Genomic DNA, 43,037 nt, shown 5'->3' with positions numbered 1-43,037 from the left:
GCAAATTTCGATAGAGCCATCGGTCTCTTCTCTTGGATCTGGTCTTGGATCTGGAGATTTATACGTCGAGAAGCGTTGGAATGGTCAAGTCCGGAACATGGGGGAAGACTGTGTCAGAATCGAGGCAGCGTCAAAAGGGACGGGTAGAAAGTCAGGACGCTTTCAATGCCGCAATGGCGGCTTCGTCATATGAATATTCGCGCATACAAAACTGACAAACCACGCTGATGCGGCCATCGACCGTCATATCCTTGAGTTCTTCGGGCGAGAGCGCCTTCAACACCATATCGACCCGATCCTGCGAGCAACGGCAACCCGCACGTAATGGACGTTGGCGGAAAACGCGCACGCCGTCCTCGTGGAAAAGCCGGTAGAGCAAATCGTGCGGGCCGAGCGAGGGATCCAGAAGTTCGGCGTCCGTCGCACTGCCCATCATGACGAGCGCTCGCCGCCACCCATCCTCCTGGGCGTCTTCCGAGGCCGGGACGAGACCTGCCTCCCGCTCGCCTCCCGCGAGCGGAACGCGTTGCAGCATCAGGCCGGCAGCACGCCATCCCTTCTGACCGTCCTCCGTCTCGACCCGTCCGACGGCGAGCTTGAAGACGGCATTGAGCTGTTCGGACTGGCGAAAATAATGGTGCACGCAATCGACGAGCTCGGCCCCCTGCAGCTCGACGATGCCTTGATAGCGCTCCGTGTTGGCGCCCTGGTCGACCGTGAATGCGAGATAGCCGGCGCCGAGCAGGCGAGGAACCACACCTTGCGCACCATGGCCTTCGGCACGCTGGCTTTCCGCGTGGGCCAGCTTCGCTTCGTCATATCGCGCATAGCCGCGTATGTCGCCCTTGCTCGTCACGTCGGCGACCAGCATGGCGATAGGCCCGTCACCTTTGGTTTGGAGCGTGAAGACCCCGTCATACTTGAAGGTGCCGGCGAGCGATGCCGTCAACGCCAAGGTTTGGCCGAGCATTGTGGCGACCGGCTCGGGATAGGTGTGACGCGAAAGCACGTCGTCGACGAGAGGGCCGAGCCGGACCAGCCGCCCCCGAATCGACTGGGCTTCGATCTGGAACGGCTGGACGAGATCGTCATCGCGACCGGCCATGCCTGCAACTGCGTCGGCGTCACGCTCCGTCAAGTCAGGCACCAGACCAGTATCCCTTGTTGCGCAGGCAGCCGGTTGCCGGCCTCGTCCCACACGACCGAATGCGGCCCATCGATCACCGACGCCGCTACTTCCTCGCCGCGATGTGCGGGAAGACAATGCATGAAGATAGCACCGGGCTTGGCCAGCCGCATCATCCTGTCATCGACCCGATAGGGTGGAAGAAGCGCATAGCGCGCCTCAATCTCCTGCTCTCCCATCGAGACCCAGGTGTCGGTGACGACGCAGTCCGCCCCGCTCACGGCCTCGCCGATCTTGTCGGTGATGAGAATAGAGGCGCCCTCCTTGCGCGCCCACTCCACGACCTGCCGGGGCGGGCCGAGCTCTTTTGGGCAAGCGAGCCTCAGCGTAAAGCCGAAGCGCACAGCGGCGTGGATCCATGACGTCGCCATGTTGTTGCCGTCGCCGGCCCAGGCCACCACCTTGCCCGCGATGGGCCCGCAATGCTCCTCGAACGTCATCACGTCGGCCATGATCTGGCACGGGTGGGTGCGATCGGTGAGGCCATTGATCACGGGCACGGTCGCATGCTCGGCAAGCTCGAGGAGTTTTTCTTCCCTCGTCGTGCGCAGCATGATGATGTCGACGTAGCGCGAGAGGACGCGCGCTGTGTCGGCGACCGTTTCGCCGCGGCCAAGCTGCATGCCATCCCGCTCGAGCACCACCACCTCCCCGCCAAGCGCGCGCATGCCCACTTCGAATGAAACGCGCGTGCGCGTCGAGGGCTTTTCGAACAACATGGCGAGGGTCTTGCCCTTGAGGGGCTTCGACTTCAGCCCCTCGCCGCGCTTGAACGCCTTGCCCATTTCAAGCATGTGCCTGAGGGTCGCCGAATCGAACCGATCGAGGTCGAGAAAGTGCCGCGGTGCGCCGGCCCCGCTCATGACGGAGCGCTCGGGACGCAACTCATGACCGGGGTGCCTCCAGGGCAACGGCAGTCTGCTCGAGGGCCACCATCCCCTCGTCGAGGTGGTGCGTCTCGATAATGAGCGGAGGGACGAGCCTGACGGTATTGTCGCCGGCCGTCACCGTCAGAAAGTTCTGCTCGCGCAGCTTCGCGACGACGTCGGTATTGGTGAACCCATCGGCGCACTTAAGGCCACGCAGAAGCCCCATGCCGCGCACCTCCGAAAATACTCGGCCGTGAGCTTTCACGAGCTTTTCGAGCCGGCGGCCGAAATCGGCGCCGAGCGCGGCTACCCGATCGAAGAAGCCGTCGGCGAACATCACGTCGAGCACGGCGTTGGCGACCGCCATCGCAAGCGGATTGCCGCCGAAGGTCGAGCCGTGGGTGCCGGCCGTCATGCCGACCGCCGCCTTCTCGGTCGCGAGGACGGCGCCGACCGGGAACCCGCCGCCGAGCGCTTTCGCGGTCGATAGGACGTCCGGCTTGATGCCAGCCCACTCATGGGCGAAGAGCTTGCCGGTACGGCCCATGCCGCATTGCACTTCATCCATGAAGAGAAGCAGGCCGAATTCGTCGCACACGGTACGTAAACCCAGAAGGAAATCCTCTCGTGCGGCACTGACCCCACCTTCGCCCTGAACGGGCTCAACCAGGATCGCGGCTGTCTCCTTCGTGATGGCGTTGCGCACTTCGTTCAAATTGCCGAATGCCACGTGGTCGAAGCCATCGACATCGGGCCCGAAGCCCTTGAGGTGCTTCTCCTGCCCGCCCGCCGCGATTGTCGCCAGCGTGCGGCCGTGAAACGCATTGTTGAAGCAGATGATTCGATAGCGCTCAGGATTGCCGGTCTCGTCGTGGTACTTGCGCACGAGCTTGATGCCGCCCTCGATCGCCTCCGCGCCCGAATTGCAGAAAAACGCGGTATCCGCGAAACTCTTGGCGACGAGCCTTTCGGCCAAGCGCTTCTGTGCCGGGATCTCGAAGATGTTCGAGCAATGCCAGAGCTTTTGGCCCTGCTCGATGAGCGCTTTCACAAGGTGAGGGTGCGCGTGGCCCAGACCGGTGACCGCGATGCCGCACGCGAAGTCGAGGAATCGTCGCCCATCGGTCGCGAAGAGGTACGCCCCTTCCCCCCGCTCGAACGCGATGTTGCACCGGTTATAGGTGGGCATCAGGGCTGGGATCACGGATTCCTCCAAAAACATACCTGGGGGCACGCCAAGGAAAGCCGGTGAGTATTGGCAATCGACCGCAACGTGTCAATTGAGATGGCGCGAAAGCGAAGCCCCTGCAAGGGGTGCGTGCATTGGACTCGGGCCGAAGGGCGCTCGGCGAGTCGTTTCCGATCCTATCGTTTCCGTTCCCGCAATGGCAGGCTCGAACGGCCTATGCCTTGAGCTTGTATCCGCGCGCGAACATACGTTGGCAAAGCCACCAGAGGGCGAAATTCGCACCGAGCATCACGGCGACGCCGACCGTCAATGATGCGTCTGCGTGACCGATGAAACCGTAGCGGAACCCGTCGATCATGTAAAAGAATGGGTTAACGTAGGCAATGGCCTTCCAAAAGTCGGGAAGTCTCTCAAGTGAATAGAAGGTTCCAGAGAGGAACGAGAGCGGCGTGACGATGAAATTGGTCACCGCCGCGATATGATCGAACTTGTCGGCCCATACGCCGCCAATCGTGCCAAGTAGGGAGAGGAGTGTCGCCGCAGCGAGCGCGTGGAAGATGACGTAGGGCCAATGCTGTATCTGCATCGGCACGAAGATCGCGATCGACAGGGCTACGACAAGGCCGACTGCAATACCGCGTGCAACCCCGCCCACGATGAATCCGAGCGACAATTCAAACGGACTCAAAGGTGGCATTAGGACGTCGACGATGTTGCCCTGCACCTTCGCGATGATGATCGAGGACGACGTATTGGCAAAAGCATTTTGGGCAAGCGCCATCATGACGAGGCCTGGCGCGAGGAATTCGGCGAACGGCACACCTCCAGCCATGCGGGACCCGCCGCCGAGTGCCAGCGTGAAGATCGCAAGGAAAAGCAGCGTCGTCACAACGGGTGCTATAAGCGTCTGGGTATAAACCTTGATGAAGCGGCGGATTTCCTTGGCGCACAGGGTGCCGAGGCCGATCCAGTTGATGACGCCGAAGCGGCGTGGGTTGGGAGGGGAAGCAACGCTCATCCTGCCGGAACCGATCTCGCAGCCGAAAACACGAGTGGGATAGATAGGCCATCTCGAGCTCATTCCGCAACCGCGGGAGGGACATGGCAGGCCCGCGCGAGTCGTGGCACACTGGCCCAACGACAAGGGGCCGAGTGCCTCTGGCTGTAGCCAAGGGTGTCGATGCCCCGAACAAGAAGAGCCCGAAGCAGCCGTCCATCTCGCCCGTTGACACGCCAGCACGTTGACAATGCGGCCTTGCGTTATCTCGGCCGCTTTGCGAGCTCAGCCGAGAACCTGCGCCGGGTGCTGTTGCGCCGCCTTATACGTGCGGGTCACCGCCCCGACGACCCCGAGTACCGGATCGCTTCTCGATGGATCGACGAGACCGTCGCGCGTCTGTGCGCAAATTCGGCCCTCGATGACGGCAAATATGCCGAGGCCCAGGCCATTAGCCTGAGCCGTAGGGGCGTGGCTGTGCGCAACATTGCCGTTCGCCTTGCGGCGAAGGGTATTGCGGCTGAGCTGATCGAAGCAGCACTTGCGAGGTTTCAAAACCAGGGTGGGAATGCGGACCTCAAGGCCGCGGCACGGTTCGCGCGCCGGCGGCGGCTCGGGCCCTGCCGCGCCGAAGCCGAGCGGAAAGCAACACGCCAGAAGGATATCGCAGCCCTCGCCCGCCAAGGCTTTTCCCACGATATTGCCCGTCGCATCGTCGATGCCGCCGACCGAGACGCGTTGGATAGCATTGCGGATGAATGTCGAACGGATGAATTTTCTGAGTGAGCGGAGGGTGACTTCACGGCAAGATGCTTTTGAGGGATGATGCGCCTGGTGTCGTATTCGGATTTGAAGTTCCAAAACGCGGATGCCACCAAAATGTAAGGAACTTCACATCCACGACACGAGCGTATTTCCGACCGCGTAGTGCCTACTTGCCGCAGCAAGCACTGTTCCACCCGAATCGCGATACCGCAGGCATCTACAAGAGGACACGAAGCCCGCATGACCGGCGCATCCGCGATCCGCCCTCCGTTTCGCCGTCGCGAAGGTGTGCTGATAGTCGTGCTTGCATCGCTCACCGCATTCGGCCCGATGTCGATCGACATGTATCTCCCCGGTCTCCCCAAAATCGCGACGGATTTTGGCGCCAGCGCCGCAGACGCGCAATTAACGCTCAGCACCTTTTTTCTCGGTTTCGGGGGCGGGCAACTCATATACGGGCCGCTTTCGGATCGCTTTGGGCGCCGCACTCCGCTTCTCGGCGGGCTTGTTCTCTTCACGATTGCGAGTGTGGGCTGCGCCTTCGCGAGCAGTCTGAACCTTCTCATCGCCATGCGATTTCTTCAGGCGATCGGCGGCTGCGCGGGCCCGGTGATCGCACGGGCGATGGTGCGCGATCTCTACGACCGGGACCGGGCGGCCCGTGTCCTCTCGCTAATGATTCTCATCATGGGGATCGCCCCAATCATGGCTCCGCTCGTCGGAAGCCAAATCCTCTATTTCTCTGGATGGCGGACGATCTTTTGGATCATCGCCGGCTTCGGCCTCGCTTGCGCGCTTGCCACAATCGCACTCCTTCACGAAACTCTCCCATCCGATCACCGCGCGCATGGCGGAGCATTGGCACAGGTTGCGGCCTATGCCGAGCCACTTACCCATATGCGCTTCATTGGCTACGCGATGAGCGGCGCCCTCGTTTATGGGGGCATGTTCGTCTACATCACCGGGTCACCCTTCGTCATCATCACGCTCTTCGGATTTTCGCCCACGGCTTTCAGTAAGATCTTCGCGCTTAACGTCATCGGTTTCCTGCTGGGCGCCGGCTTGAACAGCCGCATCGTCATGCGGGTCGGGGTCGACCGGATGCTTGGTTACGGTGTGCTCGGTGCGGCTGGTTCCGGTGCGGTGCTGGTCTTTTTCGCCGCGATGGGATGGGGCAGTCCGGTCGGCGTTCTCCTCCCCCTCTTCGCTTATCTCACGGCGATCGGCCTGGTCGGCGCCAATGCGATGGCCGGCTGTCTCAGCCTGTTCCCTTCGCGCGCAGGCGTCGCCTCGGCCCTCGCCGGCACGCTTCAATTCCTTTCGGGAAGCCTCTTGAGCGCTCTGCTCAGCGCGTTGAATGACGGCACGGCGATACCCATGGCCGGCATTATCGCCGTCGCAGGCATCGGGAGCCTCGTCGCTCAGCGCACATTGACGCGCTGAACCCGCCACCCCTAGTGTGGTGGATTTGAAGTTCCTGTCATTTTGGCGGCATCCGTGTTTGGGAACTTCAAATCCGAATATCACACTAGATACAACATATTACTCGTTTGGCTTTGAATCCGAAATTCGCTCACGGTCCCGCATCCAGATGTGGCGAATTTCGGAATCGCCACACTAGGCTGTCGCCGCGCGTGCGACGATTGCCCACACGCGATGCGGGACTGCAAGCGGGTCCCCGGGGAAATCTTTCGCGAGGATCGCAGCGTGAGCTTCGTCGAAGCGCGCCACACGATCACGCGGCAGGCTCGCCGCGACGCCTGCGCTCGCGCGAATCCGGCCGCGCCATGCTTCGTGGCTATAGCTCACGGACAGGTCGAATGAAAAGGTTTCCAGTGCCGAGAATCCAGCACCTGAGACATCTGCCAGAAAGTGGGAATGAATGCCATTCAGACCCGCGTAGGGCCAGGCAGGATTATGCGCAAGGATGAGCCGCTCCGTCGCCTCGACGACCGATCCCGCGAGCGGCAGCCAGTCGAAATGCGCAATGACCAGCGCCCCACCCGGAATAAGCAGGCGGCGCGCTTCCCTGGCCGCTTGCCGGCGGTCGAGCCAATGCCAGCACTGCCCGGCGGTCACCGCCTCGAATGCCTCTGCCGGCAGGCCCGTCGACTCAGCCCGGCCGACAACGTAGGCGATCTCAACGCCTGCTTCGCGATCGAGACGCTGGGCCTCTTCAATGAGAGCGGCCGCGGGATCGAGTCCCGTGACATCGCAGCCGCGCCGGGCGAGGCCGCGCGCAACGCTACCCGTACCGGTCCCGAAATCGAGCACGCGTTGCCCTCGCCGCCCAATGCCGAAATTGCTGAGTCGGTCGAAAAAAGCCTCTGGAAACCCGGCGCGGTGACGGCCGTAATCCTTGGCCGTGCGCCCATAATCGATGTTCATGGGGCGAAACCTCGCAAGGCAGGTGGTTCGCGTCAAGGCTTTCGGACCGCGAAGGGGTTGCCCAAAGCGAACCTTGCATTATCTTACGGCCGAACCCTAAGGGCGATTGGCGCGAAAGCGCCCGATTGAGAGATAAAGGCAGCGCGAATGGGTAATGACAGCAGCAAGCCCGGCCTGATGACCGGCATCAAGGATAAGCTTGTGGCGAGCAAGGAGAAATGGGCGCGCGAAGGCCGCCTCATTACCGGGCGAGCGGACGAGCGGAGGCTGCAGCGTCTGCCGCCCGGCCAGCGCGAGGTCAAGAATTGGCCGGTGCTCGACCTTGGCATTCAGCCAATGTTGCCGCCGTCGCGTTGGCGCCTCGACGTCGACGGGCTGGTTGAGAGCCCCGTCCACTGGACCTTGGACGATTTTCTTGCGCAGCCGCGCCTGCGATCCCAGTCCGACATTCATTGCGTCACCGCGTGGTCGCGCTATGACAATCGATGGGAGGGAGTCGCGGCGCGGCACATCATGGCGCTCGTGAAGCCGAAACCCGAGGCGAAGCACGTCATTTTTCATTCTTTCGACGGCTATACGACAAACATCCCGCTCGACGATTTCGGTGTGGAGAATGCGCTTCTCGCAGACCGCTGGGAGGGTGAGCCGATCACGCGCGAGCACGGCGGACCGGTGCGCGTCGTCGTGCCGCATCTCTATTTCTGGAAGAGTGCCAAGTGGGTGAAACGCATCGAGTTCGCCGCCGAAGACCGGCCGGGCTTTTGGGAGGTGCGGGGTTACCACAATTACGGCGATCCTTGGAAGGAAGAGCGCTATAGCTGAGGCAACGAGCCGGGGGGAAATCCATGTCCGCCTACGATTTCAGTTTCAAATCGATCGACGGCGAGCCATTGCCGCTTGCGGCTTACAAAGGCAAACCCGTGCTCGTCGTCAATACGGCATCATTTTGCGGGTTCACGCCGCAATATAGGGATCTCGAATCGCTATGGCGGAAATTCCAGGCGCGAGGCCTTGTCGTGCTGGGGATACCGTCGAACGACTTCGGCGCCCAGGAGCCCGGTACAGCGGCCGAAATCAAGACATTTTGTACGACGAACTTCGCCGTCGATTTCCCACTCGCCGCCAAAGAAAGGGTTTTGGGCGAGGATGCGCATCCGTTCTATCGCTGGGTCGTTAGCGAGCTTGGTGAGGATTCGGCGCCACGATGGAATTTCCACAAGTACCTGATCGGACGCGACGGCGAGCTTGCGGGCATGTGGCCCTCGCGGGTCGGCCCGCTCGACCCCGCGATCGTGCGAGAGATCGAGGCGGCCCTGGCGCCATGACGCCCAGCACTGCCGCCAAACCAGCGCCTTAGCGTCACCTCCCTCCCTGCGTGCCATTCTATACGCTATCATTGCGCACAGACGGCCTGACATTGGGATTGCGAGGATGAAGAAGCGCACTTTGCAAGTTGGGCTTCTCGGGGCGGCGATGGGTGCCGCACTCACGATTGGGACCTGCCTCGCCCAAGCCGCGCAGGTGATCATTCCAATCCTGGTTCCAATCACCGGCTTTCTCTCGCTGGAAGGGAACAGCCAGCGCAACGGGGCCGTGCTGGCGCTTGAGCACGCTCCACCGGGCGTCAAAGCAAAGGGCGAGGTGCTGGATACCGGCACCTCACCGGAAATTGCGGTCAACGCGTTCGAAAAAGCCGTTTCGGCCGAAACGCCGATTGCGATCGTGGCACCGATCCTCGGCATCCAAATGCTGGCGATTCTCCCGCTCGCGAACCAGCACAAGGTCCCCTTGGTAACCGTATCCGGTACCGCGAAAATCACAGAATTGAGCAATCCCTACATCTTCCGCTTTTTCCCCGCGGACAATGTGGTCAAGGTTGTGCAGGCGCGGTACGCGGTGGAGACGCTCGGCAAGAAGCGCCCAGCACTTCTTTTTCAGACAACCGCTTACGGCCAGAGTGGAGAAGCCGTGCTGACGTCCGAGTTCAACCGGCTCGGCGCTCCCCTCGTTTTCGAAGACAGCCTCGATACCAACGTGAAGGACATGTTGCCGATCCTTCTAAAGGTGCGGGAGGCGAACCCCGATGTGCTCGTTCTTCAGCTCCATGCCGGTTCGATGGCGCTCGTGGTCAAGGAAGCGGCGTCCATGAACCTTCCATTTCCGATCGTCGCCAGCTCCGCCATGCATCAGCCCTCGACCGCGGCCCTTCTCGAACCCGACGAGATGAAAGGCGTATGCGCCGAGACCGGTTCTTCGCCAATATCGAGCGAGACGCCCGCCGTCAAAAAATGGCTAGCCGAATACCGGTCCGCATTCCAAACCGACCCTGACGCATATGCCCTCGGCCAATATGATGGCGTGGCAATGGTGCTGAAGGCGGTCGAGGAGGGTGCCAAAACACCCGAGGACGTTCGCGCTTATCTCGCGACCAAAAGCTTCAAGGGCATCGCCATGACGTACAAGTCGGACGGGGTCGGCAACATGGCCCATTCGGCGGAGATCGTGTGCTATGACGGCAAGACTCGCATTCCAAAAGTCGTCAAGCGCTACGACAACGTGGACGCAGCACCCTAGTGTGGCGAATCCGAAATTCGCCACATCTGGATGCGGGACCGTGAGCGAATTTTGGATTCAAAGCCACACTAGGCGGACAGCCGCCGTTGCGGGCTTCGCGGAGATTTCGTGGCGCTGATCCAACTCGCCATTGACAGTGTGGCCCTCGGTGCCGCGTACGCGCTGGTCGCCCTCGGATTCGTGTTGGTGCTCAATGCGACGGGGGCTGTCAATTTTGCCCACGGCGATTTAGTGATGGCGGGCGGTTTCGTTACCGTCGCACTCGCGCACGTGATGGCGCTACCCGGCCTCGTTTTGCTACCGGTTGTCATACTTACGATGGCGGCCCTCGGCCTCGTTTTCTCGGCCCTCGCCTATTTTCCGCTCATGCGTCGTCCGCCGGCAGCAGTCTACGTGAGCACGATCGCACTCGGCATCATCATTCAGAATACCGCAAATGCGATATACGGTTCCGAGCCGCGCTCGACACCGGCACTCGTCGCGGATCGGGTGTTTCATATTGGCGACGGCGTTTCAATCGGCGAGCAATCTCTTGCGATCGTCCTGGTCGCCGCAGCGGCAATTCTCGCGCAGAGCCTGCTCTTCTCCCGCACTCGGCTTGGCCGCGCGTTGCGCGCAACGGCGGAGGATCGCGAGATGGCACGTGCAATCGGTATTCCGGTCAATCGCATGATTGCACTTACCTTCGCCATTGCCTCGGCTCTGGCCGGTGGGGCAGGACTTCTCCTCTCCCACAAATATTTCGTCGAACCCACCCGCGGCACCGACTTCATCATGACAGCCTACGTCGCCGTCGTGATCGGCGGTTGGGGTAGCATCGCGGGTGCGGTGGTCGGTGCCCTCCTTGTCGCTGCCTTCCAAGCGATCGTCTCCGCTTACGTCTCCTATGCCGCGGCGACGGTGCTTCTTTATGCAACTGTTCTGGCGATACTCTTTCTTCGACCCCAGGGCCTTTTCGGCGAGCGCGCGCAGAGGCGCGTTTGATGGCGTCCACCCTCATCTCGGGTATCCGTTTGCCGCTTGCGGCACTCGCGGTAATTCTCCTCCTTTACCCGATACTCCAGGGTGACGCCTATACACTTCGCTTGCTCACGATCTCGGGTGTCTATGCAATCCTCGCCGTCGGCTATCAGTTCGCCTTTGGCTATGCAGGCGCCCTCTCACTCGCCCACGGCTGCTTTTTCGGCCTCGGGGCTTACGTGACGGCAATCCTTGGCGCCACCTTCGGATTTGGATTTGGCACAACCTTCTCGCTGTCGATCGCACTCCCTGGCTTCGTCGCACTCGCGGTGGCGCTGCCGGTCCTACGCCTCGAAACCCATTACTTTGCCCTCGCCACGCTCGGAATTGGACAGGTCGTCCTCGTTTTCGCCCTCAATTGGACGAGCGTTACAGGTGGCGCCAACGGCATTGCGGGTGTCCCGCCAATCGCCGTGCTGGGGCGGGAGATCGAGCAAGGCTGGCCCCTCCTGATTTTCGTCTGGTCGATCGTGGCCGTCGGCGGCGCCCTGGGTTGGCAGGTCATGCGCGGGCTTTATGGGCGAGCCTTCCAGCTCATGCGCGAGAACAGCCTTGCAGCACTCGCCCTTGGCATCGATATCGGCAATTTGCGCCTGGCTGCTTTCCTGCTGTCGGCGCTCTATGCGGGTGCGGCCGGAGCGCTCTACGCTCACGCGGTCGGCGTGGTCTCGCCGGAAGCACTCGGTTTTCCGATCATGGTCATGTGCCTCATGATGGTCGTCATCGGCGGCCGGGCGCGAATCTCAGGTGCGGTTGTGGGCGCGGTACTGCTCACGCACCTGCCCGAATGGTTCCGCGCGCTGGAGCGTTCGTATCTCATCGCCTACGGTGCTGTGACGCTCGTGGCGATCATTGCCGCACCCTACGGTATCGTGGGGGCCATCGAGCGGATTCGGGCCCGGTTCTGGCCAGAATGCCCGCCACCCGTTCCCGATCCTCTACGAGCATGGGCGCCGGACGAGACCGGACCGGCCGGGACGCCCCTCCTTGAAGTCGACGATCTCACGATCGCCTTCGGGGGTGTCAGGGCACTCGATGGCGTGCATCTGAAGATCGCGCGAGGGGAGGTCATCGGCCTTATCGGGCCAAACGGCTCGGGCAAGACCACGCTCGTCAACCTGCTCACCGGCCTTTATCGGCCGATGCGCGGGCGCATTCGTTTCGCCGGTTGCGACCTCGCGCGCTTACCGTCTTTCCGCATTGCGCGCCTCGGGATTGCCCGCACGTTTCAAGCGAGCAATCTCGACGACGACATGACTGTGCTCGACAATGTTGCCGTTGCCCGCTTCGTCCTTGAGAGGGCTTCGTTTACGAAAGCGCTCGGAACTGGCAGGACCGACGCGCGCCTCGCACGCGCGCGTGGCCACGCCATGGCCCTTCTCGACAGTCTCGGTCTTCGAGAGCACGCCTGGTACAGGGCCGGGGATTTGCCGCAGGCCCTTAGGAGCCGGATGGAGATTGCTCGCGCCTTGGCGCTCGAGCCACACCTTCTCATCCTCGATGAGCCAGCCGCCGGTCTGAGCGGTTCGGACCAGGCCGACCTCGCACATCGGCTCGCAGCGCTCGCTGCCGGTGGCCTGACGCTTCTCGTCATCGAGCACAACATGTCGTTTCTTATGCCACTCGCAACGCGCGTGATTTGCCTTGCCAGCGGGCGTGTCATCGCCCAAGGTGCGCCGGCGGTCGTGCGCAACGACGCGCGCGTGATCGAGGTCTACCTCGGCGCACCGGCGGTGCCGGCATTCGGTTGAACTCGGCGAGACGCTCACAGTGAACTCGCTCGGACACGCCTGGATACCACTCATCGAATATGGGGAATAACCAAGGGAGGGTCGAAAATTGCTGAAACACCTTAATCCCCCGACGGTGCCACCGCCAGCCGGCCGCTACAGCCAGGTGGTTGAAATCCCGCCGAACGCACGCTGGGTATTCCTCGCGGGTCAAGTCGGCGCGAGGATCGACGGCTCGACTGTCGAAGGGTTCGAGGCGCAGTGTGAACAAGCGTGGCGCAATCTCGAAGCCGCCCTCGAGGCTGCCCAGATGGGGTTCCGTGACGTGGTGCGGCTCAACTACTATCTGGTTGATCCCGCACATGTGCCGATCGCCCGCGCAGTGCGCGACCGCTTCATCGAGGATCCGGCGCCAGCGGCAACGCTCGTGATCGTCAAGGCACTTGCCTCGCCGGCTTGGCTCTTCGAGCTTGAAGCAGTGGCCGCAAAGCATTGAGGGCTACTTTCTGCGGCCGGGGCGCTCGTGTGGCGAATCCGAAATTCGCTCCCCGCCCCGCCCCCTAATGTGGCGAATTTCGGATTCGCCACACTAGAACGCGAGGCGGTTCGTTCGGGCCGCGAGTAAATGACCGGACCAGACGGCGGCGAGGCAGAGCGTCGCCGAGGCCGTAACGTAAGCGGCCGCCGAAAGGACAGCGCCACGCTGAAGAATGTTGAGCGTTTCGAGGCTGAAGGCGGAGAACGTCGTGTAACCGCCGCATATACCGATCATGACGAACTGACGGACCCGTACTGGCACCAGGACACGCCCATCCGTCCCGCTCAGCGTATTGAAGAAACCGATCAGCCAGGACCCGGACACGTTGATCGCCAAGGTGCCCCATGGAAACCCATCTCCGACCGTCGCGGCAAATAGGTAGGTAACACCGTACCTGGCGACACCACCGATCGCACTTCCGAGTGCAATCCAGAGATAAGCGCTCACTCAGGGCCGTCCATCGGCGAATGCTGGCACCAAGCGAGAGCACCTCACGGCTGGACGTTCTATGACGCGATGCCAGAGTGCTTTAGCTGCTCGTGCGCCACTTGTCGGCGACGCGGCTCGACACGCCCATGGGATAGATGAAGCCATAAGTCGCATACACCTTGACGCCTAAATCGTGGACTGGCGAATACCAGACCCGCACTTGGCTCCAGTCGTTGTTGGGCGACTCGTCGTAGATCGAGACATTTGTCTCGACCTTGCCTTGTCGTCCGCGATGCACCCAGTTTGCGTGATTGACCTTGATGAGGCGTGAGCTTTCCACCGCGGTCACGATCGCGACATGTCCCGACGGCATCCCCTTCAGCTTCTTGAAGACGATTGCTGATCCGATCCTGGGTGTATTTCCGCGCTCATATCGTCCGTTTGCTGAAGCCCACCACGTCCAAGCAGCGCCATAAAGATCGATGCCGGAAATGCTGCGGGCATAAGGCGCACACTGGATAGCCGAGGCGGGTGTCAATTCGGAGGATGTAACGAGAAAAACAAACGTGCTGACGCCAAACGCAAGTGCTTTGGCGAGATTGCGACTCGTCATGCTGCCCCCCACAGTTATTTTCGACCCACTACCGCAATGCGTTCCCGGACTTGGCGCCGGGTTTGCTAACCAAACCATCCCTTATTTAGCTACGGAGTTCAACCCCCGTGGTTAATTTTGGCTTAAGATTTCCGAGCCCCTCCACTCGCGAAGATTTGGCCCTCTTTATGAAGAATTTTCTTGCGTCTCGTCTGAAAGGGCGTATGTAGGATTACTGACGCATACGCACGTGCCGCTGGCCCTCTGTGGTTATGCAACGACGGTCGCGTCTCTTTTGGGTTGTCATTCGGCGGAATGCCGGACCGAGAGGGAGCAATCGATGTTCGCAGCCAATAAGGGTGGCCACGCCACCCGTCGTCGACAAATCGGAAATTCAGCGTCGGCCTCCGTGGCAACTCCCAGCGAGCGGGCTATTGTCGAGCAGGGCCAGCCCTTGCCGCAACCTGGGCCTGGACGCGTTCGCCCATCTGTCAAGCGCAAGTCGAAGGCGCGTCTTCGTGTGGTTCCGCCACACGTGGCCCGCGGCGAAATTACACCGCGCATTGCCGAGTTTTTGGACACGGTGCGGCCGGCAACACCGTGCCTGGTGGTCGATCTTGCAATGGTCGAGCAGAGCTATCTCGCACTCGCGCGCGCGCTCGAGCCTGCCCAAACGTTCTATTCGGTGAAGGCGAACCCTGCACCCGAAGTGATCAGGCTGCTCGTACGCCTGGGCGCTGCCTTCGATGCGGCGAGCCCCGGCGAGATCGATCTATGCCTTGCTCACGGGGTCGATCCCGCACGCCTTTCGTATGGCAATACGATCAAGAAAGAGGGTGACATTACTTACGCCTATGAAAAGGGCGTACGGCTTTTCGCTTTTGACGCGGAAAGCGAGATAGAAAAGCTCTCGCGTGCTGCACCGGGCAGCCGTGTTTTTTGCCGCGTCCTCGTCGATAATGAGGGTGCGGAATGGCCGCTTTCGCGCAAGTTCGGCTGTTCGCCGGGCATGGCGGTTGAATTGCTCGTGCATGCCAAGTCGCGCGGGCTCGATGCATGCGGCATCTCCTTCCATATCGGCTCTCAGCAGACTGACGTGACCCAATGGGACAAGGTCCTCGGGCAGGTCGCGCGCCTTTGGGAAGAGCTTCGCGGACGAGGTGTCGACGTGCGCGTCATTAATCTCGGCGGTGGGTTCCCGAGCCGCTATCATCAGGATGTCCCTTCGAACGAGGATTACGGGGCAGCTGTGATTGCCGCCGTGCGGAAACACTTCGGCGCGAGCATGCCGGAACTCATAGTCGAGCCCGGCCGTGCCATCGTCGGCGACGCAGGCGTCATCGAGAGCGAAGTCGTGCTCATTTCAACCAAGGATGTGGGCGAGCAAACGCGTTGGATCTATCTCGACGTGGGCAAATTCTCGGGTCTCGTCGAAACGATGGACGAGGCGATCAAATATCGCCTGCGCACGACGCGCGACGGCGACGCCACCGGCCCCGTCGTTCTCGCGGGCCCGACCTGCGACAGTGTCGATATATTGTACGAGAAGACGACTTATCGACTTCCGCTGTCGCTCAAGGAGGGTGACAAGGTTCGCATCCTGTCCTGCGGCGCCTACACCACAACGTATTCGACCGTCGGTTTCAACGGCTTTGCACCGCTTAAAGCCTATTTCGTTTGAGCGCATCACCTCGACCGGAGCAAACGCGGCTTCGGCGACTCGGGGCGTCGGATTTTGCCATCCGAGGCGGCTTTAAGGGATTCAAGAACGAATTCAGCAAAACCCTGCCCGGTTTTGCCGAAGCCGGCATTAAGCGCCGGCCGCTGGGCTATCGACAGAATTGCAGGAGTCCGACGATTGGCACTACGTCACTTTGGCCCAATACCTGGTAGGCTCGCCCGTCCTTTGAACTAAGTCTTGAAACTGGTCAGATCCACTTCACTTTATATTGGTCGACTGTCGGGTCAATCGGAGCCGAATTCGTTAATTGTTTCTTAAACACGATTCAGCACTAATGCTGCCTGCGTCATGGGGATTGCGGCGGGGCGCCGGAAGTGTATTTTTGGGCCGTTACGAAAACCCTAAATTAGTTAGACACGGGGGACACCAGTGCGATTGTCACGGTCTATCCCGCTCTTTGTGGCATTGGCGCTCGGCGCATGCGAAACGAGTGAGCAGAGCATTGCGCCTACGCCGCCACCGCCACCGCCGGCGGCGACAGCACGTTCAAACCAGGTGGCGGCGCTGCCGGTGCCGGTCCCGCCGCCCAAAGATCGCGTGACCCAGCCCATAGAGCCGGAGACGCTTGTGGGCCTCTCGCAAGAAGAGACTCGACGTCTTTTCGGCAATCCATCGGCGATGCGCGACGAGCCGCCGGCCGTGATCTGGACTTACGGCTCCTCCGGCTGCGGACTGGACATTTTCTTCTATCTCGACCTCGGCACTCAGACGTTCAAAGCATTGACCTACGATCTAAAGCCGAACGGACCGAAGGGCCTGCAAGGCGGGGCCTGCGTAGCCTCCTTGCGACCGTCAGGCTCATGAGCGATACGCAATTTTTAAGGCAGGTCGGCACACGCACGCGGCTTGTTCTGGTCGACGATGACGCGCTGTTTCGCGAGTCGCTCGGACAAAATCTTGTCGATGCGGGTTTCGATGTGTGCTCGTTCGAGGGCGGGGAACCCGCGTTGCGGCATCTCCTCGCCGAGCAGGACAACGATATCGTCTTGCTCGACTGGAAGATGCCGGAGATGAACGGCATCGAGGTCCTGCGGCGGATGCGCCAGGCCGGCTTGCAAGTGCCCGTCATTTTCCTGACGGTTTTGACCGATCAGATCTATGAGGAAGCAGCACTTCAGGGCGGTGCTGTCGATTTCGTCGAGAAATCGCGCAGTTTCTCGATCCTGCTGAAACGCCTGAATTTGATCTTGGAGGGGATCAAAGGTGGCAGGCCCGCGGCCAACGATGACACCGTGCGGGACGTTGACGACGGACCGTCCACATTGATGCGCGGCGAGCTGGAACTTCGGCGCGAGTCAAGCAGGGCATTCTGGAAAACCCTCGAGGTGCCCTTGAGCATCACGGAATTCAAGATGGTCGAACTACTTGCAACCCGCGTCGGCCAGGACGTTCGATATCGCGAGCTCTATGACCTGGTGCACGGCGAGGGCTTCGTCGCTGGCTATGGTATGGAAGGCTACCGCTCCAACGTGCGAGCGTTCGTCAAACGAATTCGTCAGAAATTCCGCGACGTCGACCCGGATTTCGACGAGATCGAGAACTACTCCGGTTTCGGCTACCGCTGGCACGAGAGGGAGGGCGACGATTCCTAGGATGATGGGCCAGCTCGAGCGCATCTCGCGCTCATTTGTCGTGAAGATTTTGGTGCTGGTCGCCATCTTCTTCGCGGTGCCCAGCATCGTCTATGAGCAATTTCGCGCGGCAGACGCCGAGAAGAATCGCCTTCTCCTCGAAAACGTCGAGGCCCAGGGCCGCATCATCGCGGAAGCACTCCGCCCGGCGGTCGAGAGGATCGACGGCTCGGCAATGCGGTCGATCGCGCAGGCCGTGTTGCGCCTCGGCATTGCCGGACCCAATATCAAGCTCCTCTTCCGCCGCGCCGACGACTTTACCAATGGCGGTTTTTATTACGTGGCTTCCGCACCTGCGGTCCCGTCGCAGTATCTCGAGCAGGAACGCCAGGATCTGCTCAACTCGGGAGTGCTCGACCGGCTCAAGGATAGCTGTGCAGACGTCGCCCCGCTCGGCATTCGATACACCAATCCGGCCGGCGGCCAGGAGCTGCTTACGTCCGTCATCCCCATTCAGGCAAGTACAGGCTGTTGGGCCGTCGTGACGTCCTATCAATCAGCCGAGTTCCTTGGCTCATCGATTGGCCAACCGTATTGGCAAACCGGTGCCGTGCGCTTCGCCGCGGCGATTTATCTCGTCATGGCACTCATCGTGACTGTCCTCTTCATGCAGGCGGGCCTGAGCTTGCGCCGCTTCGGACGGCTCGCGCGCAACCTTCGCACGGGTCGCGAGTTACGCGGCACCTTCTCCTCCTTGAACCGAATTCCCGAACTGAGCTGGGTCGCGGAGGAGTTCGACAGGCTCGTGTCGACACTGCGCTCGTCCGCTCAGGCGCTGCGTTTCGCCGCCGAAGAGACCGCTCACGCCTTCAAGACTCCGATCGGAATTATCGCGCAATCGCTCGAGCCATTCAGGCGCGGTGTTACCAGGGACGATCCGCGCACGCTGCGAGCCCTCGACATCATCGATCGATCGCTCGAGCGACTCGACGGGCTCGTCTCCGCCTCCCGCCGACTGGACGAGACCATTGCCGATTCGATCAATCCGCCACACGAACCCGTACCCCTCTCAGCGCTTGTCCAGGAGATTGCGGAGGAATATCGCGAGGCGCACGAGCCTGGGCGAGTCCGCATCGTCGCGCGCATCGAGCCGGGCCTTGTCGTCATTGGCGCGCCGTCGCTTCTTGAAACCATCGTGCAGAACATATGCGAAAACGCGCTCAGCTTTTCTCCTCTCAACGGCGAGATCGAGGTCATCCTACGTGCCCGAAGCGGGGTTGCGGAACTTTCGATCAGCGATCAAGGACCAGGTGTCGCACCCGACAAGATCGAGCAGATATTCGAGCGTTTCGTCTCGCTGCGTTCCGCGGAAGTGGCGAATAATCCGCCGCCGGGCGAGCCGCAGGGTGGCAAGGTACATTATGGACTCGGGCTCTGGATCGTCCGGCGCAATGTCGAGTCGATGGGCGGCGTCGTCGCAGCCGAGAACAGGGCCGAGGGAGGCTTCCGGGTGGTCGTGGCGCTGCCGCTCGCGCGCTGATCGAAGCACCTCATCTGCAAAGCGAGAAGCTCAGCCCCGCAAGAAACGCGATGCGTTTCACCGGGATAGAACACGTCTCTAGTCTCAATAATGTCCCAATCTTGTTCCCTTTAAGGCCGCGGCCCGATGCTAAATCGATATTGTGAAGTAGACCGCGCGGGTCGCCCGCGGGAGGAATTTCTTTGATGTCGTTGTTTACAAGCCTGCGCAGGTCGCCGAGTGCGGCAGGCATATTGATCGACAACGACACGCTCCTCCCTTGGCACGCCTTCGATGCGGATATCGAACGGAGCTTGCGCATGCTGCGCGGCGTGCATATTCCCGTTTCGATGTTCGCGGTTGGCCTCGGGGAAGTCTCGCGCGGTTCGGCAGCCGAGGCGGTTGGGGATGCGCTGAGCCGGTACGGGTCGGTCGGTCGTCTAGCAGATGGCAGGATCGGCCTCCTTTATCTGGGGCCGCGTTCGCTTGAGCAGAACGGCAACGCCGTCCTTGCCAACCAAGTGCATAAGAGCATAGAGCGTCGGTTGCATGAACGCGGTTGGTCGGGTCTCATTGAGAGCCTCGACTTGGCGGCCGCGCACGGTTGGACGGACGAGATATTCGGCTCGATCGAGCTTATCCGGATGCTTGGTCCAAGCCGCGCACGAGTTTGATCCCTGGCGCAGATACCGTGAATCGGGACGCCCACTTTCCCTACAGCACGGCATTTGCGCTCCCCGGAGCGGCACGCGGTGTGCGTCCACGGGCCGCTTCCTCCACCTTGGCCCCGCCGCGCTCGCGGCGGGGCTACTTTGTGCAGGCGTGGAGGGGGGGTGGCATCCGGGGAAAACCTCTTGAACGCTTTGAGGCGGTACCCATATATCGGTCATTCTCCTGCAAGCAGGATACGCACCGCCTGACGCCGGCAGTCGTCTGGGCGACAATCTGAAAACCGCGAGCAAAGCAATAAGCAAATCGATGCAGCATGTTGTCAGCCTCGAGCGAGCGCGGCAGCGGCCCGTGGGGCCAGTTGCCAGGCAAGGACATTGCGCGTGAGCAGCCGTTCCATCCCGAGCGATCCCGATCTCGGTAGCTATCTCGCGCAAGTCAGGCGCTATCCGATGCTCGACGCCAAAGCGGAAATCGAGCTCGTCCGGCGCTGGCGCGACCGGCGTGATCGCAAGGCGCTCGACCGCCTTGTCGGCAGTCATCTTCGCCTCGTCGTCAAAGTGGCGCGTTCATTTCGAGGGTACGCATTGCCGTTTGCGGAGCTGATCTCCGAGGGAAACCTCGGGCTCATGCAAGCGATCGAACGCTTTGATCCCGACCGCGGATTTAGGCTCAGCACATATGCAATTTGGTGGATCCGTGCGCAACTCCAGGATCTCGTTGTGCGCTCGAGTTCGTTGGTGCGCATGGGTACGACAGCTTCGCAAAAGCGGCTTTTCTTCAATCTCCGCCGCCTTGCCGCGAAGCACGAGGAAATCCACGGCGGTGATCTATCGCCCGAGACTGTGCGCTCCATCGCCCAAACGTTGGGCGTCCACGAGTCGGAAGTAATCGAAATGAGCCGCCGGATGAGCGGGCGGGACGCCTCGCTCAACGAACCGATGGACACCAGCGGTGAGACTGAGCGCCAGGATTTCCTGATTGACGAAGACGAGGACCCGGAGCTTCGAGTGCTCAATCGAGACGAAGCGGAGAAACGGCACAAGCGCCTTGAGTTCGCCCTCGGCACGCTTCGGCCGCGAGAGCGCCAGATTCTCATCGAACGCCAATTGAGCGATGCGCCAAAAACGCTTGAGGATCTGGGCCTGCATTACGGCGTGTCGCGCGAGCGGGTGCGCCAGATCGAGGCGCGTGCAATCGAGAAACTTGGCAAAGTCATGCGTGGCGATGCCGCCCAACCTGCCGCCTGGGGAAGCTGAGAACGGGCCAGAGTGCCGTTTGCCGTTTCGACCCGGCGTCCCTCTCACACATCTGCCTCTTGAAGTCGCTCGGGGTAATCGCGGCGTTCTCTCCCTGACCCGACCCATCCCTCACTTCCCGAATTTTGCACAACGGTACCGCTGAAAAAGCCTTGGCGATTCGATATCGTACTTGGCGAGCTCTACGTTCGGCGCCGGCGCGACATCAGGACGCTGAAAAAGTCGACGTCGCCGACATCCTCGCGGCGAATGCCTTCGGCCTCCTCGAGATATCGTCGAAACACGTCGACCTCACGAACGCAGCCGACAAGCCGAGGGTTGTCGCGCGAGGCGACCACTGGGACGACGTCACGCTGTGCTCGCTCGAAAAATTCAAGCGCGGTTGTGAGCCGGTCGTCGAGCGTAAGGGCGAGTGGGGGGTCATTCCCTAACACTTTCGCGACGGGCTCCTGTGGGTGTTCGAGCAGCATGTGACTGATATCGGCGGCATCGACTACACCGAGCAGCGTCCCATCCTCCTTTTCGACGTAAGCGATTTTTGTCCGACCGAGCAGGAATAAGCTCGCGAGCGTGTCGAGTGGCATCGACGCCGATACGCGCAAGAGATCCCGGCTCGTCACATGGCGCACCGATAGATCCGTCAACCTGCCCACATCGTATCCGCCGTGGAGATCCATTCCACGCACATGAAAACGCCAGGTTGCGAACGAATATCCGAACCAGCGCCGGGTTGCGACGGTTGCGACGATCACACCGACTGCCACGCCGATCGCGATCGGATATTCGAGTGTGGTTTCGAAGACGAGGAGAATCATGGTGATGGGCGCCCCCACAATCGAGGCAGCGAGCGCTCCCATGCCCACGAGCGTATAGGCGATATAGTCGGCTAATGCACCCGGCGCCCAGAGAGCTAGAAGCAATCCGAAAGTGCCGCCGAGGAGGCTTCCGAGAAAAAGCGATGCGCTGAAAAGGCCGCCGCGGAAGCCGCTGCCGATACTGATCGAGGACGCGAGGGCTTTCGCGCATACGAGAAATGCCAGCATCTCGAGATCGAATTTCTGATTGACGGTCTCTGCAATAGCGCCGTGTCCGCTGCTGAGCACTTGGGGAAAAGCGCTTGCGATCATCGCCAGCACGAGCCCCCCAATAGCGACGCGGGCCCAAGACGGAACCGTCACGCGGCTGAACCATGCTTCGACGATCGTGGCAATGCGCATGACGATAACGCCCACGACCGCGGCTGCCAGGCCGAGGACCGCAAATAGCGCATAATCCGGCCCCGCGATCCGCATACCACCGACGACCTCGAAGATTGGCGCCGTTCCGAATACGGTACGCGAAATGAACGTGCCCATGATCGCCGCGATGGTCACGGGAGCGAGGGCGGCAACCGCATATCCACCCATGATGAGTTCTAGAGCATAGAAAGTCCCGGCGAGCGGGGCGTTGAAATTCGCGGCGATAGCGGCCGCCGCACCGCATCCGACAAGGGTGCGCAAGGTCGCGCGACGCACCTTGAGTTTCTGCCCGATCCAGCTCGCCATTCCGGCACCGAGTTGTGTGACCCCAGCTTCGAGCCCCACCGACGCCCCGATGCCGACGGAGCCGACGGTCATTGCAGCGATCGCCACGCTGTCGGTGAGTGACATGCGCCCGCCGTAGAGCGCGTTTGCCTCAATCGCGTCAAAAATTTCACGAGGACGCCAACGACGATAAAAGTAAATCGCCAGGCCATAGACGAGGCCACCGGCGCAAAGGGCGGTCAGGACGCGCCATTGATGCAGGTTGCTCGTCCAGTCGGGATGCCCCTCGACCGATACGCCGAGCGTTACGCGCTGAAGCCAGACGACCAGCTTGCGCAATACCACGGAACCCCCGCCGGCGAGTGCGCCGATGATCGCCGCGAGGAGGATGACGAATATCTCGTCCTTGCGGGCGAGCCGGACGAAAAGCCGCCATTTGTGTGCCGCCCTGCCGGTACGCACGATTGGCCCCAGCCATGGGAGGCGGTCGAGCCAGGACGCCATTGTCCCCTTGTTCGTAACGCTTGTCGTCACGATCGCGCACTCCGTTCTCAGCCGCCGGGTGATGGGCGCCGGCGGATATTGCTACGCTCCCCCGCTCGGCGCCACCCTCGAAAGCGGCAGGAGCTTCAAAATCCGATGACCCCGCGGGAGGAGAACGCCAATGTGCGTCCTTGTCGTGACGAGCGGTATTCGATACCAGAACTTAGCATTGGTCTTTCGACCGAAGCGGTCGGTACCCCGCGCAATCATGCCTGCACCCGTCGACAAATGTCCAAATCGCGGGCACTCGAGCGTCATTGTGTTGGCCGGGCAATGTGTCCGCCCGGGATCCATGACGGAGGTTCGACATGCAACACCTCCTGACACTCTACGTAAACGAGACCCGATGGCCGAAGATGACAAAGGCCGAACAGGAACGTGGCGTTCCCGGCAGGACCCGTTTCCGGCCTACGTGATCGGTCGACGGTGGAATCTTTTGGGTGTCAATGACCGTGCCGGGCGGTTGAGCCAGTTTCTCACCAGCCCACCGCGGGTCGACCCGTCTGTCGACGGAATCGATCTGACGGACGCGCTATTTTCGCCCGATGGCCTGCGGCCGTTCATCGCGAACTGACAGGTGGTTGCACTTCACAACCATCAGCATGCTCCGTACGCCCAGGACGTCACTTTGGAAGAGATTCGTATCGAGTGCTTCATTCCGTCGGATAATGAAATCGAGTGCTTCTTTCGCGATCGGAGCAAGTAAGGCATTGATCGGCGCTATATTGGAGAACGCGTGGTCCGAGTCACCTCGTTGCCGAGCATTAGCGCGTGCGTAGCTCAAGTGCTACGATCCTACGATGCTGAAGCTGTGGATTCGTATCGACCTCTCGCCCGACGCCGCCATTGGTCCGGGCAAGATTCGCTTGCTTGAGTTGATCGCAGAGACCGGATCGATCTCGGCGGCCGGCCGCGCCATGGCCATGTCCTATCGGCGTGCTTGGCTGCTCGTCGATGAGTTGAACGGGCTGTTCAAAGAGCCGGTTGTATCGACCAGGCAGGGCGGGAAAGCCGGCGGCGGCGCTCGGCTTACTGTGTTCGGCCGCGACCTCGTTCGCAGTTATCGAGAAATGGAAAAAAGGGCAGAGGCAGCGCTGTCGAAGGAGCTCTCGCGAATTCAGGCTGCTATGCCAAATCGTCGGCATCGCGCGAAACGCTCGAAGGCCGCCTGAATATGATTGCCTCTTCGCCCTGTGCGGCGACGAGATGTTGGGGCGCCAGCGTGAAGGAAGATGGACGTTGGAACCTGAGGCAGGTTGACCCGATCCAACGTCGTTGCTTTCACCGATCGACTCGAACACGCGCGGCCAAGTCCTGCCGGTCGAGGAATTCAAGAATATCGACGTCGCGTGGACGCTTGCGCGATTTCGGGCGTTCCCAGACGACACCGGGGTAACCTTTGAGGGGAACAAGTCGTTTACCCGTGTAGGCCCAATCCTGAAGCTCCTCGATGGCGACGTGATAGCGGGGCTCCCGGCCCGTACGTCCCGTAAAAAGCGCCCGCGGGATATTGACCATGTGCGGCGAACGCTTGCGCTCGTAGAGTAGCGGCGTGCCGCACCGGGAACAGAAGCTCCGGGTCGACTTCGTCTTCGTATCCTCGAAGCGAGCGATGCTTCTTCGGCCTTTTGCCACGCGAATGTGTTTGCGCCAGCAGCCGATATAGGTCGCATAGGCGGCACCGTGCGCACGACGGCTTGCCGCGGAGTGATCGTGCCAAGCCCAAAAAGCGGGAAATTCGATCTCTAGTTCGACCGCACCGCAAAGGCAGCGGCCGACCACGCGTTGGCCAGGTCGCTTTCGTGCAGCACCTTCCTCCGGGCTTTCCAAATTCATCCTCGACCTCGCATCGACGGCCAGGCTAGGGGCTCTCCTGCACGATTAACATAAATGACCAACAACTGCAGCGGTGGCGTCGAAGGATCGAGAGGGTCACATACCGGGGAATGAACTCATTGAGATGCGCATCGGGCCCACTATCATCGGACCAAACGCGCCAGCCCGGTTCACTACCAACGTCGCTCAAAATGTCGGCGCCCGGGGTTCACGATATTCACTTGAGATACGCCTTCACCACGTCAATCAACTCCTCGGCAGCGGCAACATCGACTCCCCCCGACTTCTGCTGCCGTTCGATCATGTGGTGGCGAATGTGATCTTCAATGATCTCGGCCATCAAGCCATCGAGGGCACCCTTGCATGCTGCGATGAGCTGCATCGTTTGTGCGCCGTCGCTATCTTCCTGAATCGCGCGTTCGATCGCATCGACCTGGCCGGCGATCCGGCGCACGCGGTTGATCAATTTCTTCTGTTCATGATCCAGCTGATGGGTCATTGAGTTCCCCTCACAAAAACCGTTGTACTATACCCCGGGATGGTATATAGCGGGCTGGCCCTGCCGTTTCGGTCGGGCACGATTTCCGCCGTGTATGGGCGGGTTATCGGATGGGGCGAGGCTCCATCGACCGTGCACAACAGCTGAGACGAAAATGGACTGCCATAGTAGAACCGCCTCGATGAACGCCCACGGGGTCTCATCGGGGCACAAACCGGAGATCCGTTTCGGCGCCTGCGGCGTGGGCGGGGTGAAGGGCGAGAGACCGGCTTCTGCCTAGTCCGCCCGTGATTCACCCGCGCTTCCCGCTGTCGGGGCCGGCGAGTTGGGTGAGTCATGGGAAGCATTTTTGCCCGTGGGTCCTTCGCGACCAATGTCTTCAGTTTGCGTTCGTCGGCGGGCGCGCGGCTATCGCCGGTCCGACCGATTGACGGCGCCAATCATCACCTCGCCGCCCGTACGCGATGCACCTGCCGCGACACGCGGCTGACAGCAAGACAGCATAGTGGCCCCAGCACCTCACCGCAAATGGGGTCCGCACAGACAATTTTCCACTCGCGCGTCCGCCGCAAGCAAATGCGCACAGTCCGGGGCATCCGTCGCTACGGCGATTTTCGCGACCCACCCTAGGTTTGTGCAACCGATCGCCGATCCCGTAGGCATCATCGGGACGGCGGCGCGAAACATACAAGAAAATCGGCTCGCGACCCGAGCCTCAATATTCACGGAGTACGCACAATGACCGTAACCGAAGCAACCGTAAGCCGGGGTGCTGCACTGGATGAGGCGCATGTCGGCCATATCCACGGCGCACTCGGCACTATTCTCCAGCACGATACCGCCCCGCGGCACACTTGGCGCGCGCGTCTCGTAACGCTCCTCGCCGTCCTTGGCCCCGGCCTCATCGTCATGGTCGGCGACAATGACGCAGGCGCCTTCGCAACCTACACGCAGGCCGGCCAGAACTATGGCACCGCCCTCCTGTGGACGCTCTTGCTCCTGATCCCGGTGCTTTATGTGAACCAGGAGATGGTCCTGCGTCTCGGTGCCGTTACGCGCGTCGGACATGCGAGGCTCATCCTCGAGAGGTTTGGCAAGTTCTGGGGCGCTTTCAGCGTGATCGATCTTTTCGTCCTGAACGGCCTCACCATCGTGACCGAGTTCATCGGCATCAGCCTGGCACTCGATTATCTCGGCCTGCCGAAGATTTGGGGCATACCGATCGCGGCACTCCTCGTGGTCGCCGCCGCGAGTACGGGCAACTTCCGCCGCTTCGAGCGCTTCTCGCTGATACTGGTCGCGGGCAGCTTCCTGCTCGTTCCAATCATCCTCATCGTGCATCCCCCGCTCGGGCAGATTGCCCGCGACTTCGTTGTTCCGCGGATTCCAGCCGAGGGCGAACTCAGCGACGTGATGCTTCTCATCATCGCGATCGTCGGGACAACAGTGGCGCCGTGGCAGCTCTTCTTCCAGCAGAGCTATGTGGTCGATAAGCGGCTCACCTCGCGCTTCGTCAATTACGAGCGAGCAGATCTCATCATCGGCATCGTGATCGTGATCATCGGTGGTGTCGCCATGATGGCCTTTGCCGCGGCGGCGTTCGATGGGACACCCGAGTTCGGTAAATTCACCGATGCAGGCGGCATCGCGGTCGGTCTTGAAAAATACGCGGGACCAGTGGCGGGGGTGCTGTTTGCACTCGCCCTCATCGACGCGAGCATCATCGGTGCTGCCGCCGTCTCTCTCTCGACCGCGTATGCAATCGGGGACGTCCTATCTCTCAGGCATTCACTGCATCGCAAGCCGGCACAGGCCAAGGGGTTCTACGCCGTTTATGGCGGGCTTATTGCAGGAGCGGCGGCACTCGTGCTCATCCCCAATGCCCCACTCGGCCTCTTGACCGAGGCGGTGCAGACCCTCGCGGGCGTCTTGCTGCCGAGCGCCACCGTCTTTCTCCTGCTTCTCTGCAACGATAAGGCAGTGCTTGGGCCGTGGGTGAACAGGCGTTGGGTCAATCTCTTCACGGGTACGGTAATCGCGGTCCTCGTCATGCTGTCGCTCATCCTTACCGCATCCGTTCTATATCCGGAAATGAGCGGGGGTTCCATCGTCGACATCCTGGTGGGCGGGAGCATCGTCGCGGTCGTTATTTTCCTTGTCAGCGAGATCTACCGGCGTCGTGACAAGGGTCGTGCCGATTTGCGTAGGGAACATAGAGCGCGGGCCACCTGGTACATGCCCCCACTCGAAACGCTTGAGCCCGCAAAGCTCACGCTGCTCAATCGGATGTGGATGATCGTTCTGCGCGGCTATCTGATCGGCGCTTGCGGGCTTGTGATCGTCCGTGTCGTTCAGCTCGCGACAGGCGGCTGAGCGCCTCAACGGGCTCCACAGATGCAAGGCGGCCCAGCACTGGCAGACCGCCCATTGACGAAGCGCCAAATCGGTGTTGGCGGGCAAAGGCGAATGCACGTTCGCATCTGTCGTCCCCAACGCGCTCGGGCGGCCAAAAACGGTGACGCGCCATGACGAAAAGTCTGAAAGCGACCTGGATCGTCTCGCGAGATTCGGCAGCGGATAGCGAAAATGCGAGATTTGCCCTCGTAATGCGCTGGGCACTCGCAAAACGGCTCCCGAGCGTGATCGGCTTTGGCGCCGCGGGGCACAGCGCAAAACGGGCAGCTGCCAGGGTCGTCGCAGCAAATGGTACCCCGGCGGTGCGATCGTGCCCCGGCGAGGTCCTTGCCACGGTCAAGTTATAAGATGTCAGATCGAGATTAAGGCGAATGTCATGGCTTGGCAGGAAACAGTCGTTCGAATCGCCGTTGCTTTGATGCTGGGAAGCATTATTGGCTTCGAGCGACAGTGGCGGCAGCGCATGGCGGGGCTTCGCACGAATGCGCTCGTCGCAATAGGTGCGGCAAGTTTCGTGATCTTTTCGGGGATGATACAGCCTGACAGCAGCCCAACGCGAGTTGCCGCGCAAGTCGTATCCGGCATCGGCTTTCTTGGCGCGGGTGTGATCTTGCGCGAAGGGGTGAATGTCCGCGGTCTCAACACGGCTGCGACATTATGGTGTTCTGCCGCTGTCGGGGTGTTCTCGGGCGCTGGCTTCCTGTGGCAGGCCGCGATTGCAGCCTTCTTTGTCGTCGTCACGAACCTGTTCTTGCGGCCCCTTGTAAGACTGATCAATCGTGGAGCGAAGCCCATACAGGACGGCGAGACGCAGTACGTCGTGACCGTCGTTTGCCGGGGCGTTGACGAAGCGCATATTCGCGCACTGCTGCTGCAAGGCGTTGCCGGCGGCGCACTAAGCTTGCGACGTTTGGACAGTGCGAACATCGAAAACATGGAGTTCGTCGAAGTAGGCGCTACCTTGGCCTCGGTCAGTCGCGCGGATGCAGCACTTGAGCAGATCGTCGGCCGCCTCAGCCTGGAACCGACGGTGACGGCTGCCCGGTGGCGTGTGGAATCCGGCCTTGAATGACCCGCTATTCGAATTTGGGCCACGCACCACGCCACAACGACCTCTCGTCATTATGCACAGGTCGCGAGGCCCTCAGCCCACCTATTGGAGCGCGCCGACGAGAACTGGAGGCCGAAATGCCCGATTTCGAGACGAAGCGTCTGCCCGTTGAGCCTGGAGATGTCGCTCCGGACGGGACGGATGTGCGGACGTTGCTTCGACTCAAGGGAGGAAGCTTTGCGCATTTTGAACTGGCTCCCGGCAAAATTTCCATCGCTGTCGTCCATCGAACGATTGAGGAAATTTGGTACTTTCTGGGTGGACGCGGAGAGATGTGGCGACAGCAGGACGAACATGAGGAAGTGATCCCTGTCGATTCGGGCGTATGCATTACGATTCCACTTGGGACCCGATTTCAAATTCGCGCTTTTGGCAATGAGCCGCTTCAGTTCGTCGTTGTGACGATGCCCCCGTGGCCCGGAGGCGACGAAGCATATCAGGTTCGCGGCAAGTGGGAGCCGACGGAGCGAGATCGGGGGCCATAAATTCAGAGCGCCGGCGTCCGGCTTCTTTACCTCGATGCTTACTCTTGCCGAGCGACAGAAGCAGCATGGCCGGTCGGTTTCGATGACCTTTTTGCCACAAGCCCTGCAGATTGTTCATTCACCAGTCTCAAGCCAGGATTTGATGCAGGATGATGGCGCCGAACGTCGCGGTGCCGGCGTATCCCTGTCCAACGCGAGGTGCCTTCAAATCGTATTGTAGTGTTTGGCATAAACGCTTAGCGTGAGGAATACGTATTAGTCTGGAGCTTTAGTGGGCAGTATCGTGGAGGACAGCGATGGGAGCCGCGACGCAAACCACACAATGCGCCGAGCCGAGAGATCGCCTTTCGCACCTTTTGGGTCGCCGGCGAATGTTAGGCGTGTTTGCCCTGAGCGGGGCAATGGCCCTTGCCGGGCGCGGGGAGGCAGCATCGGACGACCAAACTCCGAAGTCACTGCGGTTTTTAGCCTTCGTGGACGGATCCCGCAGCGGCACCCAAGATATTGATTTTGTCCCCCGCGAGCACGGTTTCACCGCGATGTCGACACTGAATATTAGATTGCAGCTAGCATTCGTGACGCTCTATCGCTTCCAGCAATGTGGGGAGGAAGACTGGAAGGATGGCAAGCTAATCGCCTGCGAGTACATTACCAACGACGATGGCGATACGACGCACGTCTCGGCAAAGCGCGATGACAGCGGCAATTTCGTCGTAACCGGACCGACCGGCGAACGAACCGTTCCCGGAGATGCTATCGGCGCCAGCTTTTGGAATAAGGAAATCTTGAATCATCCGCATATCATAGTTCCCGCAACTGGGGAGCTCGCCACGCTTTCGGTGCAACCATTGAGCCAGAAATCCGCCAGGATCGGCCGCAGGACTATTCAGGGAAGCGGGTTCTCGTTCGAGAGCTTTATCAACGGCGCCCTGTGGTTTGACGAACACCGGCGCTCGCTTGCCCTGACATTCGAGAGGAAGGGCCACAGGATAGAGATCGTTCGGGAAGCTTAGTCGATCCGTCAGAGACGCCAATGGCCCCATGAATGCGTCCATACGCGAGGTGTGGCCGACGGAGGTGACAAAGTGCTGGTAGCTTTGGCATGAGTCCTGCCTCGTGTAATGGCGACATGGATTGTCGATGTCCGGATCGGGACATTGGCGGTCGTACGGATTGGATTTCTGAGTTGCCTGCTTTTCCCCAGGAAGCAAATCTTCGAACGACCCCGTGACACGTCGCAGGTGTGCCATAATTGGACGCGGAATAACCGGATGGCGCGGGGCCAGAACGCGCACTGAACTGAGATATGAAATGCGAGTTCGCAGATGACAGGGATTATTATTTAGTCCCAGCGATTGGCGTTCTCCGAGAAACCGGGACGTTGCGCTCGCACGACGCAGAAGCGCTGGCCGGTCGGCGCCTGCATTACGACCCAGCGCTTCAATCGGTCCACCACTTTGGCGCCTAGCTTCTCCAGACGCGCGACTTCGGCGGCGATATCGTCGGTCTCGATATCCAGATGGACGCGACTCTCGTGGTTCACGCGCTGGATTTCGACGATGAGTTCGTGGACCGGAGTCTCCAACATGCGATAATTGCCGCGGCTGTTCGGATGTTTGGTGTCTACGGGACGGCCCAGCGCTTCGGCCCAGAAGCGAGCGGCCTCGTCCACATCGGAGGTGTTGCAGTCGATCAACGCGGCGCATAGACGCGAACGGTGCATCTCAGTGCCCCTCAAGCGATCTGGTTGAAACTGCAATGTGATAATTCCAGGGATGTCGAGTCAACACGATTCTGGCACTCGATACGAGTCGTGGTGTCAAGGCGTGCCACTCGGCGCTCGGCCGGCGATGGCCGTTTCGGAGGCCGGGTATGTCCGGTCTGCTGCAACTCGCAATCACGGGGCCGAGTCATGTTCTCTTGTTACCGGCAAATCTCCCGAAGGAGGCACTGCCGACAAGCTGCGGTTCAAAGCGCAATACTTTTTCTAGCCCTCGTTTTGGCTAGAGTGCTAATTTAGCAGACGAATATTGGCTCGGTTCGCGAGTTGGGGTGAATCGAGCAATGAACCCCGTCAAATGCAACTCGTGCAAGCCAGGACCTTGGGCGCAATGACTTTACAATCCTCACGAAACGCGAGAGCGCCGGACTAACCGTGCGCTCATTTCGCTCGCTCGAGGGTTGAGCGCCGCTCCAGATGGAGCACGTCATGACCGTCGCCAATCAGATTGTCGATATCAGCGTGGAACCGCTCGAAGAGCGACGCCGTCGACGTCGCGCCATCTTGCGAGTCGGTGTTCCGGTCGTCGGCGTCTTACTGATGATCGCGACGATCCTGACCATCGGGCTCTACGCCAATCGCGCAAACCGCAATGGCGTGCTGGCCTTGTCGCACAACCTGATCGACACGGTCGGCGATCGTATCGCACTGGAAGTGTCCGCTTATCTGGGCCCTGCGGTCCGCGCCGTGAAGATCGCGCGCGACCTGATGAAGGGTGAGGCAATCGGCAAGCGCCTGCCGGCAATTGAAAACTTCTCGGCAAGTTTTCTCAGGGAAACGCCTCAGCTCGACAGTTTCAGTTTTGCCGATGCGGATGGGAATTATGTCCTGGTGCGCCGAGGTGCTGCCGGCGGCGTCGATGAGGAGATCATCGACAACGCGCCCGGCTCCCGCCAAGCCGTCTGGGTCCATCGTAATGCCGATGGCGAGGAGATCGGGCGGGAGGAGGATCCTAGGAACGATTTCGATCCGCGCACGCGGCCTTGGTTCATCGGCGCTCAAAAGACCGATGGCCAATTCTGGACCGGAGTCTACGTCTTCTATAGCGACCGGCAACCGGGCCTGACGGTTTCCGTCCGCCACGTGGAATCCGATGGTCGTCTTTATGTCTTCGGCGTCGATATCACGCTGGCCGCACTTTCCAATTTTCTTTCCACGCTTGAGATCGGCAAAAATGGACGCGCCATCATCATGGAGAACAGCGGCCAAATGATCGCGAGGCCGGAGGGAAAAGCGCTCCTGCGCGAAACCAACGGCGTGTTGACCACCGTGCGCGCGGACGAACTCGGCGATGCGGTGCTGACCAGCGCTTACGATCACTTTCGCGTCGAGGGGCCAGGCCGCCGCGTCATCGAGGTGGACGGCCGGTACTACATTACGGCGGTCACGCCATTGCAACTTGCAAATCGCGACTGGTCGACGCTGATCGTGGTGCCGGAAGACGACTTCATCGGATTCGTCAAGAGCAACCTCCGTCGAGGGCTGGCGATGTCGCTGATCATCGTCGCGGTCGCCGTCGTCCTCGCGCTACTGCTGGTCCGACAAGGATTCCGCGCCGATCGCACGGGGCGCTTGTTGCTCGATCGGCAACATGCCATCAATCGGCAAAGTGCCGCGCTTGCGACGGTTGCCGCCGCCGCGGCCCGGTACGACCCAGCGCTGAACGAACCACCGCGGGTCTTGACTGAAACCCTCGCTGACGTGGAGGGCGCGCGGCGCGCCGCCATTTGGCGCGTTGCCGAGAGTGGCCGGATTTTGCGCTGCGAGGATATTTTCGACCGTGAGACGCGCGGCCATGTGGATGGCCTGGAGCTTCATCGCGACGAATTCCCCCAATTCTTCGCGTCCCTCGCGAAGGGCGACGAGATCGTCGTGCCCGACGCGTCACGGGACAGGCGCACGGCCGAAATCCATCGTGTGCTGATGAAACCCGTCGGCACCCGCGTTTTCATGCTCGTTCCGCTCCGGCAGGACGAGCGTTCCGTCGGCGCAATCTGGCTGGAACACGCAACCGGCGTTACCGGTAATCAGGATTTCATCCGCGCGGCTGCCAACATGCTGGCACCGCGCATGGCTCTAGGCACCGCCACGGCCGCGAGTCTGGAGCGTGCGAGCACAACCGCAGCAAAAGCCGCGGCGCATAGTGGGGAGCGCAGTTTCACTGCCGACCTGCGGATCCGCGAGATTGAAGCGGCGAACATTGCCGGAGATGTTTATTCCGGCGTTGCCGTCATGGTGCTCGAATTTACCGATCCGGTCACGATGGCCGCGCGCATGTCTGGATGCGCCAATTCGCTTTCCGACAACGTGGTTTGCGCGTTGCAGGAACTCGCGACGGAGCACGACATTCCATATCTCAAGATCGTGGGCAACAATGTGGTCGCGGCCGCTGGGTTCGAGGAACAAAATTCGACGGCGGTCACGATTATTGCCGATACCGCTGTGGCGGTGCGGGACCGATGCGCCGCCCTGCTCGAAGAGGACGGCCGGGAACAGGATTTCCGGATCGGTGTCGACTGTGGCATGGCCATCGGCGGTACAGTCGGCAAGGAGCCACGCATCTTCAACCTGTGGGGCGAAGCCGTGCATACCGCGGAATCAATGGCGGCATCGGCATTGCCCGGGACGGTCCAGGTAACGGAAGCCGCGTACGGGCAGCTGCGCCACGATTTCCTCTTTCGGCCACGCGGAAGCTTTTATCTCGAACATATCGGAGAGATGCGCACGTTCGTGCTGGCAGGGCGGCTCTGAAAATGGATTTGTCGACGCGATCGAGTCCGGACACAGGGTACACCGCCGCGCGACAGCCGCACGGTTCGGTCAGGCGCGGACTAGCACTGATTGGTAGGGCAGTTCGTCGGCGCGCGATCTTCGTCCTGATGCTCAGCTCACTTGCCTATGGTGTTGCTCGGGAGGCGATGCAGCCGGCGACGTGGCGACGCACGGTGCGCGGTGAATTCCGTCGGGCGCTGCGCCAAGCGGTTGGCGGCGGGCTTGCGACCGTTATGGTCACGGCAGCCTTGATCGGACTCGCAATGGTCTACCAAGCGCTCTATTGGCTCGGCGCTGCGGGGGAGGAAGAGCTGATTGGCCCGGTGCTGGTTACCGTCCTGATACGGGAGGTGGCGCCCGTTCTGGTCGGTTTAATCCTGCTTGGCCGCAGCGGCATGTTTGCACTTTCCGAAATTTGCGCACTGCAGATCGGCGGACAGGTGCGCACACTCGAGTCCCAGGGCGTCGATCCGTTTCAGCTCATTGTGTTGCCGCGTGCCTGTGCGTTCGTGATGGCATCTTTTACACTCGGCATCTTTTTCGTGCTGACGGCACTCATTAGCGGCTTTGTCGCTGGCAGCTTGCTGGGTGCGGTGACCATGTCGGTCTGGTCCTTCCTCAATGGCGTCCTGCTTGCCATGCGCGCGCCGGACTTCGTCGTTTTTCCGGTAAAAATGATGGTGATCGGGCTGCTGGTCGCGTTGACCGCCTGTCTGACTGGCTTGACCGCCGGCACGCGCGATGACGTGGCGCACCTGTTGCCGCGCGGATTTGTGCGTGGCGTGGTCTCAATCCTGCTGTCGAGCGTCACATTGAGTCTTGCGGTTTGACGCATGAACGGTGTGCAACCCGTCCTCGACCTTGCGGACGCCCGCCCCGTCGGTGAGCCGGGCGGAGGCCGGGCGCCAAAGATAAACTTTCGCCTGATGCCGGGCGAACTTGCCTTGATCGATCAGCGAGGTTACACGCGCGAAGAATGGTTTGCCGACTTATGCTGCGGCCTCGTTGCTTTGGCCGAAGGGACCGCGTGCTTTCTTGGCCGGGATTGGGCAGCAATGCCATACCACTATGCGGCCGCCCTCAGGGGCCGGATCGGCCGTGTCTTTGCGACCGGCGGATGGATCGGATTCATGGATGTGGCGGTAAATATTCTCCTGCCTCAGCTTCACCACACGCGCGATGAACATCGTGAACTCCGCGACAAGGCGATAGACCTCGCCTGCAAATTCGGATTGCCCGGGCTCCCCATCGGTCGCCCCGGCGACTTGTCGCCGAGCGATCTCGCCCGGGCGGCCTGTGTGCGGGCGTTTCTCGGCGATCCGGCGCTGGTTCTACTGGAAAACCCGACTCAAGGGCAGTTCCTCGATCTTCTTTTGCCGCTTTTCAATACACTTGCGACCGCACGCAGCCAGGGTTCGGCCGCGATCTGGCTCACGCGCAGCGACCGTGTCTGGCGCGACCCATCGGTTCCCTCCACCTATCGACTGAGGTTGGGGAAAGACGGGCTCGTACCCGCGAGGCACACGGCATGATCCGGGTGCGACATGCCGACGAGTGGGTCGGCTTCCTCGTCTTGGTAACGACGCTCGTGTTTCTCGGCATCGTGCTTCAGGCAGGCGTCCTGCGCGATTGGTTTCGCACCGTTTCGGTCTTGCGCATAGTGCTGCCGGAGACGGGGGTCGCTGGCATGGCGGTCGGTGCCGATGTGGAAGTACTCGGCACCAAAGCGGGAACGGTACGGCGGATTGTCATCGATCCAAGCCAACAGATGTACGCCGAGGCCGAAATCGACGATCAGGCGCGCGCCTTCATCCGTCGCGACAGTCAGGCAGTCATCCGCCGTCGTTTCGGCGTGGCGGGAGCTGCCTTCGTCGACATCAGCCGCGGAACGGGACAGCCACTCGACTGGAAATATGCGGTGATTCAGGCGACCACGGAGCGAGCGCCGACCGAAGACGTGGGCGCCCTGATCGATCAAGTGCGCGAGAAAGTCTTTCCGATCCTGGACAACTTCGAGCATGCCACTCATGCGCTGGCCGACACGATGGAGCGCATCGACAAAGGGGAAGGCGATATCGGCCGCCTCCTCACCGACGAATCGATGGTGCGAAGCCTCGAAAATACCGCCGACGAGGCGCGCGATGCAGTTGCTCGTGTCGGTCGGATCACGGACCAACTTGAAGTCGCCTCGAAGAACGTCACGACTTTGACCGAGACCTTGAACGCTCGTAATGAAGGTGTGCCCGCCGTATTGCGGCGGGCGAACGACTCGCTTGCTTCACTTCAGGATGCGACGCGCGATCTCGCACTTGCCATGCAGCAGGCGCCGCAAATTACCCACAACGTCGAAAGCGCGAGTCGGGACCTGCCAACCCTGATTATCCAGGTGCAGCAGACCGCCCACGAACTTGAGCAGCTCCTCGCTCAGCTTCGCAGCTTATGGCTTTTGGGCGGTGGAGCAAGTGCACCACCCGTTCCTGCGACGCCGTTGCCTTCGACGGAGGTTCGCCCGTGAGGCATGCATACCTTGCGCTCACGCCGTTACTTCTCCTCCACGGCTGCGGCGGCACGGAGTCCGCCTCGCCCGCACCGCCAACCGATGCGACACTACAACGGGACGAACGTGCCGGCCGTCTCGCCTACGATCTCGAAAACGTCGACGAAGCCGTCGCGGAGTACCGCGCCGCCCTGGCGCGCGCCCAGGAGCGCGACGATCTCAAAGCCATCGGCGACCTCGGCTACAATCTTTCAGTCGCGGAGTTGCGCGCCAACATGCCCGACCGCGCTCTCGCCGATGCGCGCGCCACGATCGCGGAGCTGAAGCGGCGCGAAAGCACGCCGTTTCCCGCCCTGCTGCTTGCCGAGGCAACCGCACTCTATCGGACGGGCTCTTTGTCCGAGGCAGATGCCGCGGCTGCGCGCATACAGGATTCGGCGGACAGGGACGCCGCGGCGCGCGCAACGTTCCTGCGAGGTCTGATCGCCGACGCGCGGGGGGATGAGCGCGGCCTTACCGCGGCGGCCGAGAGTCTCAAGTCTGCGAGCACCCCATCGATTGAAGCCGACGCAGCGGAATTGGCGGCACGGCTCGCGCTGCGACACAGCGACTTCGCGTCAGCGCGAGGTGAGGCGGCCCGCGCGGCCGCCCTGCGTCAGGATACGTTCGATTATCGCGGCTTGGCACGGGTGTTGGCGATCGAGGGCGAAGCGGCGGCCCGTGCGGGTGACAGCGGCGCTGCCGCCGATCTTTATCTGCGTGCCGGACGGAGTGCTGCGGCACAGGGCGACAAAACTTCGGCGCGGCCCTGGCTGCAGCAGGCATCAACCCTTGCCCCCGGCGAGCCTGTCGGCGTCGCAGCGGATGAGCTGCTCCATAGTCTTAATGAGGGGGTGCGGTGAGTGTTCGCCTGAAAAATGCGATCTTTTCAGTCGAAATCTGGTCGCGCAATCGCCAAACCGTGCAACAATTTGCCGTCCGCCCCGTGTGGTATTCGGATTTGAAGTTCCTAAACGCGAATGCCGCCAAAATGGCAGGAACTTCAAATCCACCGCACGAGCCCAGATATTCATTGTTGCACGGTCGTCAGCTCGGGTGTCCGTGCCAATTCCATTGATCCAAGTCAACGACAAGAACGACGGTTCTCGGCAAACAGAAAACCTGTGAGAATTGACCTCATCGAGCGCAAAAACGGGATCGGATCGGGCCGGGGGGAGAGGAGTGGGCCATGGATCAATTTCGTCTCTTGAAGAAGACTCGCCAGATTACGGAATACTCCTGTGGTGCGTCGGCGCTCCAGGCGGTGCTGAGCTATTGGGGAAAGGACGTGGACGAAACGGAGCTGATGAAGCTTTTGCACACCACCTCCGAGGTCGGAACCTATCCCGAAGGCATCGTGCAGGGCGCCCGTGCGTTGGGATTCAAGGCCGACGCAAAGGACAATCTCACGCTCGATGAAGTGGAGCGATTCACGGCTCAGGGCCATCCAATGGTCGCACTGGCCCAAGTCTGGCGCAGCCACAAGGACAGGAATCGGCGCGCAGAGGACGAGTGGGATAGCGGTCATTACATCGTCGTCCTGAAGGTCGACAAGGACTACGTCTATTTCGAAGACCCGTATGTGCGGATGAGCAAGGCGTTCATGCCGCGAAAGCAATTCGAGGACCACTGGCATCACTCGATGGGTGGCGATGTGCAGAACAACCCGAAGTTGATGCACGTGGGGATTTTCGTTCGGGGTGAAAAGCCCGCCGAACGCAAGGCCGTGAAGGATTTGAAATTCGAGGCACTCGACTTCCTCAGATTTGGCTCCTTCAATCTGATCGTCACGCAGCTACGCGGCGCCTTGCTGCCGTACGATCTTCTGAACGAGATGAGAGACTTGTTCAAGACCGGTGCGGTCAGGCCGGACGCTTTCATTTGCCTGAGAAAGGACAAGGGCGGCAACATCTCGGCGATCGAAGGCAGTAGTTTACAGGAAGAGGAAGATATGGCCGAGGTCAACGCGCTGCTTGCGGCGGTCACAAGCCGGAGCGTTGGCGCACCCAAATCCGCCCGATCCAAAGCGGAAGCGGCGATCCAAGCGGCGGCGGCAGGTGATTTCGGCCTTTCGGCTGACGATATCCACAAGATTGCGGAAAAGCTGCCGCCGGATCACACCGCACTCATTGTACTTTTCGAGAATGTGTGGGAGCGGAAATTCAAAGAGATCGCCAAAAAATACGATGGCGCCATCATCAATCAGCGTCTGATTTCACCGCAGGCGCTGGCGAAGCTGGCAAGCGAACTGACCTGACATCGGCGAGCCGCGCGAGTTCGACCGGATCAACGGGAGTTGCAATGTCCGCAGCGACATATATGGCGGCTGAAACACTTCGCGACGGACGTCGGCTCGAAATCCGCGCCCTCAAGCCGGAGGACCGCGCGGAGCTTGTCACGGCCGCCGGCCGCGCGAGCGGCCAAACCCTTCACTGGCGTTTCTTCGGTGCGAAACGCAGCTTTTCGGATAAGGAAATCGATTTCTTCGTGAACGTCGATTTCGTGAACCACGTCCCCTTGGTTGCTGTTGTCATAGAAGGGGGACGACCGGCAATCGTTGGCGGGGCGCGCTACATCGTCGTGCAACCGGGCAGGGCCGAAATCGCCTTCATGGTGATCGACCAATACCAAGGGCAAGGCATCGGCGCAGCACTATTGCAGCATCTTGCCGCGATTGCACGTGACGCTGGGCTAAAAGAGCTTATTGCGGAGGTATTGCCGAACAATGCCCCAATGTTGAAGGTGTTCGAGAAAAGCCGCTTGTCACCGGTCGTGAAGCGCGATTCCCAGACTGTTCATGTCACGCTGAAGCTGGACGCTCAAGCGGCGGCGAGCTTGCGCCCCAGATAGCAGATTTCTTCGCCAATCTTGGTCTGGTCTGGAATCATGGGGATGAGGAGATAACTGTCTTCGAGGACCGCTAACGGGCGGCCATTTTGATGCGCGAAGATGTCGCCCTTCTTCAAGAATTGAAAGTTCTCGACCGCGTCGGTGAACCGGAAATCGTCGAAATCCTTGGTTAATACCGCATACATGTCGATGATCTCGGCCTGCTTTGCCGGTGGCTCATGGGTCTTTGCGATCAGTCCCAAAAGCGAAAGCAACGCCGTCGCCGCCCCATATGCGACATCGATGGAGCGCTTCTCATAATGCGACCCAGATTCAAGCGTTGCGGATTTGGCGTGGTGCGCGCTGGCATAGTTCTCGGCGTCGCCGCCGATCGCTCCACTGGAAAATTTGCTCCATCCGGTAATGATACGCGGGACCCCAAGCCTCGCGAAAAAATCGGCCACGCTTTGCTCTGCGACCATAAACGGTTCTTGTGCAATCGGCGCCGAGTGAAGATCGAGAAAGTAGTCGCAGTTTTCGAGGATTGTCTTAAGCTGCTGCGCTCGCGCAAATTCATAAGAAGCCTTGTCGACTGCTGCGCCATAGTCCTTCCGGAAGAGACGGTTCAAGTTGTGCTTCACATAGCGGCGATCGGCTGCAAGTGCCAATTCGTTTCCGCGAACCAGCGTGAGCCTGCCTCGCTTCAGGGCCCGCGCTCCGCCAAAAAAATCAAAGAGCAGTTTTTCGATTGCATGGACCCCACTCACCTCGTCGCCGTGTATGCCACCGAACAAGGCAACATGCGGCCCCTCATTGCCTGTGGTAATCCGCACTGCCCCTGGAATTCCGGGATTCTCGAATTTCACGACATCCCCATAGATTGGTCACTGGCGGTTTACACCTTGGCACCGTGCCAACTTATGCCCGTCGCGGCTTTTGTGATCGTGGTACCGGCTTCGCCGCGCGTAATGGCGGCCAAATCCTTTAGCGCGCCGATCGCCGCCGCCTTGCCCGTCTTTTCCGCGAAATGGCACGCAGCCTCGACCTTCGGTCCCATCGACCCTGCGGGGAAGCTGTATTTCAACATCGCTTCGGGCGAAACAAGGCGAAACGCCTTTGCCGCGGGTTTGCCCCAATCCAGATAGACGGCCTCCGCATCCGTCGCCATGATGAAAAGATCCGCGTCGAGTTCGCGGGCGAGCAGCTCCGAACAAAGATCCTTGTCGATGACGGCTTCGATCCCGCCCAATTTACGGTCATCGCCGTACACGGTCGGGATACCGCCCCCGCCCGCGGCGATGATGATCGTTCCTTTTTCCAGGAGCCATTTGATCGGGCGGATCTCGAAAATATGTTGCGGCAACGGTGAAGCAACCACACGCCGCCACTTGTCGCCATCCTTCTTGAACGTCCAGTTCTTCTCGGCTTTCAGGCGATCCGCTTCACTTTGGGAATAGACCGGCCCGATGAATTTCGTCGGGTTCGAGAAGCCTGGGTCTTTGGGATCGACCTCAACCATCGTGAGGAGGGTCGCAAAGGGAACCTCGTAAGGGAGCAGGTTGCCCAGCTCCTGCTCGATCATGTAGCCGATCATTCCCTCGGTCTGCGCGCCCAGCACGTCGAGCGGATAAAGCTCGTTCGGTTTGTAAGCCGCGCCTTGCAAAGCAAGCAAGCCCACCTGCGGTCCATTTCCATGAGTGATGACGAGTTCGTTCCCGGGATGAATGTCGGCGAGTGCGCGAGCTGCTATCCGCACGTTATGGCGCTGCACCTCCGCGGTCATCGGCTCCCCTCGGCGGAGCAGCGCATTGCCGCCCAGTGCCACCAGGATGCGCATGGCCTTATTCTCCGAGAGTCGCCACCAGGATCGCCTTGATCGTGTGCATACGGTTCTCGGCTTGCTCAAAGGCGATATTCAGCTCGGATTCGAAGACTTCGTCGCTGACCTCCATGGCGCTCAAGCCGAATTGCTCATGAATGTCCCGCCCCACCTTGGTCTCCAAGTTGTGGAACGCCGGAAGACAATGCATGAACTTCACCCGCGGGTTACCCGATGCCTTCATCAGGTCCATATTGACCTGGTAAGGTTTGAGCAACTTGATCCTTTCCGCCCAAACCTCCTTAGGTTCGCCCATGGAGACCCAAACATCGGTGTGAATAAAATCCGCTCCAGCGACCGCCTTTTTAGGATCGTCGGTAATCGTCAGCTGCCCCCCATATTTCGCTTCAAGATCGCGCGCAATCTTGAGATAAGGGTCGGACGGCCAGAGCGACTTGGGTCCGCAAATCCGCACGTCCATGCCCACAAGGCATCCGACGATCATCAGCGAATGCCCCATGTTGGAGCGCGTGTCGCCGACGAAGGCGTATTTGATATCGTGGAGCGGCTTGTCGCTATATTCACGCATGGTCAGAACGTCGGCCACCATCTGCGTCGGATGGTATTCGTCGGTCAATCCGTTGAAGACGGGAACGCCGGCATATTTCGCGAGGTCCTCGACAGCTTCCTGGGCGTAGCCGCGAAATTCGATCGCGTCATACATGCGCCCGAGGACCCTGGCGGTATCCTTAACCGACTCCTTGTGGCCGATCTGGGAGCCGGACGGATCGAGATAAGTCACATGAGCACCCTGATCGTGACACGCGACCTCGAAGGCGCATCGGGTGCGCGTCGAGGTTTTTTCGAAAATCAGGACGACCTCCTTTCCTTTGAGGTGTTCTTGCTCGGTGCCCGCATACTTGGCGCGCTTCAAATCCCGCGCGAGATCGAGAAGATAGTGGAACTCGCGTTGCGTGAAATCTTGCACGGTCAAAAGGGAGCGGTTGCGCAGGTTCAAGCCCATGGAGATTCTCCCGGTTGGGTTGCCTTTTGCCAATCAATATGCGGGATCGCGCGAAATCGGACAGGTCATGCAATGCCCGCCACCTCGGCCCCGGCCGAGCTCGGACCCGCGTACCGTGATCACCTCGATCCCTGCTTTCCGCAAAAGCGTGTTCGTGTATATGTTTCGGTCGTAGGCGACGACGACGCCGGGTTCGAGCGCGACGACGTTGTTGCCGTCGTCCCACTGCTCGCGCTCGGCTTCCCAGGCATTGCCGCCAGTTTCGACGACGCGCAGATCCTTGAGACCGAGGGCGTCCCTCACCACATCGAGGAGTGGCTTCTTTTCATCACGCACTTCGATGCCGCCCGGGTGGTTCGACGAGTAAATACTGTAGCACCTGATCTGGTCGACGACTTCGCGAAAGACGGTGCAGACGTCGCGGTCGCAGAAGCTGAACACCGTGTCGAGATGCATTGCCGCCCGGCTTTTCGGCATGACGCACGCGATCAGCCGCGTCACCGCATTGTGCTTGAAGAGCGCGTGGGCGACTTGTCCGACGGACTGATGATTGGTGCGCTCGCCCATGCCGACCAGAACGACGCCCTTGCCGACGGGCATGACATCCCCACCTTCCATGCTGGCAGGCGTGAAGTCCTCGTCCGAATCGCCCCACCAGATCTGGAAGCCGCCGTCTGAGAACATCGGGTGGAATTTGTAGACGGCCCTTTGAAGCAGCGTTTCCGGCTTGCGCGCGGGCCAATACATCGGATTGCATGTCACCCCGCCATAAATCCAGCAGGATGGATCGCGCTGGAAAAGCGTGTTCGGGGTTGGCTGGATCAAGAAC

The 43,037-nt window shown here is 60.7% G+C and carries 42 protein-coding genes; 27 read left to right on the top strand and 15 right to left on the bottom strand.

Going from position 1 to position 43,037, the window contains the following annotated elements; genetic code table 11:
- Positions 1-151: 151 nt before the first annotated feature.
- The 4 genes from VEJ16_04910 to VEJ16_04895 form a co-directional block, all read right to left on the bottom strand.
- Positions 152-1,147 carry an Hsp33 family molecular chaperone gene (locus VEJ16_04910; GenBank protein ID HYB08989.1) on the bottom strand — a complete coding sequence of 332 codons (996 nt, stop codon included), beginning with the start codon at positions 1,145-1,147 and terminating at the stop codon, positions 152-154.
- Entirely contained in the window at positions 1,135-2,049 is a 915-nt protein-coding gene (gene argF / locus VEJ16_04905; protein HYB08988.1) for an ornithine carbamoyltransferase, read from the bottom strand. Before argF ends, VEJ16_04910 begins: the two co-directional genes overlap by 13 nt.
- Before the next feature lie 22 nt (positions 2,050-2,071).
- Positions 2,072-3,259, bottom strand: coding sequence for an aspartate aminotransferase family protein (locus VEJ16_04900; GenBank protein HYB08987.1), 1,188 nt, complete (start codon positions 3,257-3,259; stop codon positions 2,072-2,074).
- A 199-nt stretch (positions 3,260-3,458) separates the two neighbouring features.
- Complete coding sequence (locus tag VEJ16_04895) at positions 3,459-4,262, bottom strand: ABC transporter permease (protein ID HYB08986.1); 804 nt, start codon at positions 4,260-4,262, stop codon at positions 3,459-3,461.
- A 237-nt stretch (positions 4,263-4,499) separates the two neighbouring features.
- Between VEJ16_04895 and VEJ16_04890 the strand changes: the two genes are divergently transcribed.
- Complete coding sequence (locus VEJ16_04890) at positions 4,500-5,027, top strand: RecX family transcriptional regulator (protein ID HYB08985.1); 528 nt, start codon at positions 4,500-4,502, stop codon at positions 5,025-5,027.
- 219 nt (positions 5,028-5,246) lie between these two features.
- Positions 5,247-6,449: a Bcr/CflA family multidrug efflux MFS transporter gene (locus VEJ16_04885; GenBank protein HYB08984.1), complete on the top strand. Its 1,203-nt coding sequence runs from the start codon at positions 5,247-5,249 to the stop codon at positions 6,447-6,449.
- A gap of 174 nt (positions 6,450-6,623) precedes the next feature.
- Here VEJ16_04885 and VEJ16_04880 read toward each other — a convergent pair whose 3' ends face one another.
- The gene (locus tag VEJ16_04880) at positions 6,624-7,394 is read right to left on the bottom strand and encodes a class I SAM-dependent methyltransferase (GenBank protein HYB08983.1); all 771 of its coding nucleotides are present in this window, start codon (positions 7,392-7,394) and stop codon (positions 6,624-6,626) included.
- Positions 7,395-7,541: 147 nt separating this feature from the next.
- Between VEJ16_04880 and VEJ16_04875 the strand changes: the two genes are divergently transcribed.
- The 6 genes from VEJ16_04875 to VEJ16_04850 all read left to right on the top strand — a co-directional run bounded on the left by VEJ16_04875 (position 7,542) and on the right by VEJ16_04850 (position 13,214).
- Positions 7,542-8,216, top strand: coding sequence for a sulfite oxidase-like oxidoreductase (locus tag VEJ16_04875; protein HYB08982.1), 675 nt, complete (start codon positions 7,542-7,544; stop codon positions 8,214-8,216).
- Positions 8,217-8,239: 23 nt separating this feature from the next.
- Positions 8,240-8,719 carry a glutathione peroxidase gene (locus VEJ16_04870; GenBank protein HYB08981.1) on the top strand — a complete coding sequence of 160 codons (480 nt, stop codon included), beginning with the start codon at positions 8,240-8,242 and terminating at the stop codon, positions 8,717-8,719.
- A 106-nt stretch (positions 8,720-8,825) separates the two neighbouring features.
- Positions 8,826-9,968: an ABC transporter substrate-binding protein gene (locus VEJ16_04865; GenBank protein HYB08980.1), complete on the top strand. Its 1,143-nt coding sequence runs from the start codon at positions 8,826-8,828 to the stop codon at positions 9,966-9,968.
- Between the two features lie 108 nt (positions 9,969-10,076).
- Positions 10,077-10,952, top strand: a complete 876-nt coding sequence (locus tag VEJ16_04860; protein HYB08979.1) for a branched-chain amino acid ABC transporter permease — start codon at positions 10,077-10,079, stop codon at positions 10,950-10,952.
- Entirely contained in the window at positions 10,952-12,739 is a 1,788-nt protein-coding gene (locus VEJ16_04855; protein ID HYB08978.1) for a branched-chain amino acid ABC transporter ATP-binding protein/permease, read from the top strand. The genes VEJ16_04860 and VEJ16_04855 overlap by 1 nt, the downstream gene beginning before the upstream one ends.
- Before the next feature lie 88 nt (positions 12,740-12,827).
- Positions 12,828-13,214, top strand: coding sequence for a RidA family protein (locus VEJ16_04850; protein ID HYB08977.1), 387 nt, complete (start codon positions 12,828-12,830; stop codon positions 13,212-13,214).
- Between the two features lie 93 nt (positions 13,215-13,307).
- Here the strand turns inward: VEJ16_04850 and crcB are convergent, their stop codons facing one another.
- Entirely contained in the window at positions 13,308-13,703 is a 396-nt protein-coding gene (gene crcB / locus VEJ16_04845) for a fluoride efflux transporter CrcB (GenBank protein ID HYB08976.1), read from the bottom strand.
- 82 nt (positions 13,704-13,785) lie between these two features.
- Entirely contained in the window at positions 13,786-14,298 is a 513-nt protein-coding gene (locus tag VEJ16_04840; protein ID HYB08975.1) for a CHAP domain-containing protein, read from the bottom strand.
- Between the two features lie 529 nt (positions 14,299-14,827).
- On the opposite strand from VEJ16_04840, the gene VEJ16_04835 reads away from it, so the two are divergent.
- From VEJ16_04835 to VEJ16_04810, 6 genes are all read left to right on the top strand, one after another.
- Entirely contained in the window at positions 14,828-15,958 is a 1,131-nt protein-coding gene (locus VEJ16_04835; GenBank protein ID HYB08974.1) for a type III PLP-dependent enzyme, read from the top strand.
- A 435-nt stretch (positions 15,959-16,393) separates the two neighbouring features.
- Positions 16,394-16,822, top strand: a complete 429-nt coding sequence (locus VEJ16_04830; protein HYB08973.1) for a hypothetical protein — start codon at positions 16,394-16,396, stop codon at positions 16,820-16,822.
- Positions 16,819-17,610, top strand: a complete 792-nt coding sequence (locus VEJ16_04825) for a response regulator transcription factor (protein HYB08972.1) — start codon at positions 16,819-16,821, stop codon at positions 17,608-17,610. The genes VEJ16_04830 and VEJ16_04825 overlap by 4 nt, the downstream gene beginning before the upstream one ends.
- Position 17,611: 1 nt before the next feature.
- A complete protein-coding gene (locus VEJ16_04820) occupies positions 17,612-19,129 on the top strand; it encodes a HAMP domain-containing sensor histidine kinase (GenBank protein ID HYB08971.1) in 1,518 nt (505 codons plus the stop codon).
- Between the two features lie 185 nt (positions 19,130-19,314).
- A complete protein-coding gene (locus VEJ16_04815) occupies positions 19,315-19,782 on the top strand; it encodes a hypothetical protein (GenBank protein HYB08970.1) in 468 nt (155 codons plus the stop codon).
- A gap of 378 nt (positions 19,783-20,160) precedes the next feature.
- Positions 20,161-21,036 carry an RNA polymerase factor sigma-32 gene (locus tag VEJ16_04810; GenBank protein HYB08969.1) on the top strand — a complete coding sequence of 292 codons (876 nt, stop codon included), beginning with the start codon at positions 20,161-20,163 and terminating at the stop codon, positions 21,034-21,036.
- Between the two features lie 182 nt (positions 21,037-21,218).
- On the opposite strand, the gene VEJ16_04805 is transcribed toward VEJ16_04810, so the two are convergent.
- On the bottom strand, positions 21,219-23,093 hold the full coding sequence (locus VEJ16_04805) for a chloride channel protein (GenBank protein ID HYB08968.1): 1,875 nt from the start codon (positions 23,091-23,093) through the stop codon (positions 21,219-21,221).
- A 355-nt stretch (positions 23,094-23,448) separates the two neighbouring features.
- Here VEJ16_04805 and VEJ16_04800 point away from each other — a divergent pair, with 355 nt between their 5' ends.
- Together VEJ16_04800 and VEJ16_04795 are read left to right on the top strand one after the other, a co-directional pair.
- Positions 23,449-23,676, top strand: a complete 228-nt coding sequence (locus tag VEJ16_04800) for a hypothetical protein (protein ID HYB08967.1) — start codon at positions 23,449-23,451, stop codon at positions 23,674-23,676.
- A 226-nt stretch (positions 23,677-23,902) separates the two neighbouring features.
- Positions 23,903-24,274 carry a winged helix-turn-helix domain-containing protein gene (locus tag VEJ16_04795; GenBank protein ID HYB08966.1) on the top strand — a complete coding sequence of 124 codons (372 nt, stop codon included), beginning with the start codon at positions 23,903-23,905 and terminating at the stop codon, positions 24,272-24,274.
- Positions 24,275-24,383: 109 nt separating this feature from the next.
- On the opposite strand, the gene VEJ16_04790 is transcribed toward VEJ16_04795, so the two are convergent.
- Positions 24,384-24,938, bottom strand: a complete 555-nt coding sequence (locus tag VEJ16_04790) for a GFA family protein (GenBank protein HYB08965.1) — start codon at positions 24,936-24,938, stop codon at positions 24,384-24,386.
- A gap of 217 nt (positions 24,939-25,155) precedes the next feature.
- Positions 25,156-25,437: a metal/formaldehyde-sensitive transcriptional repressor gene (locus tag VEJ16_04785; protein HYB08964.1), complete on the bottom strand. Its 282-nt coding sequence runs from the start codon at positions 25,435-25,437 to the stop codon at positions 25,156-25,158.
- A gap of 738 nt (positions 25,438-26,175) precedes the next feature.
- On the opposite strand from VEJ16_04785, the gene VEJ16_04780 reads away from it, so the two are divergent.
- The 4 genes from VEJ16_04780 to VEJ16_04765 all read left to right on the top strand — a co-directional run bounded on the left by VEJ16_04780 (position 26,176) and on the right by VEJ16_04765 (position 30,461).
- On the top strand, positions 26,176-27,810 hold the full coding sequence (locus VEJ16_04780; GenBank protein HYB08963.1) for an NRAMP family divalent metal transporter: 1,635 nt from the start codon (positions 26,176-26,178) through the stop codon (positions 27,808-27,810).
- Positions 27,811-28,228: 418 nt separating this feature from the next.
- Positions 28,229-28,924: an MgtC/SapB family protein gene (locus tag VEJ16_04775; GenBank protein ID HYB08962.1), complete on the top strand. Its 696-nt coding sequence runs from the start codon at positions 28,229-28,231 to the stop codon at positions 28,922-28,924.
- Between the two features lie 116 nt (positions 28,925-29,040).
- The gene (locus VEJ16_04770) at positions 29,041-29,448 is read left to right on the top strand and encodes a cupin domain-containing protein (GenBank protein HYB08961.1); all 408 of its coding nucleotides are present in this window, start codon (positions 29,041-29,043) and stop codon (positions 29,446-29,448) included.
- A 380-nt stretch (positions 29,449-29,828) separates the two neighbouring features.
- Complete coding sequence (locus tag VEJ16_04765) at positions 29,829-30,461, top strand: DUF6134 family protein (GenBank protein HYB08960.1); 633 nt, start codon at positions 29,829-29,831, stop codon at positions 30,459-30,461.
- Positions 30,462-30,790: 329 nt separating this feature from the next.
- Here VEJ16_04765 and VEJ16_04760 read toward each other — a convergent pair whose 3' ends face one another.
- Positions 30,791-31,171 (bottom strand): VOC family protein, encoded by a 381-nt coding sequence (locus tag VEJ16_04760; protein ID HYB08959.1) that lies wholly within the window; start codon positions 31,169-31,171, stop codon positions 30,791-30,793.
- Positions 31,172-31,657: 486 nt separating this feature from the next.
- On the opposite strand from VEJ16_04760, the gene VEJ16_04755 reads away from it, so the two are divergent.
- The 7 genes from VEJ16_04755 (at position 31,658) to VEJ16_04725 (ending at position 39,386) form a co-directional block, all read left to right on the top strand.
- Complete coding sequence (locus VEJ16_04755) at positions 31,658-33,979, top strand: adenylate/guanylate cyclase domain-containing protein (protein HYB08958.1); 2,322 nt, start codon at positions 31,658-31,660, stop codon at positions 33,977-33,979.
- Positions 33,980-33,981: 2 nt separating this feature from the next.
- The gene (locus VEJ16_04750; GenBank protein HYB08957.1) at positions 33,982-34,830 is read left to right on the top strand and encodes an ABC transporter permease; all 849 of its coding nucleotides are present in this window, start codon (positions 33,982-33,984) and stop codon (positions 34,828-34,830) included.
- Positions 34,831-34,833: 3 nt separating this feature from the next.
- A complete protein-coding gene (locus VEJ16_04745; protein HYB08956.1) occupies positions 34,834-35,532 on the top strand; it encodes an ABC transporter ATP-binding protein in 699 nt (232 codons plus the stop codon).
- Positions 35,529-36,515, top strand: coding sequence for an MlaD family protein (locus VEJ16_04740; GenBank protein ID HYB08955.1), 987 nt, complete (start codon positions 35,529-35,531; stop codon positions 36,513-36,515). The genes VEJ16_04745 and VEJ16_04740 overlap by 4 nt, the downstream gene beginning before the upstream one ends.
- Positions 36,512-37,399: a hypothetical protein gene (locus tag VEJ16_04735; GenBank protein HYB08954.1), complete on the top strand. Its 888-nt coding sequence runs from the start codon at positions 36,512-36,514 to the stop codon at positions 37,397-37,399. Before VEJ16_04740 ends, VEJ16_04735 begins: the two co-directional genes overlap by 4 nt.
- A 326-nt stretch (positions 37,400-37,725) precedes the next feature.
- The gene (locus tag VEJ16_04730) at positions 37,726-38,793 is read left to right on the top strand and encodes a cysteine peptidase family C39 domain-containing protein (GenBank protein ID HYB08953.1); all 1,068 of its coding nucleotides are present in this window, start codon (positions 37,726-37,728) and stop codon (positions 38,791-38,793) included.
- A 44-nt stretch (positions 38,794-38,837) separates the two neighbouring features.
- Positions 38,838-39,386 carry a GNAT family N-acetyltransferase gene (locus VEJ16_04725; protein HYB08952.1) on the top strand — a complete coding sequence of 183 codons (549 nt, stop codon included), beginning with the start codon at positions 38,838-38,840 and terminating at the stop codon, positions 39,384-39,386.
- Here the strand turns inward: VEJ16_04725 and VEJ16_04720 are convergent.
- The 4 genes from VEJ16_04720 to VEJ16_04705 form a co-directional block, all read right to left on the bottom strand.
- Entirely contained in the window at positions 39,356-40,231 is an 876-nt protein-coding gene (locus VEJ16_04720; GenBank protein ID HYB08951.1) for a succinylglutamate desuccinylase/aspartoacylase family protein, read from the bottom strand. The two genes, VEJ16_04725 and VEJ16_04720, sit on opposite strands and share 31 nt — an antisense overlap.
- A 29-nt stretch (positions 40,232-40,260) precedes the next feature.
- A complete protein-coding gene (arcC, locus tag VEJ16_04715; GenBank protein ID HYB08950.1) occupies positions 40,261-41,202 on the bottom strand; it encodes a carbamate kinase in 942 nt (313 codons plus the stop codon).
- Between the two features lie 4 nt (positions 41,203-41,206).
- Positions 41,207-42,208 (bottom strand): ornithine carbamoyltransferase, encoded by a 1,002-nt coding sequence (locus tag VEJ16_04710; GenBank protein HYB08949.1) that lies wholly within the window; start codon positions 42,206-42,208, stop codon positions 41,207-41,209.
- 33 nt (positions 42,209-42,241) lie between these two features.
- Positions 42,242-43,037: arginine deiminase family protein (locus tag VEJ16_04705; GenBank protein HYB08948.1), on the bottom strand; the 796-nt coding region annotated here is incomplete at its 5' end.

It is taken from the genome of Alphaproteobacteria bacterium, assembly GCA_035625915.1.
Classification (GTDB): domain Bacteria; phylum Pseudomonadota; class Alphaproteobacteria; order JACZXZ01; family JACZXZ01; genus DATDHA01.
This window is presented reverse-complemented; position numbering and strand designations above follow the sequence as displayed.

Coding starts and splice junctions, on each gene's coding strand:
- VEJ16_04800 (HYB08967.1), top strand. CDS start 23,449: ATGGCCGAAGATGACAAAGGCCGAACAGGAACGTGGCGTTCCCGGCAG.
- VEJ16_04815 (HYB08970.1), top strand. CDS start 19,315: ATGTCGTTGTTTACAAGCCTGCGCAGGTCGCCGAGTGCGGCAGGCATA.
- VEJ16_04825 (HYB08972.1), top strand. CDS start 16,819: ATGAGCGATACGCAATTTTTAAGGCAGGTCGGCACACGCACGCGGCTT.
- VEJ16_04745 (HYB08956.1), top strand. CDS start 34,834: ATGAACGGTGTGCAACCCGTCCTCGACCTTGCGGACGCCCGCCCCGTC.
- VEJ16_04875 (HYB08982.1), top strand. CDS start 7,542: ATGGGTAATGACAGCAGCAAGCCCGGCCTGATGACCGGCATCAAGGAT.
- VEJ16_04885 (HYB08984.1), top strand. CDS start 5,247: ATGACCGGCGCATCCGCGATCCGCCCTCCGTTTCGCCGTCGCGAAGGT.
- VEJ16_04785 (HYB08964.1), bottom strand. CDS start 25,437: ATGACCCATCAGCTGGATCATGAACAGAAGAAATTGATCAACCGCGTG.
- VEJ16_04795 (HYB08966.1), top strand. CDS start 23,903: ATGCTGAAGCTGTGGATTCGTATCGACCTCTCGCCCGACGCCGCCATT.
- arcC (HYB08950.1), bottom strand. CDS start 41,202: ATGCGCATCCTGGTGGCACTGGGCGGCAATGCGCTGCTCCGCCGAGGG.
- VEJ16_04740 (HYB08955.1), top strand. CDS start 35,529: ATGATCCGGGTGCGACATGCCGACGAGTGGGTCGGCTTCCTCGTCTTG.
- VEJ16_04760 (HYB08959.1), bottom strand. CDS start 31,171: ATGCACCGTTCGCGTCTATGCGCCGCGTTGATCGACTGCAACACCTCC.
- VEJ16_04855 (HYB08978.1), top strand. CDS start 10,952: ATGGCGTCCACCCTCATCTCGGGTATCCGTTTGCCGCTTGCGGCACTC.
- VEJ16_04840 (HYB08975.1), bottom strand. CDS start 14,298: ATGACGAGTCGCAATCTCGCCAAAGCACTTGCGTTTGGCGTCAGCACG.
- VEJ16_04750 (HYB08957.1), top strand. CDS start 33,982: ATGGATTTGTCGACGCGATCGAGTCCGGACACAGGGTACACCGCCGCG.
- VEJ16_04820 (HYB08971.1), top strand. CDS start 17,612: ATGATGGGCCAGCTCGAGCGCATCTCGCGCTCATTTGTCGTGAAGATT.
- VEJ16_04780 (HYB08963.1), top strand. CDS start 26,176: ATGACCGTAACCGAAGCAACCGTAAGCCGGGGTGCTGCACTGGATGAG.
- VEJ16_04725 (HYB08952.1), top strand. CDS start 38,838: ATGTCCGCAGCGACATATATGGCGGCTGAAACACTTCGCGACGGACGT.
- VEJ16_04710 (HYB08949.1), bottom strand. CDS start 42,208: ATGGGCTTGAACCTGCGCAACCGCTCCCTTTTGACCGTGCAAGATTTC.
- VEJ16_04775 (HYB08962.1), top strand. CDS start 28,229: ATGGCTTGGCAGGAAACAGTCGTTCGAATCGCCGTTGCTTTGATGCTG.
- VEJ16_04895 (HYB08986.1), bottom strand. CDS start 4,262: ATGAGCGTTGCTTCCCCTCCCAACCCACGCCGCTTCGGCGTCATCAAC.
- VEJ16_04870 (HYB08981.1), top strand. CDS start 8,240: ATGTCCGCCTACGATTTCAGTTTCAAATCGATCGACGGCGAGCCATTG.
- VEJ16_04755 (HYB08958.1), top strand. CDS start 31,658: ATGACCGTCGCCAATCAGATTGTCGATATCAGCGTGGAACCGCTCGAA.
- VEJ16_04865 (HYB08980.1), top strand. CDS start 8,826: ATGAAGAAGCGCACTTTGCAAGTTGGGCTTCTCGGGGCGGCGATGGGT.
- VEJ16_04730 (HYB08953.1), top strand. CDS start 37,726: ATGGATCAATTTCGTCTCTTGAAGAAGACTCGCCAGATTACGGAATAC.
- VEJ16_04790 (HYB08965.1), bottom strand. CDS start 24,938: ATGAATTTGGAAAGCCCGGAGGAAGGTGCTGCACGAAAGCGACCTGGC.
- VEJ16_04770 (HYB08961.1), top strand. CDS start 29,041: ATGCCCGATTTCGAGACGAAGCGTCTGCCCGTTGAGCCTGGAGATGTC.
- argF (HYB08988.1), bottom strand. CDS start 2,049: ATGAGCGGGGCCGGCGCACCGCGGCACTTTCTCGACCTCGATCGGTTC.
- VEJ16_04880 (HYB08983.1), bottom strand. CDS start 7,394: ATGAACATCGATTATGGGCGCACGGCCAAGGATTACGGCCGTCACCGC.